The organism is Streptomyces sp. NPDC091272, from assembly GCF_044757485.1.
Classification (GTDB): domain Bacteria; phylum Actinomycetota; class Actinomycetes; order Streptomycetales; family Streptomycetaceae; genus Streptomyces.
This window is the reverse complement of the sequence record NZ_JBIVVC010000018.1, coordinates 1-57,671: the sequence shown is the minus strand read 5'-3', so window position 1 is coordinate 57,671 and position 57,671 is coordinate 1. Positions and strand designations below refer to the sequence as shown.

Annotated in this window: 45 protein-coding genes (1 of these 45 running past the window's edge); 22 read left to right on the top strand and 23 right to left on the bottom strand. The window is 72.5% G+C overall.

What is annotated here, in order from left to right:
* The 5 genes from ACIQM4_RS33165 to ACIQM4_RS33145 form a co-directional block, all read right to left on the bottom strand.
* Positions 1-60: the 5' portion of a beta-ketoacyl synthase N-terminal-like domain-containing protein gene (locus ACIQM4_RS33165; RefSeq protein ID WP_401599073.1), read on the bottom strand. The gene continues 1,191 nt to the left of window position 1, outside the view; only the first 60 of its 1,251 coding nucleotides appear in the window; it begins with the start codon at positions 58-60; its stop codon lies off the left edge, out of view.
* A complete protein-coding gene (locus tag ACIQM4_RS33160; RefSeq protein WP_401599071.1) occupies positions 57-1,325 on the bottom strand; it encodes a beta-ketoacyl-[acyl-carrier-protein] synthase family protein in 1,269 nt (422 codons plus the stop codon). The genes ACIQM4_RS33165 and ACIQM4_RS33160 overlap by 4 nt, the downstream gene beginning before the upstream one ends.
* 178 nt (positions 1,326-1,503) lie before the next feature.
* Entirely contained in the window at positions 1,504-2,493 is a 990-nt protein-coding gene (locus ACIQM4_RS33155) for an aromatase/cyclase (protein ID WP_401599070.1), read from the bottom strand.
* The gene (locus ACIQM4_RS33150) at positions 2,490-4,187 is read right to left on the bottom strand and encodes an FAD-dependent oxidoreductase (RefSeq protein ID WP_401599069.1); all 1,698 of its coding nucleotides are present in this window, start codon (positions 4,185-4,187) and stop codon (positions 2,490-2,492) included. Before ACIQM4_RS33150 ends, ACIQM4_RS33155 begins: the two co-directional genes overlap by 4 nt.
* Before the next feature lie 97 nt (positions 4,188-4,284).
* Entirely contained in the window at positions 4,285-5,979 is a 1,695-nt protein-coding gene (locus ACIQM4_RS33145; RefSeq protein ID WP_401599067.1) for a class I adenylate-forming enzyme family protein, read from the bottom strand.
* A 154-nt stretch (positions 5,980-6,133) separates the two neighbouring features.
* Here ACIQM4_RS33145 and ACIQM4_RS33140 point away from each other — a divergent pair, with 154 nt between their 5' ends.
* On the top strand, positions 6,134-6,607 hold the full coding sequence (locus tag ACIQM4_RS33140) for a nuclear transport factor 2 family protein (protein ID WP_401599065.1): 474 nt from the start codon (positions 6,134-6,136) through the stop codon (positions 6,605-6,607).
* A 24-nt stretch (positions 6,608-6,631) separates the two neighbouring features.
* On the opposite strand, the gene ACIQM4_RS33135 is transcribed toward ACIQM4_RS33140, so the two are convergent.
* The 6 genes from ACIQM4_RS33135 to ACIQM4_RS33110 form a co-directional block, all read right to left on the bottom strand.
* The gene (locus tag ACIQM4_RS33135) at positions 6,632-7,897 is read right to left on the bottom strand and encodes a beta-ketoacyl-[acyl-carrier-protein] synthase family protein (protein ID WP_401599064.1); all 1,266 of its coding nucleotides are present in this window, start codon (positions 7,895-7,897) and stop codon (positions 6,632-6,634) included.
* Positions 7,894-8,706, bottom strand: a complete 813-nt coding sequence (locus tag ACIQM4_RS33130; RefSeq protein ID WP_401599062.1) for a thioesterase II family protein — start codon at positions 8,704-8,706, stop codon at positions 7,894-7,896. The genes ACIQM4_RS33135 and ACIQM4_RS33130 overlap by 4 nt, the downstream gene beginning before the upstream one ends.
* A gap of 36 nt (positions 8,707-8,742) precedes the next feature.
* Complete coding sequence (locus ACIQM4_RS33125) at positions 8,743-9,564, bottom strand: BTAD domain-containing putative transcriptional regulator (RefSeq protein ID WP_401599060.1); 822 nt, start codon at positions 9,562-9,564, stop codon at positions 8,743-8,745.
* Positions 9,565-9,869: 305 nt separating this feature from the next.
* Complete coding sequence (locus tag ACIQM4_RS33120; RefSeq protein WP_401599058.1) at positions 9,870-10,271, bottom strand: DUF6009 family protein; 402 nt, start codon at positions 10,269-10,271, stop codon at positions 9,870-9,872.
* On the bottom strand, positions 10,268-11,764 hold the full coding sequence (locus tag ACIQM4_RS33115) for a phage/plasmid primase, P4 family (protein ID WP_401599056.1): 1,497 nt from the start codon (positions 11,762-11,764) through the stop codon (positions 10,268-10,270). Before ACIQM4_RS33115 ends, ACIQM4_RS33120 begins: the two co-directional genes overlap by 4 nt.
* A complete protein-coding gene (locus ACIQM4_RS33110) occupies positions 11,761-12,873 on the bottom strand; it encodes a bifunctional DNA primase/polymerase (RefSeq protein WP_401599054.1) in 1,113 nt (370 codons plus the stop codon). The genes ACIQM4_RS33115 and ACIQM4_RS33110 overlap by 4 nt, the downstream gene beginning before the upstream one ends.
* A 737-nt stretch (positions 12,874-13,610) precedes the next feature.
* Here ACIQM4_RS33110 and ACIQM4_RS33105 point away from each other — a divergent pair.
* Both ACIQM4_RS33105 and ACIQM4_RS33100 read left to right on the top strand, forming a co-directional pair.
* Positions 13,611-14,849 carry a ParA family protein gene (locus ACIQM4_RS33105; RefSeq protein WP_401599052.1) on the top strand — a complete coding sequence of 413 codons (1,239 nt, stop codon included), beginning with the start codon at positions 13,611-13,613 and terminating at the stop codon, positions 14,847-14,849.
* On the top strand, positions 14,846-15,961 hold the full coding sequence (locus tag ACIQM4_RS33100; protein ID WP_401599050.1) for a ParB/RepB/Spo0J family partition protein: 1,116 nt from the start codon (positions 14,846-14,848) through the stop codon (positions 15,959-15,961). Before ACIQM4_RS33105 ends, ACIQM4_RS33100 begins: the two co-directional genes overlap by 4 nt.
* Before the next feature lie 941 nt (positions 15,962-16,902).
* Here ACIQM4_RS33100 and ACIQM4_RS33095 read toward each other — a convergent pair.
* Entirely contained in the window at positions 16,903-18,978 is a 2,076-nt protein-coding gene (locus tag ACIQM4_RS33095; protein ID WP_401599049.1) for an acyl-CoA dehydrogenase, read from the bottom strand.
* 377 nt (positions 18,979-19,355) lie between these two features.
* On the opposite strand from ACIQM4_RS33095, the gene ACIQM4_RS33090 reads away from it, so the two are divergent.
* From ACIQM4_RS33090 to ACIQM4_RS33055, 8 genes are all read left to right on the top strand, one after another.
* Positions 19,356-20,042, top strand: a complete 687-nt coding sequence (locus ACIQM4_RS33090; protein WP_401599048.1) for a ScbR family autoregulator-binding transcription factor — start codon at positions 19,356-19,358, stop codon at positions 20,040-20,042.
* 166 nt (positions 20,043-20,208) lie between these two features.
* The gene (locus ACIQM4_RS33085; protein ID WP_401599046.1) at positions 20,209-21,447 is read left to right on the top strand and encodes a cytochrome P450; all 1,239 of its coding nucleotides are present in this window, start codon (positions 20,209-20,211) and stop codon (positions 21,445-21,447) included.
* Between the two features lie 342 nt (positions 21,448-21,789).
* A complete protein-coding gene (locus ACIQM4_RS33080; RefSeq protein ID WP_401599044.1) occupies positions 21,790-22,449 on the top strand; it encodes a ScbR family autoregulator-binding transcription factor in 660 nt (219 codons plus the stop codon).
* Between the two features lie 259 nt (positions 22,450-22,708).
* The gene (locus ACIQM4_RS33075) at positions 22,709-23,569 is read left to right on the top strand and encodes a BTAD domain-containing putative transcriptional regulator (RefSeq protein WP_401599042.1); all 861 of its coding nucleotides are present in this window, start codon (positions 22,709-22,711) and stop codon (positions 23,567-23,569) included.
* A gap of 35 nt (positions 23,570-23,604) precedes the next feature.
* Positions 23,605-24,252: a ScbR family autoregulator-binding transcription factor gene (locus tag ACIQM4_RS33070; protein WP_401599041.1), complete on the top strand. Its 648-nt coding sequence runs from the start codon at positions 23,605-23,607 to the stop codon at positions 24,250-24,252.
* A 155-nt stretch (positions 24,253-24,407) separates the two neighbouring features.
* Positions 24,408-26,138, top strand: a complete 1,731-nt coding sequence (locus ACIQM4_RS33065) for an acyl-CoA dehydrogenase (protein WP_401599039.1) — start codon at positions 24,408-24,410, stop codon at positions 26,136-26,138.
* A 67-nt stretch (positions 26,139-26,205) separates the two neighbouring features.
* On the top strand, positions 26,206-27,039 hold the full coding sequence (locus ACIQM4_RS33060) for a 4'-phosphopantetheinyl transferase family protein (protein ID WP_401599037.1): 834 nt from the start codon (positions 26,206-26,208) through the stop codon (positions 27,037-27,039).
* A gap of 409 nt (positions 27,040-27,448) precedes the next feature.
* Positions 27,449-29,593, top strand: coding sequence for a condensation domain-containing protein (locus tag ACIQM4_RS33055; RefSeq protein WP_401599035.1), 2,145 nt, complete (start codon positions 27,449-27,451; stop codon positions 29,591-29,593).
* Positions 29,594-29,639: 46 nt separating this feature from the next.
* Here the strand turns inward: ACIQM4_RS33055 and ACIQM4_RS33050 are convergent, their stop codons facing one another.
* Both ACIQM4_RS33050 and ACIQM4_RS33045 read right to left on the bottom strand, forming a co-directional pair.
* Complete coding sequence (locus tag ACIQM4_RS33050; RefSeq protein WP_401599033.1) at positions 29,640-30,902, bottom strand: phage/plasmid primase, P4 family; 1,263 nt, start codon at positions 30,900-30,902, stop codon at positions 29,640-29,642.
* 502 nt (positions 30,903-31,404) lie between these two features.
* Entirely contained in the window at positions 31,405-32,328 is a 924-nt protein-coding gene (locus ACIQM4_RS33045) for a ScbA/BarX family gamma-butyrolactone biosynthesis protein (protein ID WP_401599031.1), read from the bottom strand.
* Between the two features lie 117 nt (positions 32,329-32,445).
* On the opposite strand from ACIQM4_RS33045, the gene ACIQM4_RS33040 reads away from it, so the two are divergent.
* Both ACIQM4_RS33040 and ACIQM4_RS33035 read left to right on the top strand, forming a co-directional pair.
* Positions 32,446-33,075, top strand: coding sequence for a ScbR family autoregulator-binding transcription factor (locus ACIQM4_RS33040; RefSeq protein WP_401599029.1), 630 nt, complete (start codon positions 32,446-32,448; stop codon positions 33,073-33,075).
* A gap of 809 nt (positions 33,076-33,884) precedes the next feature.
* Positions 33,885-34,640, top strand: a complete 756-nt coding sequence (locus tag ACIQM4_RS33035) for an SDR family NAD(P)-dependent oxidoreductase (protein ID WP_401599186.1) — start codon at positions 33,885-33,887, stop codon at positions 34,638-34,640.
* A gap of 142 nt (positions 34,641-34,782) precedes the next feature.
* On the opposite strand, the gene ACIQM4_RS33030 is transcribed toward ACIQM4_RS33035, so the two are convergent.
* Complete coding sequence (locus tag ACIQM4_RS33030; RefSeq protein ID WP_401599027.1) at positions 34,783-35,979, bottom strand: IS701 family transposase; 1,197 nt, start codon at positions 35,977-35,979, stop codon at positions 34,783-34,785.
* A gap of 506 nt (positions 35,980-36,485) precedes the next feature.
* Here ACIQM4_RS33030 and ACIQM4_RS33025 point away from each other — a divergent pair.
* Positions 36,486-37,091, top strand: a complete 606-nt coding sequence (locus ACIQM4_RS33025; RefSeq protein WP_401599026.1) for a TetR family transcriptional regulator — start codon at positions 36,486-36,488, stop codon at positions 37,089-37,091.
* A 96-nt stretch (positions 37,092-37,187) separates the two neighbouring features.
* Positions 37,188-38,201 (top strand): ankyrin repeat domain-containing protein, encoded by a 1,014-nt coding sequence (locus tag ACIQM4_RS33020; protein WP_401599024.1) that lies wholly within the window; start codon positions 37,188-37,190, stop codon positions 38,199-38,201.
* A 102-nt stretch (positions 38,202-38,303) separates the two neighbouring features.
* Here the strand turns inward: ACIQM4_RS33020 and ACIQM4_RS33015 are convergent, their stop codons facing one another.
* The 7 genes from ACIQM4_RS33015 to ACIQM4_RS32985 form a co-directional block, all read right to left on the bottom strand.
* Positions 38,304-40,799 carry a sugar phosphate nucleotidyltransferase gene (locus ACIQM4_RS33015; protein ID WP_401599022.1) on the bottom strand — a complete coding sequence of 832 codons (2,496 nt, stop codon included), beginning with the start codon at positions 40,797-40,799 and terminating at the stop codon, positions 38,304-38,306.
* 72 nt (positions 40,800-40,871) lie between these two features.
* Positions 40,872-41,213 carry an STAS domain-containing protein gene (locus ACIQM4_RS33010; RefSeq protein WP_401599021.1) on the bottom strand — a complete coding sequence of 114 codons (342 nt, stop codon included), beginning with the start codon at positions 41,211-41,213 and terminating at the stop codon, positions 40,872-40,874.
* Positions 41,210-43,087 carry an AGE family epimerase/isomerase gene (locus ACIQM4_RS33005; protein ID WP_401599020.1) on the bottom strand — a complete coding sequence of 626 codons (1,878 nt, stop codon included), beginning with the start codon at positions 43,085-43,087 and terminating at the stop codon, positions 41,210-41,212. Before ACIQM4_RS33005 ends, ACIQM4_RS33010 begins: the two co-directional genes overlap by 4 nt.
* Positions 43,088-43,147: 60 nt before the next feature.
* A complete protein-coding gene (locus ACIQM4_RS33000; protein ID WP_401599018.1) occupies positions 43,148-43,759 on the bottom strand; it encodes a DJ-1/PfpI family protein in 612 nt (203 codons plus the stop codon).
* A gap of 68 nt (positions 43,760-43,827) precedes the next feature.
* On the bottom strand, positions 43,828-44,280 hold the full coding sequence (locus tag ACIQM4_RS32995) for a nuclear transport factor 2 family protein (protein WP_401599017.1): 453 nt from the start codon (positions 44,278-44,280) through the stop codon (positions 43,828-43,830).
* Positions 44,281-44,361: 81 nt separating this feature from the next.
* Positions 44,362-46,011 carry a thiamine pyrophosphate-binding protein gene (locus ACIQM4_RS32990; protein ID WP_401599015.1) on the bottom strand — a complete coding sequence of 550 codons (1,650 nt, stop codon included), beginning with the start codon at positions 46,009-46,011 and terminating at the stop codon, positions 44,362-44,364.
* A gap of 39 nt (positions 46,012-46,050) precedes the next feature.
* Complete coding sequence (locus ACIQM4_RS32985; protein WP_401599013.1) at positions 46,051-46,878, bottom strand: type 1 glutamine amidotransferase domain-containing protein; 828 nt, start codon at positions 46,876-46,878, stop codon at positions 46,051-46,053.
* 259 nt (positions 46,879-47,137) lie between these two features.
* Between ACIQM4_RS32985 and ACIQM4_RS32980 the strand changes: the two genes are divergently transcribed.
* The 5 genes from ACIQM4_RS32980 (at position 47,138) to ACIQM4_RS32960 (ending at position 54,484) form a co-directional block, all read left to right on the top strand.
* A complete protein-coding gene (locus tag ACIQM4_RS32980; RefSeq protein ID WP_401599012.1) occupies positions 47,138-48,496 on the top strand; it encodes an acyltransferase family protein in 1,359 nt (452 codons plus the stop codon).
* Between the two features lie 133 nt (positions 48,497-48,629).
* Positions 48,630-50,597, top strand: a complete 1,968-nt coding sequence (locus ACIQM4_RS32975) for an alpha-1,4-glucan--maltose-1-phosphate maltosyltransferase (RefSeq protein WP_401599010.1) — start codon at positions 48,630-48,632, stop codon at positions 50,595-50,597.
* Positions 50,598-50,752: 155 nt separating this feature from the next.
* The gene (treS, locus tag ACIQM4_RS32970; RefSeq protein ID WP_401599184.1) at positions 50,753-52,435 is read left to right on the top strand and encodes a maltose alpha-D-glucosyltransferase; all 1,683 of its coding nucleotides are present in this window, start codon (positions 50,753-50,755) and stop codon (positions 52,433-52,435) included.
* The gene (locus tag ACIQM4_RS32965) at positions 52,432-53,931 is read left to right on the top strand and encodes a maltokinase (RefSeq protein WP_401599008.1); all 1,500 of its coding nucleotides are present in this window, start codon (positions 52,432-52,434) and stop codon (positions 53,929-53,931) included. The genes treS and ACIQM4_RS32965 overlap by 4 nt, the downstream gene beginning before the upstream one ends.
* The gene (locus ACIQM4_RS32960; RefSeq protein ID WP_401599007.1) at positions 53,858-54,484 is read left to right on the top strand and encodes a DsbA family protein; all 627 of its coding nucleotides are present in this window, start codon (positions 53,858-53,860) and stop codon (positions 54,482-54,484) included. The genes ACIQM4_RS32965 and ACIQM4_RS32960 overlap by 74 nt, the downstream gene beginning before the upstream one ends.
* A gap of 67 nt (positions 54,485-54,551) precedes the next feature.
* Here ACIQM4_RS32960 and ACIQM4_RS32955 read toward each other — a convergent pair whose 3' ends face one another.
* On the bottom strand, positions 54,552-55,031 hold the full coding sequence (locus ACIQM4_RS32955; RefSeq protein WP_401599005.1) for a MarR family winged helix-turn-helix transcriptional regulator: 480 nt from the start codon (positions 55,029-55,031) through the stop codon (positions 54,552-54,554).
* A 181-nt stretch (positions 55,032-55,212) separates the two neighbouring features.
* Here ACIQM4_RS32955 and ACIQM4_RS32950 point away from each other — a divergent pair, with 181 nt between their 5' ends.
* Together ACIQM4_RS32950 and ACIQM4_RS32945 are read left to right on the top strand one after the other, a co-directional pair.
* Entirely contained in the window at positions 55,213-56,193 is a 981-nt protein-coding gene (locus tag ACIQM4_RS32950; protein WP_401599004.1) for a UTP--glucose-1-phosphate uridylyltransferase, read from the top strand.
* Positions 56,194-56,401: 208 nt separating this feature from the next.
* Positions 56,402-57,424 (top strand): ParB and winged helix-turn-helix domain-containing protein, encoded by a 1,023-nt coding sequence (locus ACIQM4_RS32945; protein WP_401599002.1) that lies wholly within the window; start codon positions 56,402-56,404, stop codon positions 57,422-57,424.
* Positions 57,425-57,671: the final 247 nt, after the last annotated feature.

The window sequence follows — 57,671 nt, the reverse complement described above, 5'->3', positions numbered from 1 at the left end:
GACGGCGGTGGTCGGCGGCGCCTCGACGCTTGCGGCGGGGGTGCTGGTGGTGGCGGTCATGCGGCTGCTCCCCTCAGGCGCGGGCGGTTCAGGATCATCGCGCTCTGGAACCCGCCGAAGCCGCTGCCGACGGTGAGCACGGTGTCGGTGCGCTGCTCGCGGGCGGTGAGCGGGGTGTAGTCGAGGTCGCAGGCCGGGTCGCTCTCGTGCAGGTTCGCCGTCGGCGGCACCACCCCGTGCTCGATGGTGAGCGCGCACGCGGCGACCTCCAGCGCGCCGACCGCGCCCAGGGAGTGCCCGATCATCGACTTGATCGAGCTGACCGGCACCTCGTACGCGCGCCCGCCCAGGCTCAGCTTGAACGCCTCGGTCTCGTGCCGGTCGTTCTGCTTGGTCCCCGAGCCGTGCGCGTTGACGTAGTCCACCGCGCCGGGGTCCAGCCGGGCCTCGTCGAGGGCGCAGCGGACGGCCTCGGCCATCTCCGCGCCGTCGGCCCGCAGCCCGGTCATGTGGTACGCGTTGCTGCGCGAGGCGAACCCGGAGATCTCCGCGTACGCGTGGGCGCCGCGCCGCCGTGCGTGCTCCAGCTCCTCGACGACCAGCACGGCCGCGCCCTCACCGAGCACGAAGCCGTTGCGGGTCCGGTCGAAGGGGCGGGACGCGGTGGCCGGGGTGTCGTTGCGCGCGGTGGTGGCCCTGATGGCGTCGAAGCAGGCCAGGCTGATCGGGGAGATCGGCGCCTCGGCCGCGCCGGTCACCATCACGTCCGCGCTGCCCTCGCGGATCAGCTCGACGGCGTGCCCGATCGCGTCCAGGCCCGAGGTGCAGCCCGTGGACACCAGCGACACCGGACCTCCCACGCCCGCGGTACGGGCCACCTCGGCCGCCATCGAGGACGGCACGAAGTAGTCGTGGAGGTGCTCGGGGGCCCTGGTGTGGTCGACCAGCAGGCGCTGTCCCCGGTCGCTGACCCGGTCGTACCCGTGGTCCAGGGAGGTGGTGCAGCCCAGTGCGCTGCCCAGGGTGACCCCGCACCTGCCGGGGTCACCCAGGGCGGTGAGCCCGCTGTCGGCGAGCGCCTCGCGCGCACTGACGACCGCGAACTGGGCCGCCCTGTCCAGGCGTTGCACGTCCGCCTGGCCGAGCCCCTGCTCCAGCGGGTCGAAGTCGGCCTCGGCCGCGACCTGTGAGCGGTACGGCGCGGGGTCCAGGAGGGTGAGGGTGCGGGTGGCGGTGCGTCCGGAGGTGAGCAGGGACCAGAACTCCTTGGTGCCGGGCCTGCCGGGGGCGACGACCCCGATGCCCGTGATGACCGCGCGTCTCATCGTCGTGCCCCCAGCGGTTGGTGTCGTGGTACCTCCGTCGAGCGTCGCCGACGGGGCTGCGGCGGTACTGGAGCGCGGCTGGAGCCGCGCCTGGTGCGGCCCGCTCCGCGGCGGTCCTGGTGCGGCCTGCTCCGCCGCGGGCCGGGTACGGACTGCTCCGCCGCGGGCCGGCCGCGGTTCAGTGCGTCAGGCTCTGCGCGTACCGCTTGGCGTGGTTCAGCGTCGCGGTGCTGTTGCGGCCCAGAGCCTCGCGGACGTACGTACGGGCCGAGGAGAGGGTGGCCTCCTCGCCGAGGACGGCGGTGATGTTCTCCTCGCGCAGGATCACGCTGTGCCGCGAGGTGACGGTGGTGCCGTGCGCGTCACCGGTCACCGTCCAGCAGCCGGTGTGCGCCTCCATCAGGGCGGGGGTGCGGGTCTGCTTGTAGACGATGCGCCCGGACTCCGGGAGGCAGACCCGTACCGACTCGGTGGTGTGCGAGGCGCCGTCGGCGGTCAGGGTGTCCATCGTCATGACCTGCACCGGACCGTCCTCGTCCACCTCCAGCCGCGAGACGTGCGGCAGCAGCCGCTGCCAGTCGGCGACCCGCTGCAGAAAGCCGTAGACCGGCTCGGCGGGGGCGGCCACGTGCACGGAGTCCTCGAAGGACAGCACCAGTTCGTCCAGGCGCGCCCAGCGTTCGCCGAGCCGGGCGATGTTGGCCAGCTCCGCGCGGCTGTTGGTGTCGGTGGCCCGCTCCACCCAGGCCACGTCCTCGGCCCGGTCACCGGGGACCGAGAAGTCGTGCAGCAGGGTCAGTCTGGCGCGCTCGGCGCCGCGCGGTTCGACCACCCAGGCGCCGGACATCGCGGCGAGCGGCGGCGCGGGCACCTCCTGGCGGAACGCGACCCGCCGGGCGGCGGCGTCCAGCCGGCGGTGCGAGGTCCAGTGCGACACCCGGCCGCCCGCGGTGGCCCACATCGCCAGGTGCTCGTCGGTGCCGTCGGAGGCGAGCCGCTCCACGTGGACGTTCGGGCCGAAGAACAGCGGCCAGCCGGTGGCGTCCGCGATCAGCCCGTAGACCGCGCCCGCCGGGGCGTCGACGTCCGTGGTGTGGACGGTGCGGTGGACACGTCCTGCCGCCGCCGGGCCGGCGGCAGCGGTGACCGGTGCCGTCGTCGTGGTCATCGCGATCCCTCCAAGACTCGGGTGGTGCTCACGACCGTGTCCGAGACCGCTGGAGAGGTGGCGGAGGAACGCTGGAGGACCACAGGACCCAGCACGGACAGTGCCTCGCGCAGGCGCCGCGCCGTCAGCCGGTCGCCGCCCGCCGCCAGATACCCGTCGGGCCGCACCAGCGCCCAGCCGCCACCGCCCGCCGCGAACCCGAGGGCCTCCCGCAGCAGCCCGCCCGGGTCGGTCAGCGGCACGCCGCCGCCGTCCCCCGGAGCTCCGCCGCCCACGGCCCGTACCGAAAGCCACTCCCCCGCTCCCGCGGCCACGTCGGCCGCCGTCGTGCTCGCCCGGCCGCCGTCCGGTGCGTACAGCAAGGTCCAGCGCACGTCGCGGAGTTCGGCGTACAGCGCCTCGGCCGCCGGTCCCGCGGGCAGCCCCGCCGCCACCGCGGCGGCGCGCGACCCGGCGGCCGGCCGCAGCCTGCCGCCCGGGGTGGTCAGCGGGGACCCGGCGTAGTGCCGCAGCAGCCCCGACATGCCGCCGAGCACCTTGCGCTGGATCTTCCCGCGCAGCGCGGGGACCTTCCGTACGACGGAGAAGACGACCGGCAGCATCACCGGTGCGAGGGTGTTCTTGAACTGCACCAGGAAGGTGGCCTTGCGGGTGGAGCCGAGCAGCGCCCGGCCCACCGGCACCCGCTCCTGACTGTACGTGGCGAGCAGGGGGCGCCCGGCCTGGCCGCGGGCGACCATGGCGAGCTTCCAGGCGAGGTTGTAGGCCTCCTGGATCCCGGTGTTCATGCCCTGGCCCGAGGCGGGGCTGTGCACGTGCGCCGCGTCGCCCGCCACGAAGACGCGGCCCTCGCTCATGTTCGGCACCATGCGCTGCTGGAAGGTGAAGACGGACGTCCACGACGGCTCGCCGACCCGCACCGTACGGCCGAGTCCTGCGCTGAGCTTCGCGGAGAACCGGGCGGCGGCCTCGGTGGGCGTCTCGGCGGCGGCCCCGGGGCCCGGGGCGGTGTCGAGCAGCCGCCAGTACCCCTCGCGCAGGTAGGGCACCATCATCAGGGCGTGCCCGTCCGCGTGGGCCCAGTAGATGGTGTCGGGCGGCAGGTCCATGGCCACGGGCGCGTCGGCCAGCTGCCAGGTCTCGCTGGACTCGCCGAGCAGTGGCAGACCGAGCTGCCCGCGCACGGTGGAGTGCCCGCCGTCGCAACCGACCAGCCACGGTGTCCGGAAATCCTCCAACTTGCCGTCCGGGTGCGTCAGTTGGGCCCGTACGCCGTCCTCGTCCTGGTCGAGTCCGGTGAGCCGCACCCCCCACTCGGGCCGTACCCCGAGCGCCGCGCAGGCCTCGCGCAGCAGTTCCTCGGTACGGGTCTGCTCGATGACGACGGTGTACGGGAAGCGGGTGGGCATCGCCGCGTAGTCGGCCTGCAGCCGCACCAGGCGCCGTCCCGCCGAGTACATCGTGAACGCCTTGTTGTGCCGCCCGGCCGCGAGCACCGGCCCTGCCACGCCCATCTGGTCGAAGGTCTCCAGGGTGCGGGGGTGGACGGCCACCGCACGGCTGGTGCGGGCGGGGCCAAGGGCTGCGTCGACGAGCCGGACGCTCACTCCCCTGCGGGCCAGTTCGTGTGCGGCGGTCAGGCCGACGGGTCCCGCGCCGACGACGAGGACCGGGTTGTCGGGGAAGGTCGCCATGGGGTCTCCTCTTGCCGGGGTCGTGGCGGGGCGGGTCGTGCGGCGGATGGTGCGGGGGGCCGGGTCGTGCGGGTCTCCTCGGGCGGCCGGGTGCGGTTCAGGCGGCGGCTTCGAGGGCCGCCCGGTCCTGGAGGCTGCGGCGCAGTCCGCGCCGTTCGGGCTTGCCTACGGGGGTGCGGGGCACGGAGTCGACCACCTCGATGCGGCGGATCTGCTCGAAGCCGGCCAGCTGTGCGTTGGCCCCGTCCGCGATGGAGTCGAGGGTGTCGAGCAGGTCGGGCACACCGGGGTCACGGAGCACGATCCCGGCCCAGGTGACGGCGCCGTGGCGGGGGTGCGGCCAGTCGGCCACCACGCAGTCGGCGACCCGGGGGTCCTGGGCGAGCACGTGCTCGACGGCGGTGGGCGAGACGAGTTCGTTGTCGTACTTGAAGACGTCGCCGAGCCGGTCCACCAGGGTCAGTTCGCCGTCGTCGTCGACCCGGCCGATGTCACCGGTGGAGAACCAGCCGTCGCCGTCGGCCGGGCCCGTCCGGGCGTGAAGGTAACCGGCCATCAGCTGCGGCCCGCGCACCTGCACCTCGCCCGTGGTGTGCGCGCCCACCGGCTGCCGGGACTCCAGGTGCACGACGCGGCACTCGGTGCCCGGCAGGGGGCGGCCGACCGTTCCTCGGCTGGGGGAGCCGGGGCGCTGGCAGTGCGTGAGCGGGGAGAGCTCGGCCATCCCGTACCCCTGCACGACGGGGACGCCGAGCCGGTCGGCGAGCGTGCGGGCGGTGGCGGGGGCGAGCGCGGTGCCGCCGGAGAGGACGACGGTCAGCGCGGGCCCGGCGGGCACGCCCTCGACGGGACGCGGGCCGGCGAGCAGGGAGGCCGTCCGGTGCAGTCTGGCGGGCAGCCCGTAGTAGTGCGTGGCGCGGGTGCGGGCGGCCAGGGCGAGGGAGGCCAGCGGGTCGGGGTCGGTGCACAGCACCTGGCAGGCGCCCGCGAACACGGCGGAGTTCAGGTGCATCGGGTGGAAGAGCGGCAGGTGGTTGAGGGTGACGGAACCGGTGTCCAGGAGGTGGGCGGCGGCGGTCTGTGCCGCGTTCGCCACGAGGTTGCGGTGGGTGAGCCGGACCGCGCGGGGCGCCCCGGTCGTGCCCGTCGTGAACTGGATGCAGGCGTCCGCGCCGGGGTCCGCGGGCGGGAACCACACCCCCTCGCAGGGCCCACCGAGGGCCTCCGCGAGCGGCATCGCGTCGAGCGCCTCCGCGAGCGGCGACCCACCGAGCGCCTCCGCGAGCGGCGACCCACCGAGGGCCTCCGCGTGCGGCCGCCACTCGCCCGGCGCCGGATCGCCAGGCGTCCCCGCGTGGCCGGTGTCGGTCACGACCACGGCGCGCAGCGCGGGCAGCCTCTCGCGCAGCCCGGCCAGCAGTTCGGCGGTCGCGGACGGTACGAAGGCGACCTCGACGGCGGCGGTGGTGAGGACGTGCACCAGGCCGGGGCCCTTGAGCAGCGGGTTGACCAGGACGGCGGTGTTCCCGCTGCGCACCGCGCCGTAGTAGGCGGCGGGGAACTCCCGGCCGAGAGTGTGGGCCACGCCGATCCTGGCCCCCCGGGAGCCTCCGGCCAGCCGTGCCACGCAGGCGGCGAACCGGTCGGTGAGCGCGTCGAGTTCCGCGAACGTCGTCGTCACCGGCGCAGCCCCGCCGCCCTCGATGCGCAGCGCGCAGCCGTCCGGGTCGCGCTCGGCCGCGCGGCGCAGCAGCCCGTCCAGGGGAAGCTCGGGGTAGGTGAATCTCGGCACTGCGGGCTCCTCCTCGTCCCACGGGGGTCCAGGGCCCCACCCTCGGTCCGGCCGCTTGAGGAATCTTCGAAGGGCGCTCGATGTGCCGTACAGATGCTGAGGAGCACCCACCCGGACCCGGTGGGGGAAAACTGGAGGAAGGGAGCCCACCGGCATGACGTCCCTCATCGCCGCCGCGGCGGCACCGGCAGAGCAACTGACCACGAGGACGACGGAGTTCGGCGCCCTGTACGCCGAGGTCCAGCAGTTCTACGCGCACCAGATGCAGCTCTTCGACTCGTTCCTGGCCGAGCCGTGGGCGGGCACCTTCACCCAGGACGCCGTCTTCGACGTACCGACGCTTGAGCGGCCGTTGCGCGGGCGCACCGAACTGGCCGCGTCGGTACGGCACAACGAGGAGGCCGCCCGCCGCAGCGGCGAGCGGATGCGGCACTGGCTCGGCATGATCGACGTCGGCGCGCACCCGGACGGCTCGCTGCGCACGCGTGCCTATGCGCTGGTGTACGTGACCACGCACGGCGGGAGCCCGAAGGTGCACCGGGTGTGTGTCATGCAGGACACCCTGGTGCGCAGGCGGGGCAGCCTGCGCACCGCGCACCGCCTGGTCACCCGCGACGACCTGGCGTAGCCCGCGCCGTGCGTCCGCCGTGGGTCACACGCGGCGCAGCACCAGCGCGCTCTGGGTCCCGCCGAAGCCGCTGCCGACCGCCAGGGCCGTCGCGGTGCGCTGCTCGCGGGCGGTGAGCGGGGTGTAGTCGAGGTCGCAGTCCGGGTCGCTCTCGTGCAGGTTCGCGGTCGGCGGGATGACGCCGTGCTCGACGGCCAGCAGGCAGGCCGCAGCCCCGAGGGCGCCCAGTGCGCCGAGCGAGTAGCCGAGCATGGAGGCCACCGCGCTGATGGGCACGCGGTGTGCGTGCGGTCCCAGGGCCCGTTTGAGGGCGGTCGTCTCGTGGATGTCGCCGCGCCGGGTGCCCGCTCCGTGGGCGGCGACGTGGTCCACGGCGCCGGGGTCCAGGCGGGCCTCGTCGAGCGCGATCCTGACGGCTTCGGCGAGTTCGGTGCCGTCGGCCCGCAACCCGGTCATGTGGTAGGCGTTGCTGCGCGCGCCGAACCCGGCGATCTCGGCGTAGACGTGGGCGCCGCGGCGCCGGGCGTGCCCGAACTCCTCGACGACGAGGACGGCGGCGCCCTCGCCGAGCACGAGGCCGTCCCGGTTGCGGTCGAAGGGCCGGGCGGCCCCCGCCGGGTCCTCGTTGCAGTGGTACGAGGCGAGGCGCACGGCGTCGAAGCCCGCCAGCACGACCGGTGAGACGGGCGCCTCGCAGCCGCCGGTGACGACCACGTCCGCGCTGCCCTCGCGGACCAGTTCGGCGGCGTGCCCGATCGCGTCGAGGCCGGAGGTGCAGCCGGAGGACAGCAGGGCCACCGGTCCCCTGGCGCCGACGGCGCGGGCCGCCTCGGCCGCCATCGAGGACGGCGCGAGGTAGTCGTACAACCGTTCCGGGGCGGGCGGTGCGGCCCGCGCCGGGCCCGCCGTCCGCTCGCGGCTCGCGGCGTACTCCCGGTCGAGCGCGCTCGCGCAGCCGAGTGCGCTGCCCAGGGCGAGTGCGCAGCGGCGCGGGTCGAAGCTGTCCGCCGCGAGGGGGCCGGCGAGTCCGCTGTCGGCCATCGCCTCCCGGGAGGCGGCGACGGCGAACTGGGTGGCCCGGTCGAGGCGCAGGGCCTCGTCCAGGCTGAGTCCGTGGGCCAGTTCGTCGAAGTCGGCCTCGGCGGCGACCTGGGAGCGGAACCCGGAGGCATCGAAGCGGGTCAGTGTGCGGGTGGCGGTGCGCCCGGAGGTGAGCAGGTCCCAGAAGCCGCGCACCCCGGTGCCGCCGGGCGCCACCACACCCAGGCCGGTGACGACGGCCCGCCTCACCGGCCCGTCCCCACGGCCGCCGTACGTACCGCCCAAGGTGTTGCCGAGGGCCCTCCCGAGGGCGCCGCGGTGCGGGCCACCACCCGGGCGGCCCGCCCGACGAGCCGGGGCAGCGCCGCGTCCCGTACGAAGAAGTGCCCGCCCGGCACGGTGCGCCGGGTGAACGGGCCGGTGCTCCAGCGCTGCCAGCCGGCCATCGCGGCGGGCGGTGCCAGCGGGTCGTCCCGTCCGGCGACTGCCAGGACCGGTACCGGCAGCGGCCCGCCGTACGCCATGTCCCCGCCGGGTCCCGCTCCTGCCCCTGCCTGCGTGCGCAGTGCGTCGGCCAGCCTGAAGTCGTCGCGCAGGACGGGCAGTGCGGTGCGGTGCCACAGGTCGCCGGGCTCGGTGCCGCCGGGCACGGAGCCGAAGGTGTCCAGCACCCGGAGCAGTTCGGCGTCCGGCAGGTCCGCGCAGTGGGCCAGAGCGACGGGTGCGTCAGGTGGCGGCAGCGCTCCGACGGCCAGCAGCGCGGGCAGCGCGAGCCTCTTCTTGTGCAAAGAGCAAACGAGTGCGCAGGAGATGAGCCCGCCCAGGCTGTGCCCGTACAGCAGATAGGGCTCCCCGCTGCGCACCACGGGCCCGACCACCGCGGCGATGTCGTCCAGCAGCTCAGCTGTGCTGGTGGGGCGCGGCTCGCGGCGGCGCCCGTCCCGGCCGGGCAGCAGAACCGGCACGATCTCCACATCCGGGCCCAGCAGCCTCGGCCAGCGCCGGAAGGCGGAAACACCAGCGCCCGCATGTGCGAAGCACAGCACTCGTACCCGCATGCCCGTCCTTCCGTCCGGCCGCCGGTGGTACGCCGGTCAGGCCGCGTACAGGTTGAAGGTCGAGCCGCGGCGCGGTCCCGCGCTGACGTCCAGGGCGGGGTCGACCGCGAGCATCGCCTGGTGCAGCCGCTGGACCTGACGGGAGGGCTCGACCCCGAGGTCGTCGATCAGGCGGGCGCGCAGCTTGCGGAAGACGTCGAGGGCGGAGGCCTGCCGGCCCGCCCGGTAGAGCGCCACCATCGCCTGGGAGTGCAGGCCCTCGTGCTGGGGGTGACGGGCGATCAGTTCGGTGAGTTCGGCGAGGAGTTCGCTGTGCCTGCCGAGTCTGAGGTCCGCGTCGATGCGGCGCTCGACGGTGCCCAGGCGGCTCTCCTCCAGCCGCATCACCTCGATCTCCAGGATGGGCCCCACCCGTACGTCGACCAGTGCGGGTCCCTGCCACAGCGCGAGCGCCCGGCGCAGCATGGTGGCCGCGCTGTCGTCGTCGCCCTGCTCGTAGGCGGCGTGGCCGTCCGTCACCAGCTGTTCGTAGGTGTGGACGTCGACGCAGTCGGGCGGAATCTGCAGCAGGTATCCGCCGTGCCGGGTCGCGAGCACTTCCTTGGCGCCGCCGGGGGCGCCGGGCCCCATGGCCGTGCCGAGCCTTCGGCGCAGATGGAGTATGTACGTCTGGAGGGTGGTCAGGGCGCTGTGCGGCAGCTCCGTCCCCCAGATCTCTTCCATGAGTGTCGGTACGGGTATGACTCGGCCAGGGTAGAGCGCGAGCAGCGCCAGGATCTGGCGCGGCTTTCTGGCTGTCGGAACGATGGATCCCCCGTTGACCTCTGCACTCAACGGACCCAGAACTTGAATCTCCACGGTCCCCTCCGTCGCGATAGCCCAGTTCCCGTCGATTTCCAGCCGTCGACCCGTGAAAGGTAGCCGGGCTGGGTCCGTTCGGTCAGGAAGCTCTAGCGAGCATCGAGCGGCTTTCCACGTACCGCTCGGAGCAGGGGCCGCGGGCCCCGGGAAGGGGCGGGCGGTGCCGGGTGATTACGGCGTGATCACCGTCGGAGGGGTGTCCTTCGGGACGGCAGGTGATTACGGCGTAATCACCCCGTGGGTGATTACGCCGTAATCACCCACGGGCCGGGGCGCCCGCCGCTGCCGCGTCCGTGGGCCGTTCACAGCGGGAGGGTTATGCCGAGCTCCTGCATGGCGGAGGACGGCGGGCCGCCCTCCGAGCGTTCGGTCTTGCGGCCCTTGGTGCCCGGGGCCAGGGTGCGCGGGTCCACGGCCTCGGCGGGCGCCCCGCTGGAGTACAGCCCGTCGGGGGCGGTGTCGCGGTCGTGCGGGAGCAGCCAGAACACCCGGCGGCGGAAGGTGCCCGACGAGCGGGAGGACTTGGCGCCGGGGCCCAGTACGGCGTATCCGACCATCCGGCCGTCCCGGTGGTAGGCCGGCTTGCCGCGCCGGGTCGGCAGCCGGTCCAGGCTCTGCCGTACGTAGTCGAGATCGCTGACGTCCTCCAGCCAGACAAGATCGATTTCGTGGAGGATCTCGTCCTCTGCGATGAGGGCGCTCATGCTGTCTCCTCGTCGGCGAGCAGTCCGATGCCCGGGTAGTACTTGCGCTGGTTCGACAGGATCATCTGCTTGGGCGAGGCCAGACCCACTGCCTCCCGGACCCTCACCGCGAACGCGCGTGAGGAGATGGCGGGTGCGCCCTCATTTTGACACCACGTCCGATAGGCGGCGTACAGCTGTGCCTGTTCCGCCCTGAGGTCGGGGTCGAGCGCGCAGGACTCGCCGAGGAAGCGCCCGGTGTGGTCCTCGGTCTCCGCGTAGGCGGTGGTGGCGATGCGTACCCGCTCGGGGCCGGTCAGGTTCTTCTCGCCGCGCAGGTAGCGGCGGGCGCCGTCGATCAGCCAGTTGAGGATGCCCGCGCCCTCCTCGGTGACGAGGATGTCCGCCAGGTTGTCGATCTTGCGGTCGTCGGAGACCACCCGCTCGAAGGGGATCAGCCGCATCCTGCGCCAGAAGGCGAAGCCGCCGGTGCCGACCTCGGGGCGGTGGTTGCCGAGCAGCCAGAGCTTGTGGGTGGGCTCGAAGCTGAAGAAGTCCTGGCGCATCCGGCGGGCCTTGATGCGGTCGCCGCCGGTGAGCAGCTTGACCCTGGCCTCGTCGAACTTGTCCCCCGGCTTGACCTCGCTGCACACGATGACCCGGCGGCCGTGGAGTTCGGCCAGGTCGGTGGGGTGGCCCTCGTACGGGCGGGACATCAGGAAGCCGGGCGGGGCCGCGTCCGCGTAGTCGCCCAGCAGCTTGATCAGGACGTCCAGGAGCACGGACTTGCCGTTCTTGCCCGAGCCGAAGAGGAACGGCATGACCTGGCCGCCGACGTCGCCCGTCACCGAGTAGCCGAGCAGCAGGTGCAGGAAGTCGATCATCTCCTCGCCCTCGGCGCCGTCGCCGAAGGTGTCGGTGAGGAACCGGTTCCAGCGCGGGGTGGCCATCGGCTGCGGCCCGAGCGAGGTGGAGCGCGAGTGGAAGTCCTTGTCGGGGTCGGGGGTGCGGATCGCGCCGGTGCGCAGGTCGACGATGCCCGCCGGTGTGCACAGGGCGTACGGGTCCGCGTCCAGGAGCGCGGCGTTGAGCACCATGCCCGGGGCCGACCTGGCCTGGGTCAGCATCGCGTTCATGCCGCTGGTGCTCAGGGCACGGCGGCGGTGCTGCTGCAGCGACGTGCTGGTGTAGACACCGCGCGGGTCGGTGAGTGCGATGGACTCGGCCAGGTCCCCGGCCGCCCATATCACCGTGTCGTCCTCGTCGATCTGCCAGCGCGAACTGTCCCAGCGGTACCAGCCCAGGCCGGGCACGTGCCGGTAGTCGTTGGCGTAGAGCCTGACGAACAGCTTGGCGTTGCCCCGGTCGGTGAGGGTGTCGGGCAGCAGTCCCTGCGCGGTGGCCGGCGGGGTGCTCGGCGCGGCCTGGGCGGGCAGCTCGGCGGGGGCCTGCGCGAGGATCTGCGCGGCCACGGCCTGGGCGTCGAAGAGGGTCCCCTCGTTGTTGCCGCTCACCTGCGGTCCCCCAGTGACAGCGGGCGCAGGGAACCCGCGCTCAGTCCGCTGCGGATGATCGGGGCGTAACGACGCTCCTGGCCGGGGCGGGCCCGTTCGGCCACCTCTCTCAGGATGTGCTCGGCCTCGTTTTCCTTCAGATGTCCCGCGGCCACCAGTCCCCCCGCCGTGTAGGCAGCTCTGTTGAGTTTCTCCGAGAAGGCCGCCCCCTCGGGGGCGGTGGCGCAGCCCGCCACTTCCGCAAGCACCCGAGAAAGGGCTCTGAGGGGGCTCTGACGGCCTCCCCCGGCCGCGATGACCGCCTGGCGCGCCCGGGGCGGTACAGGCCGCGGAGCGGGCGTGTGGGCGGTCGCCAGGTGCCCGGTGCGCTCCAGCTCCCGGGCCAGCCAGTCGGGCAGCAGTGCCGGTTCCCGTACGCCGCCGACCGGGGTGTAGGCGCCCGCCCTGGTCGTGGTCCCCGGCGCGACGATGTAGCCGCCGTGTGCCCGTACGTCGACCTGCCAGGCCAGCGCCCGCCCGGGGCCCGAGCCCGTGGAGCAGCGCCAGTGGTGGCTGCGCCGGGCCCGGTACCAGACGTGCAGGCCCCCCGAGGGGGTGCGTACCCGCAGGGTGGCCGTGTCGTCCGCGGGGCTGGTGGTGCCGCGCAGGGCGGCCAGCACGGCGAGCGTGTGGAAGCCGTTGGCCAGTCCGGCCAGGTCGACGTCGGCGGAGATGCTGATCCCGGGCAGCAGCCGGTCGCGGTTCGGCAGCTGTTGCGGGTGCGCGTCGATGTCGATGACGACGAGCCCGGCGGGCCCGCACGCCACGCCCGTACCGAGGCCCGGTGTGCTCCCCCACCACTGCTCGATCCTGGCCGGATCGAGGGTGGCCGCGTGAAACCCGTGGCACCAGCGGCCCGCGGCCGGGCAGGCGCATCCCTGGTGGGTGTGGCCCGGCGCGCGGCACGACTCGCAGTTGCCCGCGGGGGTCTTGCGGCCCGGCGCCAGCGGGTGGACCGGCCAGCCCCGGGCAGCACACCACCTGGCAGTCGCCAGCGACGCGGCGGTACCAGGGCGCCCAGAACTCGACTCGCCTGAGTCGCTGCGGAAAAACCGCAGGTCAGGAGCCATGCATATCCCCTACTCAGCGACCGAAGCGACTCAACGACAGACATAGCCTAGCGAAGCTGGAGTGGCATGGGGGGTACTTGTTCCCATTCCGGGTGTGTCGATGACGGACCGTTCCTGACCCACTCAACACGGTCCAGCGACTGACGCTTCGCACCCCAGCGACCGAGGGTTTTCGGTAGCTGTTCAGTCGCTGAGAAGAAACCGCAGGTCAGAGGCGTTGCAGAGACCCTAACAGCGACTGAAGCGACTCTAGCTCTCTATATATGACGCACACGCGCACACGCCAATGTCTTCATATACCCGGACTCCGAGTCGCTTCAGTCGCTGTTACCCCTGTGTACCCCACTTGACCTGGGCTTTTGTCAGCTACTGAGGCAGCTACTGAACGGGGTCCCAGTCGCTTTCCTTCAGTCGCTGCCCCCGTTGACCCAGCGACCGAGCAGCGACCGAGCGACCGGGAGCGACTCAAGTTTTCCCGTATTCCGGGTCCGTCCGGCTTCCAGAGTGATTCGAGCGACCGAAGTGACCCATGCCCGAAAACCACCGTTAGGCGCCCGACGACACCGGCCCCCCAGGGCCCCCTGCGCGACCGGGCCGCTTTTGTCTTTTCCCCGGACCCGGACCCCTTGCTGCCTTCACGTACAACGCACCGACCGGCTACTGCCTTTACGTACAAGAAGAGTGAAAGCTAACGTGTCTATGCGTCACATGGGGCCGGGAGTTAGTAATGTGACGCCATGGCATCTCCCCCCGCGCAGGGTGACCGCGACAAGGTCGTCTCGAAGCTCCCGTCCTGGCTCCGCCAGGAACTCAAGATCCGTACCGCCCAACTGGGCGTCGACATCCAGGAAGCCGTCGCCCAGGGCACCGCGGACTGGCGCAGTCTGGGCTCGAACCTCTCCCCCGTCGACACCTCCGGCGCCGAGTCGTTCGCCACGCTGCTCCCGGCCGGCCTGTGGGAGGAGTTCCGTACCGCGTGCAAGGCCCGGGGGGTCTCCCTCGTCCAAGGTCTCGCCCAGTCGGTCCAGTTGTGGCTGGAGAAGAACCCGGCCCCGGCCGTCCGCAGGCCCGCCTTCACCAAGCGCCTCATCGTGTGCAACCAGAAGGGCGGGGTCGGCAAGACCGCCATCACCGCGGGTACCGGGGAGGCCCTCGCCGAGGACGCGCTCTCGCTCTACCCGGTCAGGGTCTCCCGCCACTTCGCGGCGCTGACCGAGGACGGCCCGCAGTCCCACCTGGAGTCCGAGCTGCTGCCCGGCCCAGGTCTGCGGGTCCTGCTCGTCGACTTCGACCCGCAGGGCCACCTGACCAAGCAGCTCGGCCAGGAGACCCTGCCGATGACCGGCGAGAGCCTGACCAAGCACATGTCCGGCGAGGCCACGGCCCCCGTCAAGGACCTCGTCGTCACCATCGAGGACGAGCGCTTCGGGGACCGGCTGCACCTCCTGCCCGCCTGTACCGACGCCTTCCTCCTGGACGTCAAGCTCTCCTCGGTACGCGCCAGGGAGGCAGCCCTGGAGCGGGCCCTGGCACCCCTGGAGGATGATTACGACGTAGTCATCGTCGACTGCCCGCCCAGCCTCGGGCTGAGCATGGACGCAGCCGTCTACTACGGCCGCAGGCGCCCCGAGGAGCCTTCCGGGAACTCCGGCGTCCTGATCGTCGTACAGGCCGAGGACAGTTCCGCCGACGCCTACGACCTGCTGACCGCCCAGATCGCGGACCTGCGGGACGACCTGGCGCTCGACATCAACTACCTGGGCATCGTGGTCAACCAGTACGACAGCAGGCGCGGTTTCATCGCCACGTCCTCCCTCCAGGCCTGGACGGACATCAAGGACCCGAGGGTCGTCGGTGTGATCGGTGACCTCAAGGAGCAGAAGGAAGCCGTACGGGTCAAGCGCCCGCTGCTGGCCTACGCGCCCAAGTCCGAACAGGCGGTGGCGCTGCGCGCACTGGCCCGGGAGATCTCATGAGCAGCAAGGCCAGCAGGCTCGGCGCCAGCGCCTCCTTCGGCAACGCCCGCCCCGTCAGCGCCCGGCGCGCCGCCATCAACAGCGCGACCAAGGCCCCGACGGAGGGCGCCCCTCCCCCGGTCGTCCTGCCGGTGGGGAGCATCAGCCTGAACCCCGCGAACCCCAGGGCGACCCTCGGCGACCTCTCCGCCCTCGCGGGCAGCCTCAGGGACCACGGGCAGAAGCAGGCCGTCACATTGATGGCCAGGGACTCCTACCTGGCCGCCAACCCTGGCCAGCAGGAACACCTCGAACCGGACACCGCTTACGTCGTCATCGACGGCAACAGCCGGCTGGCGGCCGCCCGCGAGGCCGGCCTGCCGACCATCAAGGTCATGGTCGACGACGAGCTGGGCAGCGACCCCGACGAACTCCTGGAGTCCGCACTGGTCGCCAACATCCACCGCCAGGCCCTGGCCCCCCTCGACGAGGCCCGCGCCCTCCAGTCGCTGCTCGCCGTCCACGGCAGCCAGCGCAAACTGGCGTCACGCCTGCACCGCTCCCAGGGCTGGGTCGCCCAGCGGCTGGCACTGCTCGGGCTCACCCCCGAACTCCAGCAGCGACTGGAGCGCAAGGAGGTACCGGTCGAGCTGCTGCGGGCGGTGGGCAACAAGCCCGCGGAGGAACAGGAAGCCGAGTTCGAGCGCCTCAGGCAGCTCAGAACCCAGGAGGAGACCACCGCCCCCGCCGTCCCCGCCACCGCACCCGACGGCCCGCAAAGTGATTACGCCGTAATCACCCCGAGCGCCCCGCCCACGGGACCGACCTCCGACCGGCAAGGTGATTACGGCGTAATCACCTCCGCCCCGGAGCACACCCCGACGGCTGCTCCGACCGCCCCGAGCACCCCGAGTGATTACGCCGTAATCACCCCGAAGCCGCCGCGGGCCGCCCCGCAGCAGCCCGGGACAGCCTCCCCGAGGCCCCCGCGCCAGGCTGCGGCAGCTGACCGTACGGCGGTGGACGCCATGCCCTGGGAGGACCCGCAGGCCGTCCTCAAGGTCGCCGAGCGGTGGATGACACCGGAGAACTTCCGGACGCTGCTGAAGCTGGCTGAGGAGACCTCGGCCTGACACGGGGACGGCCCGGGGCGGACGCCGTGGGGTGGGGTCGGGCCGGGTGAAGTGATTACGGCGTAATCACTTCACCCGGCCGACGGGACGAGTGATTACGCCGTAATCACCTGCGCCGGTTGGTGCTCGGTGCCGATCGAGGGGGCCGGGTGATTACGCCGTAATCACCCGGGGCTCTCCTCCAGGGGCCGCGCCCCCGGTAACCGGCTCGTCGGGGCAACTCCGCGCGAAAGTCGCTTGAGTCGCTTCGGTCGCTTCTGTTGCTGCGGGGACGGGTGGGGGATGGAAGGACGGGAGCGGGAGCGGCACGGGCCGCCCGTGCCGCTGGCCGCTGGCCGCTCAAAGTGATTACGGCGTAATCACCTCGCTCCCTGGCTGGGCGGTGCGGGTCGCTGACCGCCCCCAGGTGATTACGCCGTAATCACTCCCTCGCCCCATCGAGCCGCACGAGCCACCGCTCGCCGCCCTCAAGTGATTACGCCGTAATCACTTCGCCCCGCCCCACCGGCGAGCGCGGTCGTCAGCCTCCGGGTGATTACGCCGTAATCACTTCGACCCGCCCCCGCCCGTGAGCACGGTCGCCAGCCCCTGGGTGATTACGCCGTAATCACCTCACCCTCGCCCGCGGCTCCACCGACGGGCACCGTCCTCACCCCCTGAGTGATTACGCCGTAATCACTCCCACCCGTCCTCCGTCCCACGGACCACCGCCCGCCGCCCGCCGTCCTCAAGTGATTACGCCGTAATCACCCGACGGCCGGTCCGGCCGAGCGGCCCTCGCCGACGTTCAGGTGATTACGGCGTAATCACCCAGCCCCTCGGCCGAGCGGAGCGGGTCGCCGCGTCCCCAGGTGATTACGCCGTAATCACCCCGAGCCCCACACCCCTCACGCGGGCTCCGCCCAGGCTGCGCCCGGCGGCCGTGGGTGATTACGCCGTAATCACTCCCCGCCCCCGCCCCCGCCCCACGACTGCGCTCCCTCCAGGAAGCCGTAGCCGTTCTCCTGGAGCATCGGGAGCGCTGCGAGGAACTCCTCCGGCAGGTCGAAGGCGTCGGCGAGTGTCGTCATGTGGGGCGCGAGTTCGGAGGTGAGAGCCTCGATCGTCTCGGGGAGGGCGAGGGCGTGTTCCGCCGTCAGCCGGCCTGAGGCCAGCAGGTCCCCGGTGTGCTCGCCCAACTGCTGGAGCAGGAACAGCAGGCACGCGTTCTCCAGCAGGGCGCGCGCCTCCGCTCCCGCCGCCCGCTCGACGGCCCGTGAGAAGGCGTCGGCCGCCCGTACGGTCGCATGGGTTCCCACCATCCGCAGCGCCGCGTACGAAGCCGAGTTCCACCGCCCCAGCGGATCCCCCGCCGGTCCCCTGCGCAGCCCCGCACTGGCTCTGGTCCGCCACAGCCCCTCGGCGTCCGCCAGCAGATCGCGCAGGAACCGCCGGTCCGTCAGCGGCTGCTCGGCCAGCGGCACGTCCCGCTCGGTACGCTCCTGCGCACCCGCCCCGAAGAGCAGCTCACTCGCGGCCTTCAGCCAGACGACCAGGTTGTCGCCCTCCGCGGTGATGGTCCCCTCGGTGTACTGGGGGAAGTCGGCGAGCCCGTTGGCGGAGAACAGGGCCTGCGCCCCGCACCGCTCCCGGCACTCGGTGGTGACGGTGCGCGCCTGCCAGGTGATCCAGCCCTTCATGACGGCCACCTCCCGCTCGGCCTCCACCCGCTCCTCGGCCGTGGACGCCTCGACCCAGCCGCTGACCGCCTCCCGGTGCGCGAAGGTCATGGCGTACGAGGTGACAAGCGGGCCGAGCAGTCTGCCGTGATGGCTGCGGTGGGCCTGCAGCGGCACCCGCTCGCCCGGTCTCGCCCCGCTGACGTGCCGGTGCTGCGCGTAGCGCACGGCGATGGCGAGCGCGGCCCGCGAGGCGCCCACCGCCGCCCCGCTCATGCAGAGCTTGCCCGTGGTGACCCGGCCGATGGAGTGCAGGAACCGCTTGCGCCGGTTGCCCAGGGCGCTGACCAGTTTCCCCGCCCCGTCCAGCCGCCCGTGCTCGGCCTCCAGCAGTGCGCCGCGCTCCAGCCGTACGTGGTCGAAGGAGGTCAGGCAGTGGTCCACCGGCGCCCCCGCGCGGTAGGGCAGCAGACGTACGTTGACGCCCGGGAGCAGCCCCGCCTCGTCGCTCAACGGCACCAGGAAGAGGAAGACGCCTTCGTCCCGCCCCTCGACGAGGAGCCGCGCGGCCACCAGCGCGCTCTTGGGGCCGCCGACGGGGCTGGTGTTCGGCATGAACTTCTGGGCGCCGGGCGTCGGCGTGTGCAGCACGAAGGTGTCGGTGATTACGTCGTAATCAGCGACGGTCTCCAGGGCGCTCGCGTCGTTGCCGTGTTCCAGCTCGGTGCACAGGAAGGTTCCCGTGCGGCGCATGGACAGGAAGTCGGAGAGGTCACGTCCGGCGCCTTCGCTGGCGCCGTCGCCGAGGTCGTGGTCGTGGTCGAGGAGGCTGCCGAGGAAGAGGTTGTAGTGGATGCTCGCTACGGTGCACAGCCCGCCGCCGCCGTCCACGATCGCCGCCCACTCGTGCAGGCTGGCGAGCATCTGCGGGTCGCCCGCGAGCGCCTCGGGGCTGCCGATGACGGCGTTGACCTCCCGCAGCCGTTCGTAGGCGAGCGCGGCACGCGCGGCGGGGGAGAGGCCGTCCCGGTAGCGGAACGACTCGTCCGAGACGAACTCCCGCCAGATGCCGTGGACCCGCTCCCGTTCCCCTTGGTCGAAGAGCAGATGACTCAGCTCCCCGGCGACCACGACGCCGGCCGTGAGCTCGGCCGCCACGTCGGCGGCGAGCTCGGTCGCGAGATCGGGCAGCAGCGCGGTCGCCACCTCAGCCTGAAGGTCGGGCAGCAGCTCGGCCGCCTCGGCCGCGAGATCCGGCAGCAGGTCGGCCGCCACATCCGGAAGGTGCGGCGCCTCCAGGAGCACCGGTTGGAGCACAGCGGGAATCAGCTCTTCCGGGCGGTGCGTGAGCACAGTCATGGTTCCCCCACAGCGTCGTCACGGATCCGTTGCAGGGCATGAAGATACGTACCACCCGGTTTTGTTTTCAAGGGCCCACGGGTACCAAATCAATGGCCAGGAGAAGAGGAATGTCTGATTCAGTCGGGCAATTCCGCGCACATGCGGGGGGAATGTGCCCACCCGCAGGGGCATTGAAAAACCGGCTGACTGGTTTTATTGTCGCTCCGGAGGGCGTCGTAACCGCACATGCAGGCTTTCCGGGGGCCCGATCCCGCCTTTGTGCCGCCCCCACCGGCTCCAACCAGTCAGTACGGAGGGTGATGGCGATAAGATACGTACCGTTCGGTCTTTAAATGGATGAGCGGTCATAGGCGCAGCAAGGCGCGGAGGTACTGGTGGCGAAGCAGGAGCGGGCAGTCCGGACGCGCGACGCGATTCTGGCCGGGGCGGCCGAGGTGTTCGACGAGGTCGGCTACGAGGCTGCGGCCATCTCCGAGATCCTCGGCCGGGCCGGAGTGACCAAGGGGGCCCTCTACTTCCACTTCGCCTCGAAGAAGGAGCTCGCGCAGGCGGTGCTCGCCAACCAGGTGCTGGCCATTCCGCAGGTGCCCCCGCGCGAGCTCACCCTCCAGCAGGGCGTCGACGAGTCCCTGATGCTGGCGCACATGCTCAAGACCCGCGATCCCATGGTGCGCGGCAGCATCCGGCTCACCGTCGACCAGGGCTCGCGCCTGGACGGGCTGGACCGCCGGGTGCCGATGAGCGGCTGGATCGACCGCAACGCGGCCATCCTCGGCGAGGCGCAGGAGAAGGGGGAGTTGCTGCCCCAGGTGGACGTCGCCTCCGCGGCGAAACTGTTCGCCGGGAGTTTCACCGGGGTCCAGGTCCTCTCGAAGATCATGACGGACCATGCCGACATGCCGGACCGGGTGGCCGACCTCCAGAGCCACCTCATGCTGAGCATCGCCCTGCCCGCGGTGCTCGTACGGCTCGACATCTCTCCGGAGCGGGCAGCGCACGTGTACGAGGAAGCGGTCGAGGCCCGCGAGAAGCAGCAGCGCGCGGCCGAGGTGAACGTCTGACCCTCTGCGGGGGAGCGGTGCCCTGCAGAAGTGATTACGGCGTAATCACTTCCCGGCCCCGGCGACAGGTGATTACGCCGTAATCACCTCCCCGGGCCCGGCGACCCGTACGAACTGGTACGAGTACGACGCAGTGACATCGACGCATCGACGCAGGGGTGGGGAAATGACGGACGTAACTGCATGCCCGTACGCGCTGGACGTCACCGGGCAGGATCTCGCAGGCGAGGCCGCCATGCTGCGGGCCCAGGGGCCCGCGGTCCAGGTGCGGCTGCCGGGGGACGTGAAGGCCTGGGCCGTCGTGGGCCAGCGCCAGGTCGAACAACTGCTGGTGGACCCCCGGGTCTCCAAGGACGCCCGCCGGCACTGGCCGGACCTGCGGGAGGGCCGGATCACGCAGGACTGGCCGCTCTACCCCTGGGTGGCCAACGAGAACATGCTGTTCGCGTACGGGGAGCAGCACTCCAGACTCCGACGGCTGGTCGCGGGCGCCTTCACCGCACGCCGCTCCGAGGCCCTGCGCCCCCGGGTCGAGGAGATCACCGCCGAACTGGTCGCCGACCTCGCGGCCCGGCCCGCCGGTACCCCCGTCGACCTGCGCGCCTCGTACGCCGAGCTGCTGCCCATGCGGGTGATCTGCGAGCTCTTCGGGATACCGCAGGGCGACGCCACCAAGGCGCTGTGCGCCGCGCTGCACACCGTGTTCAGCACCACGGTCTCCGCGCAGGAGATGGAAGCGGCCAGGATGGAGGCCTTCGGACTGCTCGCCGCACACGTCGCCACCAAGCGCGCCGAACCGGGGGAGGACCTCACCTCCCTGCTGGTCCAGGCCCGTGACGAGGGCGACCGGCTCAGCGAGAGCGAACTGCTCGGCACCCTCTATCTGATGGTCGCAGGCGGCCAGGACACCACCGCCGCGCTGATCACCAACGCCGTCGCGGCGCTGCTCACCCACCCCGAGCAGTACGAACACGTCAGGGCCGGCCGCGCCACCTGGGACGACGTGGCCGCCGAGACGCTGCGGGTGCACACGCCCGGCGCGTACTCGCCGATGCGCTTCGCGGTCGAGGACATCGACCTGGACGGCGTCCGGATACCGCAGGGCGACCCGATCCTCGTCTCCTTCGCCGCGGGCGGGCTGGATCCCGAGCGGTACGGCGAGAACGCCGCGGACTTCGACCTGCTGCGCACCGACCGCGACACCCTCGGCTTCGGCCACGGCACGCACCGCTGCATGGGGGTGCCGCTGGCCCGCGTGGAGACCGCCGCCGCCCTCGCCACCCTCTTCGCCCACTTCCCCGACCTCACTCTCGCGTGCGCCCCGGACGAACTCCGGCCCATGCCCACCTTCCTGATGAACACCCACCGGGCGCTGCCCGTCCTCCTCGGCGACCAGGTCCACTGACGGCACGGGCCCGCCGGACGGGCCCCGCAGCACCTCGGCGACCTGTACGACGAAACCGGAGCTCCGCGGCCCACGACCGGGCCGCGGAGCTCTTTTCGTGGGCGGTGGGCGGTGCGGGGCGCCGGGCACGATCCGGAAGTGATTACGCCGTAATCACCCGGGCCGGACCGCCCCGCGGGTGATTACGGCGTAATCACCTGAGCCGGACGGCCCCCGCGGGTGATTACGGCGTAATCACCCGGGCCGGGACCCCCGCGAGTGATTACGCCGTAATCACCTCCCCCACCCCTCCACCTCCAAAAACCGCATAAGCGGTTTGTTAATCCGGATGATCAAGGTACGGTGACCGCCGTCACCTACGGCCGCCGGAACAGCAACCCCCAGGAGAGAGCGAGAGAGCAGATGGTCAAACAGGAGCGTGCGATACGCACTCGCGAGTCTCTGATCCTCGCCGCTGCCGAGGTCTTCGCCGAGGAGGGGTACGTGCCCGCGTCGCTGACCACGATCAGCCGCCGGGCCGGGGTCAGCAACGGCGCGCTGCACTTCCACTTCGAGAACAAGCAGGCACTCGCCCTGGCCGTCGAGGCCGAGGCCACCAGGGCGCTGGGCGCGATCACCGCCGAGGCGTCCCAGGCCGAGGAGGGGGTGCTCCAGGAACTCGTCGGGGCTACGCACGCGCTGATGGCCAGACTCGCGCAGGACGTCGTGGTCAGGGCCGGCTTCGAGCTGGGCACGGGTTCTGCCAGGGGAGCGGGCACCTGCCGGCTGGGCTGGCAGCGCTGGGTCGAGGAGGCGTTGTCCCGGGCCGCGCGGGAGGGATCCCTGGCGGACGGCGTGTCCCCGCAGGACGCGGCCGGGGCGATCGTCGCCGCCACCGTGGGCTTCGAGGTGCTGGGCGCCCAGGACCCCGGCTGGTACACGGGCCGGGCGGTCACCGGCTTCTGGGAGCTGCTGCTGCCCCGCCTCAAACGAGACTACTCGGTATGTTCACCTCCTCTCTAACAGACCGAACGGTCTTCTCTTGGCTCCTGTTCGTCGGAGGTGGCCTCGCAGGGCCATGCTCTCCGTGCAACCCCAACACCGTCCAGTACAGGCGGAGTTCAGCACAGGCACTCCCTCCGGCGCGACTATAGGGCCGCTTGAGTGGGACGCGGGATCCTAATAAAACAGCACGGGCGGTTTTGTATTGACAGACCGGTTGACCTGTTTTTAACTGGGTGTGTACCGAGTGGTGAGTGGCACACCGAAGAGGGGAAACGGCGTGGACATCGCAGTACTGGGCCCGTTGGCCGTCAGGGAGAACGGGATCTCGGTGACGCCGACGGCCCCCAAGCCGCGACAGGTGCTGGCCCTGCTGGCCCTGCACGCCGACGAGGTCGTACCCGTGGCCTCACTCGTCGAGGAACTCTGGGGAGGACAGGCGCCGCGCAGCGCCCGCACCACCCTCCAGACGTACGTGCTCCAGCTGCGCGAGATGATCGCGGCCGCCCTCGTCCACGACCCGCAGGGCACCGCCCCGCGCATCGCCAAGGACGTACTCGTGACCGCACCGGGCGGCTATGTGCTGCACACCTCCGGCGGCACCAGTGACGTCCGCGAGTTCGAGCGGCTCGCCGGGGTCGGCTACCGGGCCATGGACGCCGGTGACTTCCCGCGCGCGGCCCGCGAACTGAGCACGGCCCTCGCCCTGTGGAACGGCTCCGCGCTCGCCGACGTACAGGCCGGGCCGCAGCTGGAGATGCAGATACGGCGCCTGGAGGAGACCTGGCTCTGCGCGCTCGACCAGCGCATAGAGGCCGACCTGCGACTCGGCCGGCACCGCGAGCTGCTCGCCGAACTGACCGTGCTGGTCAGCCGCTACCGCACCCACGAGAACCTGCACGGCCAGTTCATGCTCGCCCTGCACCGCTCCGGCCGCCGCAGCGAGGCACTCGACGTCTACCAGCGGCTGCGCCAGACCCTGGTGCGCGAACTCGGTCTGGAACCGTCCGCGGGCCTGCGCCGGCTGCAGCGCTCGATCCTGATGGCAGGTCCCGAGCAGCCCCTGGACGCACCGGCCGCACCCGCCGCGCCCGCCGTGCCCCCCGGCCCCGGCGCGGAACGGCTGAGCCGGGTGGGCTGACGCGAGCCGGCGGGCGGCGGAAGGGAGAAGGACAGATGCAGGCCCGATCGGAGCAGACCCGGCGCAGGCTGGTGCTGGCCGGCGCTGAGATGTTCTGCCGCAAGGGGTACGCGAGTGCCACGCTCGGGGAGATCGTGGACGCCGCAGGCATGACCAAAGGCGCGCTGTACTTCCACTTCGTCTCCAAGGACCGGCTCGCCGACGCGGTGCAGGAGCAGGGCGCCGCCATGCTCCACGACTTCGTGAGCGAGCGGCGCCGGACGGGGGAGCCCCCCGTGCAGGTGCTCATCGACCTGACGCACTGGCTGGTACGAGCACGCTGTGAGGACCCCGTCGTACGGGCCGGCTTCCGCATCGCCCACGAGTGCGCCGACCGCCGGCCGCCGGTCACCGACCTGCACCAGGTCTGGATGAGCGAGGTGTTGCACCTGATCGGCGAGGCCCGCACCGCGGGCGACCTGAGCGACCTGGCAGGCCGGGAAACGACCGAGGCACTGCTCCCGGCAGCGGTGTGCGGAATCGCGGCCCTGTCGGGCACCGGCCTGACCTACCACCAACTGCGCAGCAGGACGGGCGAGTTGTGGACCGCCCTGCTCCCGCTCCTGGTACCGCCGGCCGAAGCCTCCCACTACCGGGTCGCCGCCCCGGCCCTGACCCACCTCCTGGCGTCCACCGCCTCCTGACGGCCACCGCCCCTCCCGTCCCCGTCCCCGCGTCGGCACGCGGTTCCCGGTCGCGTCCCCGCCCCGCCCGGCCGCCCGCCCACCTCCGGCACTTCTCAGCGACCGCTGGACCCGTTCTCCGTCGGTCCTCAAGCGAAAGTCGTCACAGTGCCTCCATGACCACGATCGCCGAGACAACCGACACCTCGGGCGCCCCGCTCGTACGGGCCGCCAGGCTCGAAGCACTGCTCGGTGATCCCTACGATCCGGCCAACCCGCACGGCCTGCGCGCCCTGTTCGCCGCCGACGCCCGGCGCGAGGTGCCCGCCGCGACCGAGGCACTGCTCACCGAAGCGGGAACCGGCGCCGAGTTCGTGCCCGCCGCGCACGGCGGTCTGCTCACCCGCGCCGACCACCTCGTACGCGCCCTGCGCCCGGTCTTCCGGCGTGACCTCGCCCTCGGCTTCGGCCACGGGATCACCTCGCTGTTCGCCGTCGGGGTCGTCTGGGCCGCGGGCAGCGAACACCAGCGCCGGTACGTCGCAGGCCGGCTGCTCGACGGCGCCCGCGCCACCACCCTGCACCACGAACTCGCGCACGCGAACGCGATCCTGCGCCACGAGTTCACCGCCCGCCCCGGCCCCGGCGGCTACCTGCTCAGCGGGCGCAAGGACGTCATCATCAACGCGGACCGCGCCGACCTCCAGGTCGTCTACGCGCGCACCGACCCCGCCCGCGGCCCCCGCAGCCACTCCGTACTCCTCGTGGACCCCGCCGGGCACCCGCCCCACCGGGTACGGCCGCTGCCCCGGGTGGACATCCCCGGAATGCGCGGAGCACTCTTCAGCGGCCTGGAGTTCCACGACTGCCCCGTCCCCGCGGACGCACTGGTCGGCCAGGCGGGCGCAGGTGTCGCCCTCGCCCTGCGCACCTTCCAGGTCAACCGCAGCCTGGTCTGCGGCGCCGTCACCGCCGCCACCGACACCGTGCTGCGCTCCGCGGTCAGGGCCGCGACCGAGGGCCGTGGCGGACGGCCCGTCGCCCGCCGCTGGCACAAGCCGCTCGCCGGGGTCTTCGCCGACCTGCTGGCCTGCGACAGCATGAGCACCGTCGTCCTGCGGGCACTGAGCCTGCTGCCCGCGAGCGCCCACGTGTTCGCGGCCGCGGTCAAGTACGTGGTGCCCGACCTGCTCCGCGAGAACCTCGAAGAGCTCGCCCCCGTCCTCGGCGCGCACGGCTACGACCACGGCAGCCCCGAGTACGGCGCCCTCGGCAAACTCGCCCGCGACCTGCCCGTCGCCGGATTCGGCCACGCGGGCCGCGCCTCCTGCCAGGCCGCCCTCGTACCGCAGCTGCGCAACCTGGCCGAGCGCTCCTGGTTCACCGAGCCGGAGCCGCCCGCGGACCTCTTCCGCAAGGACGCCCAACTGCCCGACCTGGACCACCGGTTGCTCGGCATCGCGGGTGGCGGCGACTTCATGGCCGCCTCCCTCGTCGGCTCCGCCGCCCGGCTCGCCGCGGCCCGCGGCGCAGGCGGGCACATCGCCGCTCTCGCCGCGCTCGCCGAGGAGTTCGTCACCGAACTGCGCACCCTGCGGGAACAGTGCCGCCACCTCCCGGCCTCCGGCGCGGCCCTCGCCGACTCTGCGGTGGCCGTCCTCAGCGACCGCTACTGCCGCGTCGTCGGCGCGGCGGCCGTCCTCGGCGTCTGGGAGGGCCAGGACGGCAGCGACCCGTTCCTGGTGAACCCGGCCTGGGTGGTGCTCGCCCTCTCCCGGATCGGCGGCCAGCTCGGCATCCCGGTGCCCGAACTGCCCGACGGCTGCCAGGAACAGGTCCTCCAGGAAGTCGTACGCCGCTACCGGGACGGCCGCGGCTACGACCTCGACGCCACCACCACCCCGTGACAGCACCCCCGGCACCACCCGCACCATCCGCACCACCGCTCAGCACCCACGGAAGGCAGGGACGACATTGACCCACACCCCTTTGCCCGGCGCGGAGCGCATCGCGGAGCCCGTCCACGTCGGCGGACCTGACGCACCCTGGCACCGCGTACGGGAAGCCATGGACCGCCACGGCAACGCCGTCGTCCACACCACCTGGGGCGAATGGCTGACCACCGTCGTCGCCGACCCCGCCCTGCGCCCCCTGCTCGGCCGCGACTGGCAGCGTTTCCGGCGCACCGAGGACCCCACCACCCGCTACCGCTTCGCCGCCTCCCGGCTCGCCACCAAGTACACCGCGGCCGCGGCCCTGCGCATCGCCCCGGCCGGCATCGACCTCGCGTACAAGGCGGGCGGACGGCCCTACCTGCGCGGGCTCGACCAGATCGACGTCAGCCTCACCCACACCGAGGACCTGATAGCCGTCGGCATCAGCCGTGACGGCCGCATCGGCGTCGACTCCGAGCCCGCCGACCGGCAGATGTCCTACGAACTGCTCCAGCGCCAGGTGCTCACCCCCGCCGAACGGGCCGCCCTCGAAGGCCTCCCCGCGGCGCGGCGCACCGCGGAACTGCTCTGCCTGTGGACCCTCAAGGAGGCCTACACCAAGGCCCTGGGCCAGGGGATGCGGCTCGGCTTCACCAAGTTCGGCTTCGGCGCGGGCAACGGCGGGTTGCGCGCACCCGACGGCAGCCCCGCCGCGGAGGACGAATGGGCCTTCGTCACGCACCGGGTCCTGGGCAGCCGCTACCTGCTCAGCGTGGCCCGGCAGGACGCGGGCCTCAACAGCTCGCCCGACACGGCCGCGCACACCATGTTCGACGAGGGCTTCATGGAGGCGGTCGCGGAACTCCTCGACTGACCCCGCCGCACCGGGCCGCTGACGGCGGAAAGGACCCGCCGGGACAGGGCCGTTCCAGCTCCGCTCGAACCACGCTCAAGAGGCCGCGCACACCTCTCCCCGCCCCGCTACCGTACGAAACGGTGGGTGCGTGTGCGAAGACGAGGAGGCCGAAAATGGCGGAGCTCGACGCAGCTCCTCGTCCGCACTGCCCACCCCGTGGGACGGGGCGTCGCCCCCTGGCCGCCCCGTCCCCCTCCACCTCCTCCCACTCCGTACCACCGGCGCCGGAGCAGTGCGGTCCGGGCCGGAATCCCGGTATCCGTTTCGCGTCGGTGAAGGAGGGGAAGGAGAGGTTCCGCCGCACCGGCAGTGGAGAGCGCGCGTGGACGCACGCGCAGCCATGCGGACGTAAGCGCCCCCGGAGACCATGACCGCCGACCACATCCCGTCCGGTGACGAACTGATCGTCGTCGTCGACCTCACCGGCCTCACCGGCCTCCCGGGCAAGGCCGAAGAGGCCCTGCCCGTACTGGAGTTGTACGGGCCGCTGGACACCCACCGGCTCGAAGCCGCGCTGGACCGCGTCGACCGTGCGACGCTGCGCCCCACCCGCGCACCCCTGTGGCTCCACCGCCTGGAGGAGCACGGCCCCGGCCGCCACACCCTGCGGCTCACCGCCGCGGGCGAACCGGACACCCCCGTCGACTTCCCGGCGGGCCTGCTGGCCGGCCTGCTCACCCACACCCCCTCCCACGAGCCCGCCGGCCGCAGGCTCGTGCCCTCCCCGCTGCAACGCGAACTCATCGCCGACACCGACGCCCACCCCGGCACCGGCCGCCACAGCGAACAGCTCGCCTTCACCTGGAGCGGCCCCCTCGACGTCGACCGGTTCACCGCCGCGTGGCAGTCCGTCTTCGACCACGAGAGTGTGCTGCGCACCGCGTTCGAGGACGGCCCGCAGCCCTACCTCGTCCAGCGCGACCGGCTCACCCCGGACGTCGTACGCCTGTCGTACGCCACCACCGACTGGCCCGCAGCCGTCGAGAAGGACCACCACCGGGGCATCGACCCCCGCACCGACGGCCCCCTGCGCATCACCGTCCTGACCGGTGCACCACCCGAAGGCCCCGCCGCCCCGGCAGCCGACGCCGGCCCTGCCGCCCCCGCCCACATCCTGCTCACCTTCCACCACACCCTCCTCGACGGCTGGAGCGTGCGGACCCTGCTGCGCGAGTTCTACCGCGCCTACCTCGCCGACGGCGTGCTCCCGGGCGGCGAACGCCGGCCCGACCTCGGCGACTACCTGCGCTGGCTCACCGACCAGGACACCGCCCCCGCCCAGGAGTTCTGGGCCGGCGCCGACCTCGCCCCCGGCACCGACCTGCCCGGCACCCACCTCCCCGCCGCCACCTCCACCGGCCGCGGGCCCCGCCCCGGCGCCCGCCGGAAGGGCGACGGCAGCGGTCGCACCCGTACCCGGCTCACCACGGGCCAGGCCGAGCGGCTCTACGAATGGGCCGCGGGACTCGGCAGCCCCGAGAGCAGCGTCCTGCACGCGGTATGGGCCCTCCTGCTGTACCGCGCCCGAGGCAGCGAGGGCCCCACCCGCATCCGCTTCCACGCCACCGTCTCCGGCCGCGGCATCCCCCTCAGCGGTGTCGAGCAGCTGCCCGCCCCCCTGCGCAACCCCCTGCCGGTCACCGTCGACGTCGACCCCCGGGCCACCCTGCCCGCCCTCCTGGACGCGCTGCGCGACCAGGCCGTGGAGCGCTCCGCCTACGAGTGGGTGACCGCGGGCCAGGCCCGCGCCTGGGCAGGCCTGCGCGGCATCCCGGCAACGGGCAGCCTGCTCGTCTTCGAGAACCAGCGGTACGAGGACGACGCCCTCACCCGGCTCCTCGCGGAGCAAGGCGTCCACATCGGCTCCGCCGAGACCCTCGGCGCCCGTACCGCCTACCCCCTCACCCTCATCGCCCAGCACACCGACGACGGAGCCCTCACCCTCACCGCCTCCTACGACCCCGCCCGCCTCGCCGGGGTGGAGCAACTCCTCGCGCACACCGCGCACCTGCTGCGCCGCATCCCGGCCGAGGCGGACCGGAACACCACCGTCGGACACCTCCTGGAACTGCTCGCCGGCCTCCCCGAGGAACCGCCCCCGGCCCCGGGCCGCACCGTCGCCGGGGCGTACGCCGAGGACGCCGCCGCGCCCCCGCTGGTCGTACTGCGCCCGGCCACCAGCCCCGGCGCGGGCACCGTCTGCCTCGTCCAGACCCCCGCCGCCCGCCGCTCCACCCACACCCGTCTCGTCCGGGCCTACCGGGGCCCCGAGGCAGTGGCCCTGCTGCGTCCCGCGGAGGTCTCCCGGCTGCGGGACGCCGTCCTGCGGGTACTGGCCGAGGGCCCCGTCGTGCTCGGCGGCTTCTCCGGCGCCGGTGTGATCGCGTACGAAGTGGCCAGGGCGGTCGCGGCCTTCGGCGCCCGAGCCCCCCTCGTGGTGCTCACCGGCGCCGAGACGCCCGCCGCCGACTTCGTCCGCACCCTGGAGGACATGGTGCGGCGCGTCCGGTGACACCACGGGCCCCGGAGCGTGGGCACGGGCTGCCGGTGCGGGACGCTCACGAGTGGCTGTACAGCCGGTCCCGGTCGGCGCGCAGGCCGAACGGGAGGCGGGAGCGTTCGCCCGGGTGGCGGGCTGGGCGCTCCTCGGTCTCCGCGTACGCGGCGGTCGCGGTGCGCACCCGCTGCGGCCCGGCCAGGCCCCGGTCGCCCGCGAGATAGCGGCGGGCCCCGGTGATGAGCCAGTGCAGGATCCCCGGGCCCTCGTCGGCGACCAGGAGATCGGCGAGGTTGTCGATCGTGCGGTGGTCGGGGACGACCTGGTCGAAGGGGATGAGCCTCATCCGCCGCCAGAACGCGAAGCCGCCGGTGCCCACCTCGGGGCGGTGGTTGCCCAGCAGCCACAGTTTGTGGGTGGGGGTGAAGGAGAAGAAGTCCTGACGCATGCGCCGGGCCTTGATCCGGTCGCCGCCGGTCAGATGCTTGACGCGGGCCTCGTCGAAGGCGTCGCCCGGCCTGAGTTCGGCACAGACGATGATGCGCCGCCCGTGCAGTTCCGCCAGGTCCGTGGAGTGGCGTTCGTACGGGCGGGCCATCAGGAAGCCGGGGGGTGCGGCGTCCGCGTAGCCCCCGAGGAGTTTGACCATGACGTCCAGCAGGACGGACTTGCCGTTCTTGCCCGAGCCGAAGAGGAACGGCATGATCTGCGCGCCGACGTCCCCGGTGATCGAGTAGCCGAGCAGTTCCTGGAGGTAGCCGACGAGCCGGGCGCCCTCGGGGTCCCGGCCGAAGGTGTCGGCGAGGAAGCGGTCCCAGTAGGGGGTCGGCATGGCCCTCGGGCCGACCTCGGTGGCCCGGGAGTGCAGCTGGGTGCGGGGGTCCGGCGCGCTGAGCGTGCCGGTGAGCAGGTCGACCACGCCGTCGGGGGTGCACAGCGCGTACGGGTCGGCGTCCAACTGGTCTGCCTGCAGGGCGATTCCCGGGGCACCGCGGGCCTGTTCCAGCATGGCCCGCATGCCCGTGGTGGAGAGCGAGTGGTGGCGGTGGCGGCGCAGCGCGGCGGGGGAGTGGCGGCCTGCCGGATCCCGCTCGGCGAGCGTCTCGGCGAGGTCCCCGGCGGCCCACAGCACGGTGTGGTCGCTGTCGTCCTCCCAGCGGTGGCCGGACCACCGGTACCAGCCCAGCCCCGGCACGTACCGGAACCCGTGCCGGTGCCGGGCGGCGAACAGTTTGGCGTTGCCCCGGTCGCTGAGGCTGTCCGGCACCGGGGACGGCTCGACGGGCGGGTACGGGGCGGTGGGGACGAGGCGCGGTGCTGCCACCGGGGCGGCCAGGGTCACGGGCGGGCCGCCGCAGCGAGGTGGCCGACGGCCGCCTGGGGCAGGGGCGTCGAGCTGGGCGCCGCTCCCGCGGTGACGGCCGCGAGCGAGGGAGGTCCAGGCGGGTTCGAGGGGCCCGCGAGTACGGCGCCGCACGATGGGCCGCTGGGTGAGGAACCCGGTTCGAGGGGCACGGACGGTTCCTTTCAGCGACCGGAGCGACTGAGCCTCGGGGAGTTGCGGGGCCCGGGTACGGCGGTGCGGCGCGTACACGGGTGCGCAAGAGGCAGGCGGGGCCGGTCGGGTACATCGCTGGTGCGCGGGACGGTGGTACGGAGTTCTGGGGGGAGTGGGGGGCGGGAGAGGGGTGGGCTTCCTCTCCCGGCGCCTGTCTCCTGGCGTGTGCGGGGCCTGGGAATCAAGTCGTGCCGGTGGGCGCGCTGTTCGCCGGGGTGCGTCGGGGTGCGGACGCGCGGGTGCCTGTGGAGCGTGCGGGGCGCGGGGGTCAGCGGGCGGTCGTGGTCACCGTGCTGGTGAAGGCGGTGACCCCGCCCTGTTCCGCGGTCATGCTGATGCCCGGCAGTGCGCCGTGTCCGGCGGGCAGCGGCGAGGCGGTGATGTGGCAGTCGCTGTTGAACTCGACGTACTGGAAGAACGTGGAGGCGAGCCGGTAGGGGTAGAGCGGCAGCGGCCAGGCCTGGGCGTGGGCCGCCTGGCGGGCTGCCTCCAGGAGCAGCATGCCCGGGACGTGGTCGACGGGGTGGTCGAAGAACAGCGGGTGCGTGGTGTCGGAGCGCAGCAGCCACCGGTCCTGGACACCGGTCTCCGCCAGCACGACGTCGCCGGCGCTCACCCGGCCCGCCTGGTCCGGGGAGATCCCCGGCAGCGCGCCGGACGCGGCGGCCGTGGGGGCGCCCTCGCCGGAACCGGCGCGCAGCCTGCGGTAGATGGCGGGGGAGTGGCTGGAGAAGCGGGCCTCGGCCGTGCCCATCGGTATGCCGTCGCGCAGCGCGGTGACGCGCATGGTCAGGGCGGCCAGGCGGCCGGACCGGACGGTGACGTCCGAGCAGGTGAGGTGCAGGGTGACGGCACCGGGGCGCTCGTCGATGTACATGGCGGACGGGTCGACCTCGAAGGTGAGGTGCTGCCAGATGAGGTGGTGTCCGACCGGCACCTGGTAGCCGGCGTGGGAGAGCAGCGGGATGCACTGGCGGACGGTCTCCGCGAAGAGCATCGGGTCGTAGAGTCCGTGTCCCAGGCAGTAGAGCGGGTGGACGCGCGGCCAGAGCGCCGTGACGACGAACTCGTTCGCGCGGGTCTGCGTCCATCCGGAGAGGAGCACCTCGGCGGCGTTTCTCTTGTGCACGTACTCCTGCGGTACGGAGCGCAGCAGGGTGGTGGGTGCGGGACGTTCTTCGACGACGGTCACTGGTCCCCCAAGATTGTTGCGGAGCACGGGATTTGCTCCGCTCGTCTGGCGCAGTCGCGCCCAGGGCCGTAACATAACGCGTGTTCTTTTTGTTTGTCGAGGGAAGGCCGAACTTTGATGTCGGAGCCGAAGCAGGATCGAGCCATCAAAACGCGTGATGAGATCATCTACGCGGCGGCATCGGTCTTCGACGAACGCGGCTACAGCGGCGCCAGCATGAGAGAGATCATGAAGCGTGCCGGAGTGACCCTGGGAGCCGTGTACTTCCACTTCGAGAACAAAGAGGCGCTCGCCCGTGCGGTGATGAACGCCCAGCCCACGACCGTCATCCCCCGGCTGGCCTCACAGGGCCTGCAGCGGCTGGTCGACCTGACCCTGGTGTGGGCGCACCAGCTGCAGGCCAACCCGGTGCTGCGGGCGGGCGTCCGGCTGACCGGCGAACAGGCCGGATTCGGCATGGAGGACGCCACTCCGTACCAGGAGTGGGCGCAGATCATGGAGAGCTGCCTGCTCGCCGCACGGCGCGACGACGAACTGAACGAGGCGGTCGACAGCACGGCCGTCGCGGAGTTCCTGGTCAGCGCGTGTACCGGCATGCAGATGTACTCCCACGTGGTCAGCGGCCGGAGCGACCTGACCGCCCGCACCCTCCAGATGTGGCAGATCCTCCTGCCGTCGCTCACCTCCCCGGCCCGTGTCTCGGCGCTCCGCGCCGACCAGGCCCGCGCGGACTGGCTGAACGCCTGATCCGGACACCCGTGTCCCGCGGCCGTTCCCCGAGTGAGCGTCTCCCCCGAACGAAGGACTTCGCCATGCCCTCTGCCCCGCAGCACATACGCCTCGTCGCCCTGAACATCGACGGCGTCCTGCTGAACGACACCTTCAGCCCGGTCATCCACCACTTCATCACCAGCCGCGGCGGTGTCTACTCCGCCGACGTCGAACGCCGGATCTTCTCCCAGCGGCGCAGCGTCGCCGGACCCGAGATGGCCGCCGCGATCGGCGCCGACATCTCCGGCCAGGCCGCGCTCGACCTGTACTTCGAGGACCGCGACGCCTATCTGCGCGACCACCCGGTGGAGATCACCGAGGGCGCCGCGGACCTCCTGCGCCGGGTTCGCGCCCTGGGGCTGCCCACCGTCTGCTACGGCGGGCTGAGCAAGTCGCACTTCGACACCCATCTGGGCGCCCTCGCCGACCTGTTCGACGGCCCCGGCTACCTCTGCACCGACGGCTTCCGCCCCGGCCTGCGCGAGATCGCCGACGCCTTCGGACTCGAACCCTCGCAGGTGCTGTTCGTCGACGACGTGGCCAGGGTGGCCGAGGCGGCCAAGGCCCTCGACGCCCCCTTCATCGGCCACCCCAGCCGGTTCGAGAAGAGCTTCCAGCCGCAGCTGATGCGCGAGGCGGGCGTACGCCACCTGGTCGGCTCGCTGCACGAGATCGACGAGGCGCTGCTGACGGCCGTGGACGCGGAGGCCGCCGCGGGCCGGTCCTGGACGGCGGGAACGGCGCCGGGCACCCGGCCCGCCGGTCCCGCGGCAGCGGCGGGCGGCCTGCTGTGCGACAAGGTCGTCATGGTGACCGGCGCCTCCAGCGGCATCGGCGCGGCCGCCGCGCGCCTCTTCGCGGCCGAGGGCGCGGCCGTGGTCGTCACGGCCCGAAGACACGAACAGCTCGACGGCCTGGTCAAGGAGATCGCCAACGCGGGCGGTCGTGCCACCGCGGTCGTCGGCGACGTCACCCGTCCCGAGGACGTGGAGCGGATCGTGGCCGAGGCCCGTGAGACCTACGGGCGCCTCGACGGGGCCTTCAACAACGCGGGCTGGGCGACGGCCGGCGGGCGCATCCACGAGACCGACGACGCGATCTTCGACCAGGTGGTCGACGTGAACCTGCGCGGGGTGTGGAACTGCATCAAGGTCCAGACGCGGGTCATGCTGGAACAGGGCGGCGGCGGCTCCATCGTGAACACCGCGAGCGTCGCCGGCGTCCTGGCCACCGGCGCCACCGCCTCCTACGTCGCGGCCAAGCACGCGGTCATCGGCCTCACCAAGGCCGCCGCGCAGGAGTACGCGCAGGAGGGCATCCGGGTCAACGCCCTGATCGTGGGCAGCACCCTCACCGAACTCATGCACCAGGTGCTGGAGGAGACGCCCGCCCTCGCCGAGCCGTTCGTCTCGCGGTCCCTGCAGAAGCGCATGGCCGCTCCCTCCGAGGTCGCCCAGGCGGCGCTCTGGCTGTGCAGCGACCGGTCGTCCTTCGTCACCGGGGCCTCCGTGCCTGTCGACGGCGGCTGGACCGCGGCCTAGGGACGCGCGGACGCCGGGCGCGAGCACCTGAACCGGTGCGCCCGAGGGCCCCCGTGGACGTACGGAACCCGTACTCCCACGGGGGCCTCGCGCATCGCGGGACCTTGCGCACCCGGCCCGTACGGTGTGCTCCCGGACAGGCTCACGCGGTGTGGGGGAGCGGCAGCGCGGGCGCGGGGGCCCGGGCGGGAGCCAGCAGCCGGCTGTAGGCGTAGGCGGAGGAGACCAGGGTCATGTGGTGGTGCCAGCCCGGGTAGGAGCGGCCCTCGAAGTCCAGCAGCCCGTAGTCCTGTTGCAGGGTGTCCATCACCGCGTCGGTGCCGGTGCGCAGCCGGGCGAGCGCGGAGAGCTGGTTGAGCCGGTGGTCCACCATGTTGCTGATCCACACCCGGGGCGGACGGCGGCCGGTGGGGCGCCACTCGGTGAAGACGCGGTACGTGTGACGTGCGCCGGGCAGCCGGACCAGCGCGGACATGATGCGCACGTGCCGCTGGTGGCCGTCGGCGGTGAGCGTGGTGGTGTGCGGCTGGCGGGTGCTGTGCTGGTGCAACAGGTGCGCGGCCGTCATCAGGCGCTGCGGGTCCGGTGCGCCGTGGTAGGGGCCGGAGGGGCGGGTGCTGCCGGGCAGGACCTGCAGGCTGCCGGGCACCGCGAGGACGAAGTCCCGGCCCCGCGTGCTGAGTCCGTCGACCAGCGGCACGGCGTCCAGGTATCCGCTCATGTCGGCCACGACCGGTACGGGGGCGAGCGAGGTGCGCGCGGTGAGCGCGTCGACGAGCTCCAGCGCGTGGGCCCACAGCGGGCGGTGCCGCGCCGAGTCGGGGATCTTGGTGCGTTCGCGCAGCCGGGCGTCCTCGTTCCAGTGCTCGGGCAGCATCAGCCGCCAGTCGACGGGGAGGTGCTCCTCGCCCGAGGAGAGGAACGCACTCAGTCCGAGCTGGCAGTTGATGGTGCGGCCCACGGCCGGGACGAACCGGCGGTGCACCCCGCAGGAGTGGTCCCCCCGCTTGGGCAGTACCGCTGCCGCCAGCGTCCAGGCCCGCGGCACGGTGTGTGCCTCGACGGTGCGGCCCAGCGCCTCACGGGCGGGCTCCCACTCCCAGGGGCTGGCGTTGATGAACTGCTGCAGCGACTGCGAGGCCGTCGGGGACGAGGAGACCGCGGCGGCCAGCCGGCGCACCGACTTCTTGCCGGGCGTGCTCAGCAGCCCCTGGAGGTACGACTGGGCCCATCGCCGCTGGTCGGCGCGCGGCAGATGCCCGAAGAGCCTCTCGGTGAAGACCGACAGGTCGGCAGCGCCGTCCGGTCTCGGCATAAGACTCAAGTGCTGTGCGGCCATGGCCCGTTCCCTCCCTGACGTACCCGACTGACAAAAGAATAGCGAACGTTCGCTATTATTCCAGCCCCGGGGCGGGTACCTCTTCACCACTTGAGCAACTCGCCGAAATCGGCCCCGTGTTCGAAGGGAGGGGAGCGGGTGGACCGGTGCCCCGAAAGTCGGCGCTTCTTTCCCACGTTGCCGTTGTGCACTCGCATACCCGGCCGGAAGCTGACGGTCCGAAGAGTCCCGACAGCCGTAGGAGAGCCGCGGTGACCACTGCGCCAACCGCCACCGCCGGCCATGACCCGCCCCGCGTCCGCGCTGGCGAGAATTCGCTCCCGCAATGGACACACGGCCGCACATGCACACAATGGGTGCAGCCAACACGTTGTGCCGACCGGCGTGTTCGCCCGTCCCGCCCCACCGCACCGCAGGGGGGACGACACCCCCACCCCCACAACGACAGATCGGCCCTGCCGTCCCCTCGGACGACCCGGGCGCGGCGATTCCGGAGACAGCAGCCGATGGTGAAACAGGCGCGAGCCACCCGTACGCGCGAGGCACTCATAGAGGCCGCCGCCGCGGCCTTCGACCAGGCAGGATACGAAGGCGCCAGCCTCCAGCGGATCAGTGAGGCGGCCGGCATCTCGCTGGGGGCACTGACCTTCCACTTCAGCTCGAAGCGGGACCTCGCCAGGACCGTCCAGCGGCGCGGGACGGCCACCACCCTGGACGCCGTCGCCAAGCTGAGCCTGGGCAGCGACCCCACCCTGCCGACCGTCATCGCCATCACGGTGGAGATCGCCCGGCTGATGGAGGAGGACCCCTCCGTACGGGCCGCCGCCCGGCTCGCCCGCGAGCACGACGCGCACTCGCACTGGCCGAAGTCCTGGCTGCCCGCGCTGGAGGACCTCCGCGCCAGGCCCGTGGACACCGGCTGCACCCCCGAGGAGACCGAGACGGTGCTGGCCCTCGCCGCCCACCTGGTGGCGGGCGCCGAGGTGTACATCCGCAACCAACCCTGCGAGGGGGACGCCGAACGTGAGAGCGCTCCCACCCAACTCGGCCAGATCTGGGGCCTGGTGGCCCGCGGCACCGGGTGCGAAGGACCCGCCCACCGGGCCGGCTGACCGCCGCGCAGACCGCACCACCCGGGCGCCCGGCGGGCGCCCGGGGCACCGATCCTGTGGCGCACGCACCCGCCGCACCCTCGAAGGAGCACACCCATGGGCGCCGACCACCTGCTCGCACGGGCGATCATCGCCGGGGACCTGCCCCGGACGGACCGGCTGCTGAACGAGGGCGCCGACCCCGACGCCAAGGACCCGCTGGGCAACCCGCCGCTCGCGCTGGCCGCCGCACGCGGACAGACCCGCGCGGTGCACCTGCTCCTCGCCGCGGGCGCCGACCCCCATCTGCTCGACACCCGGATGGGAGCGTCGGCCCTGCACAAGGCGGCCCAGTCAGGCGCCGCCGACATCGTCGACCTGCTCCTGGACCACGGCGCGTTCATCGACCTGCAGGCCCCCACGCACGGCCACACCCCGCTCATCGACGCCGTGTGGCACAAGCGCCCCCGCGCCGTGGCCCGGCTGCTCGCCCGTGGCGCCAACCCCCTGCTGCGCGCCCACGGCGGCTACCGCGCCGACGAACTGGGGCCCCTGGCCTGCGACGAGGACCAGAACCCCTACCTGGGGCCGCTCGCCGAGGCACGGGCCCGGCGGGAGCGGGCCGACGCCGCCCCGCTGCGGCGGGCCGCCCTCGACGGGGACGCCGAGCGCGTGCGCGAGCTGCTCGGCGCGGGTCACGACGTCGACGCGAAGGCCCCCGACGGGCACACCGCACTGCTGGACGCCGCCCGCGAGGGACACCCGGAAACCGTCCGCGTCCTCCTCGGCCACCGGGCCGACCCCCGCGTCGTCGACCACCTGATGAAGGCCACCCCCGCGCACAAGGCGGCCTACAACGGCCGGACCGAGGTGCTTGCCGCCCTGGTGGACGACCCCCGGCTGGAAATCGACGCCCAGGGCCCCTACAACGGCTACACCGCGCTGCACGACGCCGTCTGGCACGGCCATCTGGAGGGTGCCCGCGTCCTGCTGAAGGCCGGCGCCCGCACCGACCTGCGCGGACGGGACGGGCGGACACCGCGGGAGATGGCCCGCGAGTACGGCTACGACGAGCTCGTGCAGCTCCTGGCCGAGCACGAGCACGAGCACGAGCCCCCGGGCGCCCGCTGACGGGCCGGGGGACCGGCACACGGCAGGGCGGCCGCCCCCGGTCACGGGAGGCGGCCGCCCTGTGCGTACGGACGTCGGGGTGAGGGCCCCGGCCGGGCCGGACTAGACGGTCAGTTCGTGCACGGCGGCGCACCACTCGTCCAGCAGGGCGTCGGCGGTCGCCGGGTCGGGGCCCTCCGCCCACAGCCGGGTGACCGGGGCGGAGGCGTCGGGCAGCACCAGCGCCCAGCGGCCGTCGTCCTCCACGACCCGTACGCCGTCGGTGGTGTCGATCCGGCGCCGGCCGGCCGCCTCCACCACGGTGCGCATGACCTGGCCCTTGGCCCGCCACGCGGTGGGCAGTTCCCGGTGGCGGACGTGCGCCCGGGGCAGCGGGTCCACCAGTGAGCTCAGCGCGGCGGACGAGCGGGCGAGCAGCCCGGTCAGCCGTGCGAAGGCCGCGACGCCGTCCGGGTACGGGGAGAACTCCGGCAGTACGAAGGCGCCTTCGCCGTCCCCGGCGAACACGAGGTCCCCGGCAGCCGCGGCCCGGGTCAGCTCGCCCGGAGCGGTGGGCACCCGGCGGACCTGCCCGCCGTGGACGGCAGCGGCGCTCTCCACGAGCCGGCTCGCGGTCACCGGCGCGGCGATCCTGCCGCCCTGCGACTCCGCCGTGATCAGCTGCACCAGCAGCAGCAGAGCCGTGTCGTCCTCGACGATGTGCCCCTGCTCGTCCACCAGCGACATGCGCTCCCCGGTGGGGTCGAAGCGCACCCCGAACGCGGCCCCGGACACCGAGACCAGGTGCCCCAGCGTGTGCAGGGCGGCGCGGCGCTCGGCCCGGGTCTCGGTGCACGAGGCGGGGGTCAGCGCGTTGTTGACGGTGAGGGCCTCGATGCCCAGCAGGCCCAGCACCGAGGGCAGCGTCAGCGCGGCGCTGCCGCACGCCGCGTCGATGACGACCTTCGGGCGGCTCTCGGCCACACCCGTCACGTCGATGTGCTCCACGAGCTGCTCGGCGTACTCCTCCAGCGAGGTCGGCAGCGAGCTGAGACGGCCCATCTCCCCGGCCAGCACCCGCCGGTACTCGCGCCGTCCGAAGACCCGCTCAAGTCCGCGCTGCGTGGTCTGCGAGAGGTCCACGCCGTGCGGGTCGAGGAAGACGATGTCCACGCTCTCGGGACCGCCGGGCGTGGTGGTCACCACGATGCCCCCGTCCAGACCGGCCGCCGTGGCCCGCCGGACCAGCGGCAGCGGCACATGGCCCAGGTCCCGTACGTCCACCCCGGCCGAGCGCAGCGCCGACATCATGGCGGGCAGCAGCACCTGGGCCGCCGCACCGTGGTCGCGGGCCACGGCCACCCGGGCGCCGCGCGGCAGCGTGGTGGCGAAGGCGCCGGCCAGCCGGACCGCGAGGTCGGGGGTGATCTGCTGGTTGAGCACCCCGCGCACCCCGCGCCCGCCGAACAGGGACTTCGTCGCCCGGGACTCCCAGATCAGCGAGTCGTTGACCGTGGTGCCGTACTCGATGGTCTTGCCCGGGTAGACCAGCACGTCCCCCGCGACGGAGGACTCGTCCTCCAGCACGCAGCCCGTGCCGATGACGGCGCCCTCCGCGACCCGGGTGCCGCGGCGCAGACTGCTGTTGCGTCCCACCACGCAGCCGCGCAGCGCGGCCTGCGGGCCCACGTAGGCATGCGGGTGCACCACCGCGCGCTCCAGGGTGGCGCCCTGGTCGACGACCGCGTGCCTGCCCACGACGGTGTGCCGGCCCAGCCGCGCCCCGGCGCCGACCTGCGCGTGCGGGCCGATGACCACGGGGCCCTCGATGACGGCGGAGGGGTGCACCCGCGCGCTCTCCGCCACGAAGACGCCGGGGGAGGTCTCGAAGCCCGCCGGGTCGGTGGCCACCCGCCCGTCCAGCACGTCGGCCTGCGCCTTCATGTAACTGGCGTGCGTACCCACGTCCTCCCAGTAGCCCTCGGCGACGTAGCCGTAGACGTCGTGTCCCTCTTCGAGGAGGCGGGGGAAGATGTCGCCGGACCAGTCGGCGGGCCGGCCGGCCGCCACGAAGTCGAGGACCTCGGGCTCCATCACGTAGATGCCGGTGTTGACGGTGTCGGAGAAGACCTGGCCCCACGTCGGCTTCTCCAGGAACCGCTCGACCCGGCCGTCGTCGCCGACGATGGTGATGCCGAACTCGACGGGCTCGGGCACCCGGGTCAGGCAGACGGTGACCAGGGCGCCCTTCTCCCGGTGGAAGCGGATCAGGTCACTGAGGTCGATGTCGGTCAGCGCGTCGCCCGAGATGACCACGAAGGGCTCGCCGTCGAGCTGCGCCTCGGCGTTCTTCACGCTGCCCGCCGTGCCCAGCGGGGTGTCCTCCTTCGCGTAGCTGAGGGACATGCCGAGCTGCGTGCCGTCGCCGAACTGCTCCTGGACGAGGGAGGCGAGGAACTGCACGGTGACCACGGTCTCCGCCAGGCCGTGCCGCTTCAGCAGCCGCAGCACATGCTCCATGATCGGCCGGTCGGCGACCGGGAGAAGCGGCTTGGGCAGGTCCGAGGTCATCGGTCGCAGACGCGAGCCCTCGCCGCCGGCCATCACAACAGCCTTCATTGCAGGTCCTCTTCCATGGTGATCCGGGTTGAGCAGTTCGGGTGGTGGAGCACGGGGGAGCGCCGCGGCCGGTCAGGCGGCGGACTCGTCCGGGAGGGCGAGCGCGCGCCCGATCACGGTGACGGAGCCCTCGAAGCCGCTGGCGGCCAGCACGCTCCGCAGCTGGGGGCCGGCCCCGTCCATCACGATCTCCGCGTCCGGCGGCAGCCTCTGCTGGGCGAACGCCAGACAGCGGACGCCGCCCGCAGTGAGGGAGTCCAGCTCGTGCACGCGCAGCACGAGCCGGCGCACCGGCCGTGAGAGCACCTGCTCGACCAGGGTGTGCAGGGCGGGGACCTGCCTGTCGGTGAGCTGCCCGGACAGGTGGATCGTGGCGGTGGCGCCACTGAAGCCGTAGTACGCCTCGAAACTCATGGTCTGATTCCTTCGCTCGGTGTCGGCGGTCGGCCGCGGACGACGGGCTCGCCGGCCCCTTTGGCCGGGCCGAGGCGGACCCGGACCGTCACCCGGTCGTCCCGCGGCGGCAGCCGCACGCTCATCTCCTGCGCGTCGAAGTCGTGCCACGGCGCACCGTCCAGCAGGACGTGCTCGATGACCACGCGTCCGGGCGGCAGGAGGTCCGGCGCCACGCGCAGCAGACCGTCGGGCAGGTCGGCGTCGGCGTGCGGCTTGAACCACAGGTCCAGCGGCTCGCCGCGCACCAGCAGCCGGGTGTAGACCTCGGCCAGGTAGCAGAGTTCGGCCTTGTGGTACATGGCCATCGCATGGCTGCCCTTGAGGCGTTCGTCGCCCACCAGGTAGGGGATGCCCGAGGCCAGGACGGTGAAGTGGACGCCTCCCGCGTCGTGGTCGAGGAAGAAGGCGTTGTAGAAGGCGGACGCCTCCCGCGCGTGCCGCAGCGGCTCCTCGCCGCCGTCGTGGCCGGCCAGGATCAGATAGGCGAGGATCGCCTGCTCCTGTTGCCACCAGGTCTTGCGGTCGTGCCAGACGAACGCGTGACGGCCCTGCTCGGCGTCGCGTTCCAGCACGTCGTACCAGCCGCCGCGCTGCCCGTCGCGCCCGACCGCCGGCATGGTCGCGGCCAGGGTCGCGGCCAGCTCCCGGTACTCGCGCTTGGGCCGGACCGCCTGCATCCGCATCAGGTTCCAGACGATCTTGAGGTTGTGACCGACGACGGCGCGGTTCTGCTGCCACCCCCAGGTGTGGTCCGGGGTCCAGTCCGCGTGGAAGCGCTCGTTGACGAAGGGTCCCGCACCCGGAGCACGGTCGGGCAGATACGTCACGATCATGTCGAAGGTGTGCTCAAGCATCCGCAGGTAGCGGTCCTCGCCGGTGGCCAGGTACAGGTTGATCAGATAGGCGGGGGCGTGGTCGCCGACGGAGTTCCAGTTCTTGCGCGCGTGGTTGGGGCCCAGGCCGTCGTGGTGCGGGCTGAGGGTGACCGGGTCGATGTGCGAGTAGTAGCCGCCCATCCGCGGGTCGTGGAAGAAGCGTTCGAAGAGACTGACGGTGCCCTCGATGTCCTTCTTCAGGACGGGAGCGCCGGTGACCCGGTAGGTCTGGGTGAGGCCGACCAGCGCGTAGATCTGCTCGTAGGCCGGAATCGCCCGGTAGTCGTCGCCGGACTCCGAGGCGAACAGCTTGCGTTCGCGGGAGTCCGTACGGTCGATGCCGTGGTACCAGTAGACGATGTCTTCGCCCTCGTCGTGGAAGCGCATGTGGTCGTGCAGGTACTGCGCCCCCCGCTCGGCGACCTCCAGGTGTGCCTCGTCGCCGGTGAGCAGGTAGGCGGTGGCCATGCCGTACACCAGCCGGGAGATGGTCATGCCCTCCTGGACGTGCTGGTCGGTCTTGTGACCGCTGCCGTGCACCCGGGTGCGGTACGTGGCGAAGTCGACCGGCCCGTCGCCGAACTGGGTGCGCCGGTAGAAGCGGGCCAGTTCGTCCAGCTGACGGGTCCACCAGCCGGGCTCCTCGTAGGGCAGCGGGGCCTCGGGCCGGTGGGCGAGGACCAGCCGGTCGGCCTGGAAGTGCAGGCCCTCCTCTCCCGGGTAGACCGGCCCGTAGCAGAACACCAGGGCTCCGGGCGTCAGGTACTCGCGCATCCGGTCGGTCGCGTCGAGGTACGGCTCGCCGAGGTTGCGCAGCAGCTGGGCGGTGGTCGCCGCCGTCAGGTGCAGAGTGACTTCGCGGTCGTCCAGCGTCTTGAGCGTGAAGCTGCCGCCGCGCAGACCGGTGACGTAACCCGCCGTCAGGTCGGAGAAGGAGAACGGGACTTCACCTGGCACGGTCGGCCTTCCTGCGGCGGAGGCCCGGCGCGGCGGGCGTGGACGGGAGGGGCTGGTCCGTCATGCGTCGGCCCCGCCGGGGTCGGTGAGGCGGTTGATGACGGTGCGCGCCAGCAGATGGCACTGGTCGACGGTGCGCGAGGTGATCAGGTCGCGGTCCTCGACCAGATCGCGGTTGAGGTAGACGCCTCCCATGAGCCGGACGTCGGCCGCCAGGTTGTTGTGACAGGCGACCGGCCGGTCCCGGAGCAGTTCCGGCGCCGCGGACAGCAGCTGCAGACCGTGGCAGGAGAACGCCTTGAGCAGACCGGGCAGCCGGAAGGCGCGGCGCAGCAGCTCCAGTGCCGGTGAGGGCTGCTCGACGTCCTCGCTGTAACGCAGCCGGTCGGCGACGGTCCCCGAGGGCACCACGAGCGCGCTGTATTGGAGCAGCTCGTGGTAGCCGAGAGCCTCCAGGTCACCGTCGACGTCCAGCGGTATCTGGTGCTCGTGGCCGGTGAAGGTGAGGCAGGGCTGCCCCCACAGACGGGTCAGGAGGACCACCTCGGCGCCCTCCTCGCCGAAGCGGCGCCGGTAGTAGGCGATCTCCTCCTCGACGAACCCGCTTTCCATCAGGATGCCGATACGCCGGCCGTCCAGTCGGCCGGCGGGCAGGGTGTGCACGGTTCCCATCGGGACCTCCCGAGGTCAGGGGGACGGAGAGCGGAGAGGAGCGGAGTGCGGGCGCGAGCGGCCCGCGGTCAGAGCGAACCGGAGCCGGCCATCGGGGCGAGCGCGTCGACGCTGTAGGTGCGGATCCTCGCGGCGCCGTCCTCCAGGGAGACCGTCCAGGTCTGGTACGCGTCGAAACCCAGCCACTCGCTGGTGGGGGCGGGCGCCTTCCACACGGTGGTCTGCCAGTTGACGACCACCTTGACCTCGGCGCTGGGCCCGTCGCCGAGCCGGATGTCCAGCGAGGTGAGGGTGTGGGTCTCGTCGAAGAAGCGGTGGGTGACCGCCTCGTACCAGGAGCGGAAGCCGTCCAGCCCGTGCAGCGTCGTCTCGGGGAGGTGCATGGTCAGCCCGTCGGAGACCAGCATCGGCAGCACCTCGTCGAGGGGGTCGTGCCGGTCCAGGGCCGCGTACCAGTCGGTGACCAGCTGCTCGACCGCGGCGACGGTCAGCGTGCGCTCGGCCTGCAGGGTGGGGGTCATGGCGTGCTCCAGGGTCGGGAGAGGAGTGAGGGAGAAGAAGAGGGAGAGGGAGGGATCAGGAACGGCGGGGCCGTCGCCCGCTCACTCGGTGCGGAGGTCCACCAGGAAGGGGCCGTCGTGCGCGAGCATCGTGCGGACGGCGTCGGGGACCTGCGCGGCCGTGTCCACGCGCAGGGCCGCCACACCGAGGGAGTTGGCCAGCTCGGTGAAGCCGATCTCGGGCCGCGACAGGTCGAAGGCGTCGGGGGCCGGGTGCGGGGCGACGGCGTGCGTGCGCCAGTACTGCTCGATGTTGAGGTCCAGCAGCCGGTAGCGCCGGTTGTTGCAGACGACGAACTTGGCCGCGATGCCGTAGCGGGCGGCGGTCCACAGCGCCTGGACGGTGTACATGCTCGCGCCGTCCCCGGTGAACCCCACCACGTGCAGGTCGGGCCGCGCCAGCTTGACGCCCATGGCCCCGGGGATGCCGACACCGAGCGAACCGCCGCGGGTCTGGAAGTAGGTGCCGGGGACCTTCGGCGGGAGGTGCCGCGTCAGGGCGCCCGAAGCGGTCAGGGCCTCGTCGAAGACGGCCAGGTTCGACGGGGCCCGCGCGGCCAGTTCCCTCGCGAAGCAGTCCATCAGACCCCCCTCGCCCGCCGGGGCGCCGGCGGGGAGCCGGCCGGGCATGGATTCGTCGGCGGAGGCCGTACGGGGCGTACGGGGGAGGAGGGCGGCCGGCTCGGGGTGCGGGTCGGCGCGCAGTGCGTCGGCGAGCGCCGCCAGGGTGAGCTTCGGGTCGGCGACCAGCCCGAGCTCCACGGGGAAGTTCTTGGCGATCTCGTAACCGTCCGCGTCGATGTGCACCACGCGCGCCCCGGCCGCGAACGGGTCGGCGAGTTCCGGGAAGACCTCGGGGAAGACATAGGTGCCCACGATCAGGACCGCGTCGGCGTCCTGCACCACGCGCCTGCTGTCGGCGCCGAACATGTGCCCGAGGTGCCCGCCGAACAGCGGGTGCGTGGTGTCGAAGTTGACCTCCGAGGAGTTCACCCCCCACACCGGGGCCCCCAACTGCGTTGCCACGTCCGCCAGTTCGCGCTGCGCGCCGGAGGCGGCCACCCCGTCGCCCATCAGGATCAGCGGAGCGCTGCCCGAACGCAGCAGGGCGGCGGCCCCGGCGATCTCGGCGCGGTCCGGTGCGGTGCGCACCGAGGGGACCGACGTGGGCAGTGCGCGCTCGTCGTTGAGCTCGTCGAGCACGTCGGCGGGCAGCACCACGAGGACCGGGCCGCACGGCGGCGTCGACGCGATCTTCACCGCGCGGCGCAGTACCCGCAGCACCGACCGGGCATCCAGCACCCGGGTCGCGTACTTGGTGACCGGTGTGGCCATCGCGACCAGGTCGGCCGCCATCTGCGCGTCCATCGCGTCGTAGCGGACCCCCGCCTCTCCCACCAGCGCCACCAGCGGGGAGCCGCCCCGCTTGGCCTGGTAGAGCATGCCGACGGCGTTGCCCAGGCCCACCCCGCTGTGCAGCTGGACGAAGCCGGGGCGCCGTGCGGCACGGGCGTACCCGTCGGCCATGGCGACCGCGACGCCCTCGTGCAGGGCCAGCACGTAGGAGGTGCCGCTCTTGTCGGCGAGGTCGAGCAGCCCCTGCTCGACGGTCCCGGGGTTGCCGAAGAGGTGCGTGACACCGTCGGCGGCGAGCTGCTCGAAGACGGCTGCGTTACCGGATCTTGCGGACATCAACGACTCCTGGCAGCGGGGCGGAAGGACGGCACGGGCTCACCAGCCGTGCCGGCGCAGACCGTTCTCCAGGACCTCGACGAGCAGTTCGCCGGCGAGGACGGAGTCGGGGGTGGAGCGTGCGGTGACGAAGGGGAAGTCGACGACGACGGAGGTGGGCCTGCCGACGTTGCCGTGGAAGGCGCCGTCGGGGCCGGTGGCGTCGCGCAGGATGTACTCCAGCGGGTAGGGCGGCGGCCCCATGTTGAGGTCGACGCCGACGAACCCGGTGCCGTCCTTGTAGTCGTACTCCTTGGGGTGCCCGGTGACGTGTCTGCCCCACAGGATGCTGGTACGGGTGTCCAGGTCCCGGGCGAAGGCGAGGGCCGCGACGCCGTAGCACTCCGCGAGGATCGGCTTGTCGTGGGCGGCGAAGGCAAGGATCAGCTCGTGCAGCCGCTCGTTGTTCGCCAGGTCGACGATGGGCCCGCTGCCCCCGACGACGACCAGCGCGTCGAAACCGGCCAGCAGCTCGGCGGTGGCCCCGGCGAGGCGGCGGTGGTAGTCCTCCAGGTCGCGCAGATGGTTCAGCGCGCTGAAGTAGGGCCGCTCCGGGAGCACCTCGGCCAGGCTCAGCGGGGTGTCGAGCCGGCTTGAGGCGTCCAGGGCGCGGGCCTGGTGCGCCATGTCGCGGGTGGTCACCGTGCGGCCCAGCGGCGGGTCGATGTAGTGCGGATCGAGACTGGGAGGCAGTGCCTGGGGCCGCTTGCCGTTCGGGGTGAGGAACGTCGTGCGGTAGGCGTGCTTGTCGAACGCCGCGAGCGGTCCGACGAGCTCCTCGCCCCAGTAGCCGTACTCGGACAACACCACCAGGATGCGCTTGGACACGAGCTCTCCCTGCCGTCGGATCAGATTCGTCCCGTGGGTGCGAAGGCCTGCGGGGGCCGGGTACCGGGGGTCGGACGGAAGTCAATCCGCTGGCCCCCGGCCGGGCAACGACAGCGGGGGAGCGCGCGGCGACTGTCGAAAGTTGCCCCAGTCGCACCCGGGAGGCCCGGCCGGGGGCGTGCCGGACGTGGCGGGCTGGTCCCCTGTGGGGTCCAGCAGCGCACCGCACACGGTGCGACCGGAGCCGAGGAGCCCAGACATGGTCCCGAACAGCACGGCCGCCACGACCGCCACGACCACCAACAACCGCAGGGCCGCCACGAACCCCACGGCCGCCACGACCACCGAGAACCGCAGGGCCGCCACGAACCCCGCGACCACCGAGAAACGCACGACCGCCCGCTCAGCCCCCGCAGCCCGCCGAGCCGTCCGCCTGCCGTCGCTGACCGGTCTGCGGTTCGTCGCGGCCGCTCTCGTGCTCGCCTTCCACGCCTCGTTCGAGGGCTTCTTCCAGGACCGGGCCGCGGCCGACCACTTCGCCGCCCTGTTCAGCAAGGCCGGCTGGGTCGGTGTCTCGTTCTTCTTCCTCCTGAGCGGCTTCGTACTGGCCTGGTCGGCCCGCCGCACGGACACCGCACGCCTCTTCTGGCGGCGCAGAATCCTCAAGATAGGGCCCAGCCACCTGGTCACCGCCGCGGTCGCGTTCCTCCTGCTCGCCGCCGTGAACACGGTGCCCGGCGTCGGCGAGGTCGTCCCCAACCTGCTCCTGGTGCACTCCTGGTTCCCGCAGCTGGAGATCTTCATCAGCGGCAACCCGGTGAGCTGGTCGCTCTCCTGCGAGCTGTTCTTCTACCTGGCCTTCCCCCTGCTGTGGCGCCGCGTCTCGCGGATCGACCCCGCACGCCTGTGGTGGTGGGCGGGGGCGGTGACGGTGGCCGTCCTGTGCGTGCCGCTGGTCGCCGGACTGCTGCCCGCGGGCCCGCCGGTGACCATGCCGGACGGCAGCACCGGCCTCTGGCGGTACTGGTTCGTGTACGTCCTGCCGCCGGTGCGCGCACTGGAGTTCGTGCTGGGCATGCTGCTGGCCCGGATGGTGCGCGAGGGCGTGTGGCGCAGCCCGCACCCCGCGCTCACCGCGGCCCTGGCGGTCGCCGGGTACCTCCTGGCCACCCAGGTGCCGTACCTGTACGGACTGGTCGCCGCCACCGTCGTCCCCCTCGCCGTCGTGACCGCCTCGGTGGCCCACGCCGATGCCACCGGCCGCCGCACCCGGCTCTCGGGCCGCACCCTGGTGGTGCTCGGCGAGACCTCCTTCGCCCTTTACCTGGTCCACCGGTTGGTCCTGATGTACGGCCACCGGCTGCTGGGTGCGACGCACAGCTGGTCCACCCCGGTCGCCGTCCTCCTCGTGGTGGCCTCGTTCGTGGTCAGCCTGCTGCTGGCGCGTGCCCTGTACCTCCTGGTTGAGCGGCCGCTGTCGGACCGATGGGGGTCACCGGCGGCGGACGCCCCGCGCGGTGCGGGCGCCCGCAACCATCCGGACCGCACGGCTGCCGGGCACCGCGGCGGGGCCGCCGTGGATCTCCCCCGGCGAAGCCCGTCCCACGCCGAGCGGTGAGGAAATCCGGCGCCCCGCCGTCGACTTCGGCAACTTGCCAGGGTGAATTCCCCGTCCTTGCCCGCCGTGGGCCCGGCCCCGAATGCTGGCCTCCCGCACGCACGGTCAATGACGGCTCAGGGAGTGAACAGTGGTGGATCGCCTGGGAATCGACGAGGTGGCACCCGTGATCGGTGCGGGCGAGCACCCGGCCAGGGCCGTCGTGGGCGAGCCGTTCACGATCACCGCCACCGTGTGGCGGGAGGGCCACGAGGCGGTGGGCGCCGACGTGTGCTGGACGGCGCCCGACGGCACCCGCAGGGAGATCCCCATGTCGCCCACCGCCGCCGACGACGACCGCTGGTACGCGGACGTCGTCCCCGACACCGAGGGGCTGTGGACCTTCCAGGTGGTGGCGTGGAGCGACCCGTGGAGCACCTGGCTGCAGGGCCTGCGCGCGAAACTCACCGCGGGCCACCAGCGGCTGGAGAACGAACTGGAGAGCGGCGCCCGCCTCCTGGAACGCCTCAGCCGGCGCCGCTGCCGCGCGGACCTGCCCCGCTTCGTGGCTGCGGCGGCGCAGTTGCGCGACACCCGTCTGACCGCCGCCGAGCGCGCCGCCGTCCTCACCACCTCGCTGCTGGCCCAGGTCGCCACCACCCCCTGCCGGGAACTGCGCACCCCCTCGGCCGAGCACCGGGTCCGCGTGGAACGACGGGCGGCCCAGTACAGCAGCTGGTACGAGATGTTCCCCCGCTCCACCGGCGGCACGGACGCCGAGGGGCGGCCCGTGCACGGCACCCTGCGTACCGCGGCCGCGGAACTGCCGCGCATAGCCGGCATGGGCTTCGACGTCGTGTACCTGCCTCCCGTGCACCCCATCGGCAGGCTCCGGCGCAAGGGCCGCAACGACACGCTCACGGCCCGCGCCGACGACGTCGGCTGCCCCTGGGCGATCGGCTCCGCCGAGGGCGGGCACGACGCGCTCCACCCCGAGCTGGGCACCGTGGCGGACTTCGGGTACTTCGTGGCCGAGGCCCGCAGGCTGGGGCTCGACGTCGCCCTGGACCTCGCCCTGCAGTGCGCCCCCGACCACCCCTGGGTCACCCGGCACCCGGAGTGGTTCACCACCCGTCCCGACGGCTCCGTCGCCCACGCCGAGAACCCGCCCAAGGCGTACGAGGACATCTACCCCCTCAACTTCGACCAGGCGCCCGAGAGCCTCTACGCGGAGGTCCTGCGCATCGTCCGGCTCTGGATCTCCCGGGGCGTCCGCGTCTTCCGGGTCGACAACCCGCACACCAAGCCGCCCGCCCTGTGGGAGTGGCTGATCCGCACGGTCCAGGAGAGCGACCCCGACGTGCTCTTCCTCGCCGAGGCCTTCACCCGCCCCGCCGTGCTCGAAGGGCTCGCCAAGCGCGGCTTCTCGCAGTCGTACACCTACTTCACCTGGCGCACCACCAAGCAGGAACTGACCGACTACCTCACCGAACTGGTGGCCAAGGCCGACTTCCTGCGTCCCAACTTCTGGGTCACCACTCCCGACATCCTGCCGGTGGAGCTCCAGCACGCCGGCCCCCGCCACTTCGCGATGCGGGCCGCCCTGGCCGCGACCCTGTCACCGAGCTGGGGGATGTACAGCGGCTACGAGCTGTACGAGGGCACCCCGCTGGAACCCGGTGCCGAGGACTACCTGGACTCCGAGAAGTACCAGCTGCGGCCCCGGGACTTCACCACCGCGCTGCGCGAGGGGCGCTCCCTGCAACCGTGGATCACCGAACTCAACCGGCTCCGCGCCGCGAACCCGGCGCTCCAGCAGCTGCGCACCCTGCGCTTCCACCCGGTCGACAACGACGCCCTGCTCGCCTACACGAAGACCGACCCGGTCGGCGGCGACACGGTGCTGTGCGTGGTCAATCTCCGGCCCGACCTGCCCGCGTCGGGAACCGTCGCCCTCGACCTGACGCCGCTTGGCCCGCAGGGCCTCGCGGTGGCGCCCTGCGACCGGTTCGACGCCGTCGACCTCCTGCGCGGCGAGAAGCGGGAACTCGGTCCCCGCATCGACATCCACCTCACCCCCGAACAGGCTCCGGCCTGCATCTACACCTGGAGGATCGGTTGAGCACGGACTCCGTCGCCCCGGCCACGACACCCGCGGTCACATCCGCGGCCACGCACGCGGTCACGTCCGCGGCCACGCACGCAGTCGCATCCGCGGTCACGCACGCGGTCGCATCCGGGGTCACGCCCGCGACCACGCCCGCCTCCCCGGCGGCCCTGCAGACGCTGTCGGACACCCCGGACTGGTACAAGCGCGCCGTGTTCTACGAGGTCCTCGTCCGGTCCTTCCAGGACAGCAACGGCGACGGCGTCGGTGACCTGAAGGGCCTCACCGCCAAGCTCGACTACCTCCAGTGGCTGGGCGTCGACTGCCTCTGGCTGCCGCCGTTCTTCACCTCGCCGCTGCGCGACGGCGGCTACGACGTCGCCGACTACCGCTCGGTGCTCCCGGAGTTCGGCACCCTCGGCGACTTCGCCGCACTCCTGGACGCCGCGCACGAGCGCGGCATGCGGGTCATCACCGACTTCGTCATGAACCACACCAGCGACCAGCACGAGTGGTTCCAGCAGTCCAGGTCCGACCCGGACGGCCCGTACGGGGACTACTACGTCTGGGCCGACGACGACCAGCAGTACCCGGACGCCCGGATCATCTTCACCGACACCGAGACCTCCAACTGGACCTTCGACCCGGTGCGCAAGCAGTACTTCTGGCACCGCTTCTTCTCCCACCAGCCGGACCTCAACTTCGACAACCCGGCCGTCCAGGAAGAGATCATCGCCGCCCTCACCTTCTGGCTCGACCTCGGCATCGACGGGTTCCGGCTGGACGCGGTGCCCTACCTGTACGCGGCGGACGGCACCAACTGCGAGAACCTGCCGCAGACCCACGCCTTCCTGCGGCGCGTCCGACAGCTCATCGACGACAGCTACCCGGGCCGCATCCTGCTCGCGGAGGCCAACCAGTGGCCCGAGGACGTCGCCGACTACTTCGGCGACTACGAACAGGGGGGCGACGAGTGCCACATGGCCTTCCACTTCCCCCTGATGCCCCGGCTGTTCATGGCGGTGCGCAAGGAGTCCAAGTACCCGGTCTCGGAGATCCTGGCCCGCACCCCGAAGATCCCCTCCAGCGCCCAGTGGGGCATCTTCCTGCGCAACCACGACGAGCTCACCCTCGAAATGGTCACGGACGAAGAGCGCGACTACATGTACGCGGAGTACGCCAGGGACCCCCGGATGCGCGCCAACATCGGCATCCGCCGCAGGCTGGCCCCGCTGCTGGACAACGACCGCAACCAGATCGAACTGTTCACCGCCCTGCTGCTCTCCCTGCCCGGCTCCCCGATCCTCTACTACGGGGACGAGATCGGCATGGGCGACAACATCTGGCTCGGCGACCGCGACGCGGTACGCACACCCATGCAGTGGAGCGCCGACCGCAACGCCGGCTTCTCCAGCGGGGACCCCGGCAGCCTCACCCTGCCCAGCAACCAGGGACCGGTCTACGGCTACCAGGCCGTCAACGTGGAGAGCCAGCAGGACAACCGGGCCTCCCTGCTGCGCTGGACGCGCCGCATGCTGGCCGCACGGCGCCAGCACCTCGCCTTCGGTCTCGGCGAGTTCGAGGAGGTCCCCACCGACAACGCCGCCGTACTCGCCTACGTACGCCGCCACCGCGACGAGCACGGGCACTTGTCCACCGTGCTCTGCGTCAACAACCTCTCCCGCCACCCGCAGCCGGTGGGCATCGAGCTGCGCGGCTACGCCGGCATCACCCCCGTGGAGGTCACCGGCAAGACCCCCTTCCACCCCATCGGGGAACAGCCCTACCAGCTGAGCCTGCGGGGACACGGCTTCTACTGGTTCTGCGTCTGCCCGGCCGACGCGAACCGATGACGCCCACCGGGCTGTCCATCCCCTTCGACAGCCTGGAGCGCGCGCTCGCGGCGTGGCTCCCCGGACAGCGTTGGTACACGGCCAAGGGGCGCCCGCTGCGGTCCGCGTCGATCGAACAGCTCTCCCGCTTCACCGAGGACACCGGCCCCACCCCCGCCCAGGGGCTGATCCTCGTCACCCGTACCGCCTTCGACGACGACGGCGCCGACGAGTTTTACCAGGTGCCCGTCGGCGTCCGCCCGGCCACCGCGCCCCTCCCGGGGCCCGCACTGATCGCGGTCCTGGACGACGTGGTGGTCTACGAGGCGCTCGGCGACCAGTACCTGGTGCGCGACCTGCTCTCCCTGGTCGCGCGGGACGCCGACCGCGCGGCGCTCACCTTCCGCAGCGAACCCGCCGGCCGCGGCGACTGGCCGCCCGCCGCACCGGCCCTCTCCAGCAGGCCGCTCGGCGTCGACCAGAGCAACACCTCCGTCGTCGTCGACGACCGGTACCTGCTGAAGGTCTACCGGCGGCTGCACACCGGCACCAACCCCGACCTGGAACTGCTGCGCGCCCTGCACGACGGCGACCCGGACACCCCGGCGCCGCCCCTGCACGGAGCGGTGGAAGGACAACTGCGGGGAGCGCCCGTCACCTACGCCGTGCTGCAGCGCTACCTGCCCGACGCCGAGGACGGCTGGAGCGCCGCCCTGCGCCGGCTCGACGGCGAGGCGCCGGCCTGGGACGGTTTCGCAGCGGACGCCCACGAGATGGGCCGCGCCACCGCGGCCGTGCACCTGGGCCTCGCCGCGGCGTTCGGCACCGAACGCCTGGACGCGGCGGGGCCTGCCGCGCTGGCGGCCCGGCTGGTGACCGGACTCCAGGAGGCACTGCACGCGGTGCCCGCCCTGCGCCGCCACGAGGACGCGGTACGGCGCCTCTACGCCGAGGTGGCCGCCCTGCCCCCGGGCGTCGCCGTGCAACGGGTGCACGGCGACCTCCACCTCGGACAGGTGCTGCGCTCGGGCGCCGGCTGGCTGCTGACCGACTTCGAGGGCGAGCCGTCCAAGCCGATGGCCGAACGCCGTGCGGTGCGCCCGGCCGTCAGCGACGTGGCGAGCATGTTCCGCTCCTTCGACTACGCCGCGCACTGCGGCGCCGGGGGCCGGCCAGGGGTCCCGCAGGCACTGCGGCTGCGCTGGACGACGGCCGCGCAGGACTCCTTCTGCGCCGGCTACGCCCGCACCGCGGGCACCGACCCGCGGGACGAGCCCGTCCTGCTGCGCGCGTACACCCTCTGCAAGGCCCTGTACGAGGCCGTCTACGAAACCCGCTGCCGACCGCACCTGGCGCGGGTGCCGCTGGCCGCCGTAGCCCGGCTCGTCGCGCCGCCCCCGCCCGACCCACCGCGATCCACCCGCCTCCCGAGGAGCAGCCCCGATGTCCCTGACCGTCAACGTCTGGTTCGACTACCTCTGCCCCTTCTCCGTGATGACCAGCAAGGTGATCGCTGACGCCGCGCTGGGCCCGGACGTCGCCCTGCGGTGGCGGCCCTACGAACTGCACCCGGGCGGTGTGCCGGCCAGCGGCAAGCGCGACTACCCCGAGGGCGTCTGGGAGAACTCGGTGGTGCCGATGGCCGAACGGCTGGGCCTGGACTTCCGGCTGGCGCCCACGCGCCGGCTGCCCCGGACCCAGCCCGCAATGCACGGACACCGCTACGCCGAGCGGCACGGCGTCGCCCTGCCGTACGACAACCGGGTCTTCGACGCCTACTTCCACGAGGACCGCGACATCGAGGACCCCGCAACCCTGGCCGAACTGGCCGGGGAAGTGGGGCTGGACCCGGCGGAGTTCCACGCCTGGACGGTGTCGCGGGCCGCGGAGGCCGAACACCTGGCGGCGCAGGAGGAGGCCCGTCTCCTGCACCGGATACACACGGTGCCGACGCTGGTCATCGGCGCCTGGCGCTCCGAGGGCGTGCCGAACGCGCTGCGTCTGCGCGAGGTGGTGGAGGAGCTGACGGCCCGCGGCCACCGACGGCCCCGGCAGCGGGCACGCGCCTGATCCGGTACTCCCGGGGGGCCGCAGAGGTCCGGCCCCCCCGGGCGCCGCGGCGGTCCGGCCCCGGGCGTCAGTCGTCCGCCTCCAGCACCGCGACGGTCTGGGCGAGCAACGCGGACAGGGCGTCGACCACGCCGGGCGGCAGCCGGTCGAGGCGCCGGTCGTGCACGCTGTCGATGCCGTCCTGGATGCGGGCGGTCACCAGCAGCCCCTCCTCCGTCAGCTGGGCCCAGGCGCTGCGGCCGTCGTGCAGGTCCGCCTCCCGTACGACGTACCCGGACTCCGTCATGCGGCGCACGACGTTGCTGGTGCCGCCCGAGGAGAGCCGGCAGCGCACCTGGAGTTCGGTCGGCTTCAGCCGCATCCTGGGCCCCGAGCCGCGCAGCGCGGCCAGGACGTCGTAGTCGGCGCGGGTCAGCCCGTACTCGGCGGCCCGGCCGTTGATCGTCGCGTCCATGGCGGCACACAGGCGGGTCGCCAGGGCGGCCAGCTCGGCGGAGGGAACCGGCGCCCGGTCGTGCACCCGCCCGCCGCCCGTGCCAGCCGCCACGTGACTCCCTCTTCCTCGGTCCGCCCCCGCCCGGATCGATGATCCACGTCCATGGGTCAGCGCAGTCTAGACGGGGGCCGAGTGACGGCACCAGGACCGATCCGCACGGAATTGCCGAAGTAGGCGCACCATAAGGGAATTTGCTTCCGCGGAGCTCAATCAGGCCCCTAGCGTCCCTCTCATGAATGACACGTCTGTCGGTATCACCAAGGCAGTTGTTCCCGTCGCAGGCCTCGGAACCCGTTTCCTCCCGGCCACCAAGGCGACCCCGAAGGAAATGCTTCCCGTGGTGGACAAGCCCGCCATTCAATACGTCGTCGAAGAGGCGGCGTCCGCGGGAATGTCCGACATTCTCATGGTCACCGGGCGCAACAAGCGGCCGCTGGAGGACCACTTCGACCGCAACTACGAACTTGAGGCGACCCTGCACGCCAAGGGCGACGGGGACCGGCTCGCCCGGGTGTGCGCCTCCTCCGAGCTCGGCGACATCCACTACGTCCGCCAGGGCGACCCGCGGGGCCTGGGCCACGCCGTGCTGTGCGCCGCGCCGCACGTCGGCAACGAACCGTTCGCGGTGCTGCTCGGTGACGACCTCATCGACCCCAGGGACCCGCTGCTCTCCCGCATGGCGGAGGTCCGCGCGCGGTTCGGCGGCAGCGTGGTGGCGCTGATGGAGGTCGACCCCGGCCAGATCCACCTCTACGGCTGCGCCGCGATCGAGGCGACCGGCGACGGCGACGTCGTACGCATCACCGACCTGGTGGAGAAGCCGGATCCGGGGACCGCGCCGAGCAACTACGCGGTCATCGGCCGCTACGTCCTCGACCCGGAGATCTTCGACGTCCTGCGCCGTACCGAGCCGGGCCGGGGCGGCGAGATACAGCTCACCGACGCCCTCCAGGCACTCGCCGTCGCCACCCCGCAGCCGGACGGCACCACCGGCGGGCCGGTGCACGGGGTGGTCTTCAAGGGCCGCCGCTACGACACCGGCGACCGCGCCGACTTCCTGCGCGCCACCGTGCGGCTGGCCTGGGAGCGGGAGGACCTCGGGCCCGAATTCCGGGAGTGGCTGCGGGAGTTCGTGGCCCAGGACGCGCTGACGTCGGTGGTTCAGGACGCACTGACGCCCGTGGCCCAGGACGCACTCACGCCGGTGGCCTGAGCGGGGCTGTGCAACCGGGGAATTTCCCCCAGTTGCACACCGCGGACGACGACTGCGGCAACTTGCCAAGGTCGTGTCCGCAACAGCGCTCAGGCGATAAAAAATAGCGTTCGTTATGTAATCTCGTTGCGTCGCACCGGCTCCGCCCGACGGACCGGACGCGGCCGATCCACCATCCACCACCGGCCCTGAGGGGGGTGCACCGACCATGGACGTACAACACTCCGACGGCCCCGCGCACCCCGTGACGGGACCGGCGCTCACCGAGCCGGGCGACGCGCTCGTCGAGGAGGGCGTGCACCAGGTGCCCATCGGCGTCCTGCGGCCGGCCGACTCCCCGCGCATGGGAGAGAACCTCCAGCACGCGAGGACCCTCGGCGCCTCGGGCAGCCTCTCGCCGATACTCGTCCACCGGCCCACGATGCGGGTCATCGACGGAATGCACCGGCTGCGCGCGGCGATCATGCAGCAACAGGACGTCATCGAGGCGCAGTTCTTCGACGGCACCCCCGAGGAGGCCTACGTCCTCGCCGTACGGTCCAACATGTCCCACGGCATGCCGCTGACCCTGGCGGAACGGGCCGCGGCCGCGGCCCGCATCATGATCACCCACCCGCACTGGTCGGACCGGGCCATCTCCTCGGTCGCGGGGCTCGACCCCAAGACCGTTGGTGCGCTGCGCCGGCGGGGGGCGGAGGCCAGCCCCGGTCCCGCGGTACGGGTGGGGCAGGACGGGCGCCTGAGACCGGTCAACCCGGCGTCAGGACGTCAGGCGGCCGGCCGGCTCCTGGCAAAGGACCCCGACGCCTCCCTGCGGGACATCGCCCGCAGGGCGGGCATCTCCCCCGGAACGGTGCGTGACGTGCGCGATCGCCTCGCGCGCGGGGAGGACCCGGTACCACCGGCCCTGCGTGCGCCCACCGGCGCGCGACCGGCGCCGGCGCCCCGGCCGCCGCGCGCCACCACCAGGACGCCCTGGCCGGCCGGGGCACCCGCGGCGACCGACCTGGCGTCCGTCGTCGTCAGTCTGCGCAAGGACCCGTCCCTGCGGCAGACCGAGAGCGGGCGCCTGTTGCTGCGCCTGCTGGAAATGCATCTCACCCCGCAGTGGAGGCGCATCACCGAATCCGTCCCGCCCCACCGGGCGGGCATGGTCGCCACAGCGGCCCTCGAATGCGCGAAGGCATGGCAGGAATTCGCGGAGAAAATTCAGCGGACCAACCCCACGTAGCAGTCGCGCAGCAACCGCTCTTTTGCCCACCGGTGCCGAATTGTTCGCCACCGGTGTCAGGAGAGCTCTGCGAATGAACCAGTGAAGAGATTAGGGAGTGTGTCATGTCGGCGGTTGATGAGGTTGTGGTTGTGGGTCGGGACGGGGGTGCGGGTCCGGGTGGGCCGGTGTCCTCGTCGCGGATGACGGGGCGGATGCGTCTGGTCCTTGTCGTGCTGCTGGTCGCGCAGTTCATGCTCGCGGTGGA

Bases quoted from the DNA above. Each gene is read 5' to 3' on its own strand.
- ACIQM4_RS33150 (WP_401599069.1), bottom strand. From the start codon at position 4,187: ATGGCGACCTTCCCCGACAACCCGGTCCTCGTCGTCGGCGCGGGACCC.
- ACIQM4_RS33070 (WP_401599041.1), top strand. From the start codon at position 23,605: ATGCAGGCCCGATCGGAGCAGACCCGGCGCAGGCTGGTGCTGGCCGGC.
- ACIQM4_RS32990 (WP_401599015.1), bottom strand. From the start codon at position 46,011: ATGTCCGCAAGATCCGGTAACGCAGCCGTCTTCGAGCAGCTCGCCGCC.
- ACIQM4_RS33155 (WP_401599070.1), bottom strand. From the start codon at position 2,493: ATGACCACGACGACGGCACCGGTCACCGCTGCCGCCGGCCCGGCGGCG.
- ACIQM4_RS33095 (WP_401599049.1), bottom strand. From the start codon at position 18,978: ATGACTGTGCTCACGCACCGCCCGGAAGAGCTGATTCCCGCTGTGCTC.
- ACIQM4_RS32950 (WP_401599004.1), top strand. From the start codon at position 55,213: ATGAATGACACGTCTGTCGGTATCACCAAGGCAGTTGTTCCCGTCGCA.
- ACIQM4_RS33000 (WP_401599018.1), bottom strand. From the start codon at position 43,759: ATGGGAACCGTGCACACCCTGCCCGCCGGCCGACTGGACGGCCGGCGT.
- ACIQM4_RS33140 (WP_401599065.1), top strand. From the start codon at position 6,134: ATGACGTCCCTCATCGCCGCCGCGGCGGCACCGGCAGAGCAACTGACC.
- ACIQM4_RS33010 (WP_401599021.1), bottom strand. From the start codon at position 41,213: ATGAGTTTCGAGGCGTACTACGGCTTCAGTGGCGCCACCGCCACGATC.
- ACIQM4_RS33015 (WP_401599022.1), bottom strand. From the start codon at position 40,799: ATGAAGGCTGTTGTGATGGCCGGCGGCGAGGGCTCGCGTCTGCGACCG.
- ACIQM4_RS32960 (WP_401599007.1), top strand. From the start codon at position 53,858: ATGTCCCTGACCGTCAACGTCTGGTTCGACTACCTCTGCCCCTTCTCC.
- ACIQM4_RS33055 (WP_401599035.1), top strand. From the start codon at position 27,449: ATGACCGCCGACCACATCCCGTCCGGTGACGAACTGATCGTCGTCGTC.
- ACIQM4_RS33040 (WP_401599029.1), top strand. From the start codon at position 32,446: ATGTCGGAGCCGAAGCAGGATCGAGCCATCAAAACGCGTGATGAGATC.
- ACIQM4_RS32965 (WP_401599008.1), top strand. From the start codon at position 52,432: ATGACGCCCACCGGGCTGTCCATCCCCTTCGACAGCCTGGAGCGCGCG.
- ACIQM4_RS32980 (WP_401599012.1), top strand. From the start codon at position 47,138: ATGGTCCCGAACAGCACGGCCGCCACGACCGCCACGACCACCAACAAC.
- ACIQM4_RS33110 (WP_401599054.1), bottom strand. From the start codon at position 12,873: ATGGCTCCTGACCTGCGGTTTTTCCGCAGCGACTCAGGCGAGTCGAGT.
- ACIQM4_RS33020 (WP_401599024.1), top strand. From the start codon at position 37,188: ATGGGCGCCGACCACCTGCTCGCACGGGCGATCATCGCCGGGGACCTG.
- ACIQM4_RS33030 (WP_401599027.1), bottom strand. From the start codon at position 35,979: ATGGCCGCACAGCACTTGAGTCTTATGCCGAGACCGGACGGCGCTGCC.
- ACIQM4_RS33120 (WP_401599058.1), bottom strand. From the start codon at position 10,271: ATGAGCGCCCTCATCGCAGAGGACGAGATCCTCCACGAAATCGATCTT.
- ACIQM4_RS33130 (WP_401599062.1), bottom strand. From the start codon at position 8,706: ATGCGGGTACGAGTGCTGTGCTTCGCACATGCGGGCGCTGGTGTTTCC.
- ACIQM4_RS33025 (WP_401599026.1), top strand. From the start codon at position 36,486: ATGGTGAAACAGGCGCGAGCCACCCGTACGCGCGAGGCACTCATAGAG.
- ACIQM4_RS33105 (WP_401599052.1), top strand. From the start codon at position 13,611: ATGGCATCTCCCCCCGCGCAGGGTGACCGCGACAAGGTCGTCTCGAAG.
- ACIQM4_RS32995 (WP_401599017.1), bottom strand. From the start codon at position 44,280: ATGACCCCCACCCTGCAGGCCGAGCGCACGCTGACCGTCGCCGCGGTC.
- ACIQM4_RS33160 (WP_401599071.1), bottom strand. From the start codon at position 1,325: ATGAGACGCGCGGTCATCACGGGCATCGGGGTCGTCGCCCCCGGCAGG.
- ACIQM4_RS33085 (WP_401599046.1), top strand. From the start codon at position 20,209: ATGACGGACGTAACTGCATGCCCGTACGCGCTGGACGTCACCGGGCAG.
- ACIQM4_RS32945 (WP_401599002.1), top strand. From the start codon at position 56,402: ATGGACGTACAACACTCCGACGGCCCCGCGCACCCCGTGACGGGACCG.
- ACIQM4_RS33100 (WP_401599050.1), top strand. From the start codon at position 14,846: ATGAGCAGCAAGGCCAGCAGGCTCGGCGCCAGCGCCTCCTTCGGCAAC.
- ACIQM4_RS33065 (WP_401599039.1), top strand. From the start codon at position 24,408: ATGACCACGATCGCCGAGACAACCGACACCTCGGGCGCCCCGCTCGTA.